Raw genomic sequence first — 55,987 nt, 5'->3', positions numbered from 1 at the left:
GCAAGCGCTTTCCGAAAGTGGCAAGGTCTGTAGGACTGGTTGCTACCGTCGTGCACACCCCGGAGCCGGCCAAATAATCATGCAGGGCCAGCATATCGCCCACACGCGATGATGCAGGCTGTGCAATCAGGAGAAAAACCACATCAAAATCATACATAGGGCGCGATACGCAGTCCTGTTATCACCGACCACCCTGCATCAATTTAATAATGGCCTGTGTATGCTGGGCGTTCTGGGTTCCGATCAGCAAACGCCCATCGGAAATCGTTTCACTGATACGGGCCACGCTTACCAACTGCCCTTGCACACTTAACAACAGATAGTGGCCTCGTGCCTGAGCCGTGACACTGCGCAGTTTGCTAATGCCGTTCTGGTTCATCTCCAGTAGCAAAAACGTACCTTGATCCTGAGTGCTTACAGGGGTGACGCGGTGCAGATCGGATTGCGTCAAAACAGGCTGGGGCAGCGCATAAAGCGAGGTTCCCCCCACATCCACGGCCACCAAGGGCGCTTCTGCTTTCTCTTGCGCCAAATGCAGGGTAATGACAGTTGGAGCTTGAGTACGAGAGGCCGTCGGCGCTGCCGTGCTGGCATTGTTCGAACCACCCGCGCTTTGCATGACAGGCGGTGCTGGATCTACAGGTTCGGAAATATGACGAGGCATGGTTTGCTGACAAGCAGCCAGACCACCCGCCAGAATCAACACCGCTAATTTGTGCAGAATATTCATTGTTTTCTCGATCAAGGCACACACCCGGCCAAGACGGGTGCGTGCCTGGTTGCCGCATCCAACTTAACGTTGGCCTTGAACTTCGATATCGACCCGACGATTCGGTGCCAGGCAGGCAATCAAATCACTGCGATTGGGCTGATCACACTGCACAAGGGGGCGGTCCTGACCAAAGCCTTGCGTCACAATTGCGGCGGCTGGAATGCCCTGGGCGGACAAGGCCTGTCGTACCGTCTGGGCACGTTGTTGCGACAAGCGCTGATTCGATGCTGAATTTCCAATCCGATCTGTATGGCCGGAAACCGTCACCCGTTCGATGTTGGACATTTGCTTGAGCTGGCCGGCAATATCACGAATCGTGCTCAGGCCTGCGCTGGTCAAGGTCGCACTGCCAAACGCAAAGGCCACGTCCCCGGAAAGCGAAAACGGCTGAATGGTTGCGGTTTTCGGTGCCGCATCCAGAACAGAAGCACATTCACCAGGCTTCCAGTAAAAGCTGCGACCCAGCTTGTCCTGATCAAACAGCACCTTGAACTGACAAGTCTTGATGCCCTGTGCCGTGTTGAAGTGAAACAGGTAATCCCACTCCCGAACCTTGAAGCCTTCAGCAAAGTGCGGACGACCCAGCAGGTCATACAACTGATCGCGTGTCACGCCTTCCCGGACCTGACGCAGATTGTCGATATTCGGGTAAGAGCCCGTGTGAAAAGTTGCTTTATCCACTTCCGGAAACACCGGGTTTTCCGTGTGGCCCTCCGAGTCCACCTGACTCAAGGTTCCGCAACCAGCAAGCACCAGGCTGCCCAGCAAAGCAGCCCCAAACCAATTTTTCTTCATGATCTGAATTCCTTCAAAAGTGTGTGCTGTGCATCGGCGCCAATGCGCCGATACACCATAGAGTCAGGGCCGACTTACCATTGATAACCAATACCCACGGCACCACCGTAATCACCGCGCGAAGTGGTATTGCCCGAGAGCTTGTAAACCCACTTACCGTTATCGGTGATTCCGGAGAAGCCAATGGCCATACCGGACTCTCCACGCCAGGTACCGCCGGCCATGGACATCATGTGCTTGCCCGGCAAGTAAGCCTGAGGCAAAGACGCTGTTGCCATCGCGGCCGCCACACCTGCACTTAAGCGGTTATCCAGACGATTGATATCGTGGCGAATATTGTTGATCTGACCTTGCAGATTGCCCGCCACCTGATTCAACTGGCTTACGTTGACCGCATCGGTGTCATTCACGCCCGCGGCCACATTGGTGATGTGCTTGCCGGACATATTGATGCCGTTCTCGTTGATGATCGGGCCACCGTTATTGATCTGAATTTCATCGGCCTGAACATTCACTGCCGTAATGGAATTGACCTTCAGATCCTGGGACACCGACACCTTGATATCAGCGCCAACGGTCTGGCCTGCATCATTGACCCGGTCCGTCTTGGAGATAACGATGTTGTCCCCTTCAACAAAGCCCACGGTGTTGCCATTGTGGATAGGCGTGCCGTCACCGGAGCCATTATTGCCACCACCTGTGGAGCCGGAGCCATTGCCGTTGGAACCACCGTTATTGCCACCTTCCTTGCCATCCGTCGGTGCTTCAACATTCCAGTGCATGCTGTCCAGAACATCCTTCAGGGATGTGTGCTGGCCACCGTTGTAGGCGAACGAACCGTTTCCATCCAGACCAATGAAGGACTCGATAGGCTGGAGCTGACCGTAATTGACGGCATCGGTCGGATTGCGACCGGCAGCAACATTGGTGATACGCATATCGCCCGCATTGATGCCAGCCAGGGTGATGCTGGGGCCATTGTTGATGGTCAGGCCGGTGTTACCCAGGTGAACGTCGCTGCCTACCGCAACGCCAGCGTTATTGATGACGGTATCGCCGGTCTTCAGGCTGCCATCTGCTCCCAGATCAATGTCCTTGTTCAGCTTGACTTCAACCTGCCCGGAATCATCGGTGCCAGTCTGCTCAACGGTGACATTCTTGTCACCGACAAAGGCAACCTGGCCGTTCGGGCCAATATTGGCGCTATTGCCATCCGCATCGGTCACATTCCAGCCAGCGCTGGCAACGTCATTGACTTGCTTGAGCTGATCTTCGGTGGCCGCCTGACCGCTGGTGTAGTTGTCCGGATCCCAAGTCAGATTGGTCAGGCCACCAATTCGGCCGGTATCACCATTGATCGTGACGGGGTTCGCTCCGCCCACCACGACCTGCGTGCTGCCGATAGCCGTGCTGTTACCGGCCGCATCTGCCACCGTGATCGAACCTGCGCCTACGGTAGTCGTATCACCGGCGGCATTGCTGACCGTGGTACCTGCCGCAGTCGTGGAGGTCTTGTTACCTGCCCCATCATCCACGGTCAGACCGTCGTTGTTCACGACCGTGTTTCCTGTCGTCAGGCTACCGTCTGCGCCCAGATCAATATCCTTGTTCAGGTTGAAGGCCAGGTCCGTGCCATCACGCGAAATATTGATGTTGCCGTCCGTGTTACTGAAGTCCACCGAAGCGCCAGGCTTCACGTTTTCAGTAGCACCACCATTAGCGCTGATATTCCAGCCTGCGTTGGCAACCTCTTCAACATCCTTCAACTGCGATACGTTCACCGCATCGGTGTCGTCTGTACCTTTGGCCAGATTGGTGATTTTCTTGCCGTTCATATTGATGCCGGCACCGTTGATCACCGGACCACCGTTATTGATGGTGATGCTGTTCAGGTCCGTCAGATCCTTGGCCATGACCAGGTTCAGTTTGTTGCCGTCACTATCAACACGCAGGTTGGCACTCGTGGACTCTGCGCCCTCGGCCAGTTCACCCGAGATAGTCAACGGTGTGTTGTCACTCAGCGTTTTGGCAATCGCGTCGCCGGTATTGCCGGCAAAGCTCAAGCCATCAGCCTGGGTGGCGATCTCGTTGCCCTTGTAGATAACATCCCCGGTGTTTTGGACAACAAAGTTGTCACCCAAGTGGGTTGCGCCCGTAACAGTCAGATTGTTGGTCGTGACGCTGTCGCCATTAACGATCGTGTCACCAACCGTGACGCTGTCACCGTTGATCACGGTATCGCCTACAGTGATGCTATTACCCACAGTCAGATCATCGGCCAGATTGAAAGCCAGATCGGTGCCATCACGCGAGATAACGATGTTGTCATCATCATTGCTGAAGTCCACCGAAGCACCGGGTTTCACGTTTTCAGCTGCACCACCATTGGCACTGATGTTCCAGCCTGCGTTGGCAACCTCTTCAACATCCTTCAACTGCGACACGTTCACCGCATCGGTGTCGTCTGTGCCTTTTGCCAGATTGGTGATTTTCTTGCCGTTCATATTGATGCCGGCACCGTTGATGATAGGACCACCGTTATTGATGGTGATGCTGTTCAGATCCGTCAGATCCTTGGCCATGGCCAGGTTCAGCTTGTTGCCGTCACTATCAACACGCAGGTTGGCACCCGTGGACTCTGCGTCCTCGGCCAGTTCGCCAGAGATGGTCAGCGGTGTGTTCTCACCCAGCGTCTTGGCAATGGTGCTGCCGGTGTTGCCTGCGAAACTCAGACCATCATTCAGGTTGGCGATCTCCCCGCCTTTGTAGATAACATCCCCGGTGTTTTGGACAACAAAGTTGTCGCCCAGGCGAGTTTCACCCTTGACGGTCAAATTGTTAGTCGTGACGCTGTCGCCATTAACGATCGTGTCACCAACCGTGACGCTGTCACCGTTGATCACGGTATCGCCTACAGTGATGCTATTACCCACAGTCAGATCATCGGCCAGATTGAAAGCCAGGTCGGTGCCATCGCGCGAGATAACGATGTTGTCGTCATCATTGCTGAAGTCCACCGAACCACCCGGCTTCACGTTCTCAGCCATGGCACCATTGGCACTCACATTCCAACCTTGAGCCGCGTACTTGATCGCATCGTGCACCGTGTTTTCACCGGTATCTCCGATATTGCTCATGCTCAGGTTGCCATTAGAGGCCAGCGTGGCATTGCCACCCAAAATGTTTTTCGTGGTGTTAGCTACATTGCCCAGCACCGAATTCGTGGCATACAACTGGCTGCCATTGATCGCATCTGTGCTGCTGGCGCTGATCCGGCCCGCGGCCACATTCGTCACTGTGCGTTTTTCCTGCTCCGTACCCACGCTGACGGTAGCAACAGGACGATCCCCGGCAAAGTTGCCGTAGTTCAGCCCGTTCAAAGAAGCATCCAAGGTGCCAACCGCGCCTGCTGTTTCTGCACCATCACCCAGCGCTACCGAGCGTGCATTGAGCGCCTTTGAACCCTGTCCAATGGCGACAGCACGATCGGCCGTGCTGCGGGAGCCGTCACCCAGCGCGATTGTCTGACGCTCAAGCGCCCAAGCGTCACGGCCTTGTGCAATCGATGCCTCGCCAAAGGCATGTGCACCCTTGCCCTGTGCCTGTGCATAATCAGCGGTGGCCTGAGCTTCGCGACCTACCGCAATGCTGCTATTGAACTGGGCAATGGAGTCCGTACCCAGCGCAATCGAATCGCGGTTCTTGTCCTGATTTTCGACATCAGGATTAGACTGGCCGGAGCGAGCGTTAGTACCCATTGCAATACCGCGTACCGCAAAGGCTTTGGCATCCGTACCGCTGGCCTGGGAATCACCGGCAGCCGCCCGTGATCGGGTGCCAAACGCCATAGCGTCATTATCCGTTGCCGTCGCATTGCTACCCTGAGCGATGCCGCGAGCCGCATTCACCACCGAGTTTTTACCGATCACAATCCCTTCCACGGCTGTAGAACTGGATTCTGTACCGATCACAATCGAGTTCTCGACCGAGGGACCGTTTGCCTGGCGATCTGTGTAGGAATCCCGGCCAATGACGATGGAGTTCTTGTCACGGCTGACAACGTGCGTACCAATTGCCACGCCGCTCTCGTCCCGCGCCTCGGATTGGGAGTTACCGATAGTCGTGGAATTCAGCCCCAAGCCTTTGATGTTGTGTCCCAGCACAACAGATGACGCTCCCTCTGCCCCTGCCATATGTCCAATAGCAACCGAGTCCTTTTCCTTGGCAGTTGCATCAGGGCCGATGGCAATCGAGTCGATGGCTGTTGCAGCAGCACCGTTATTGTTCTTGTTGCCCTTGTCGACACCACCATCATTAACGCTGAAGTAACGAGGTTTGCTATCGGCAATCTGCTGGCCCCAGTCCTCGCCAACCTTCTCGGCCAGCTTTTCGTAGTCCACAGTCGCCCCCAGCGTCACCTGATCAACAGCCGACTGCAACTGGCGCACGTTCACTGCATCGGTATCATTGGCACCGTCTTCCACGTTCACAATACGACGTGTGAACTCACTGCCCGACTGGCTGCTACCAACGGAAACGGCACTGCCATTGAAGCCTCTATTGGTGAACTTGCTCAAGCCAGACACATCGTTTTGCGCGGCATGCGAGTTCAACCCCAGGGCTACAAAATTGCTGTCTGCATGTGCATTAGGACCGATGGCTGTACCCGTTCCCAATGCCGTTGTCTGACGACCCATCGCGACCCCGGTATTACCGGCAATCGCCTTGTACCCAATCGCCACGCCTTCTGTCTCAGCGCCTGAGTCCTCACCAATACCGATCGCACGGTTTGATGACAGCCCCCGATTCGCATTCTTGCCCAGGCTGACATTGCTATCGCCTATGACATTCAGGCCGGCATCTCGGCCAATCGCCACGTTTTCGTTGCCATCCACGCCATTGCCGGTGCCATCACCCAGCGCCACATTGAACTGACCCTTGACGTTCTGACCACTGGCCTGACCGATGGCAATATTGTGCGAACGATCACCCGGCAGATGATTGCCAGTGGCCTGGCCTGCGCCATTACCGATAGAGATATTGTTTTCTGCATCAGCCTGAGCACCTAAACCCAAGGCGATCCCGTTAGCCCCACTGGCCTGTGCCTGCATACCCAAGGCAAGCGCATTATTTCCACTTGCCGCTGCTTCGCGGCCTACCGCAACGCTGGCCAAACCGCTGCTCTGACTATCCTTGCCAATGGCAATGGCTGCCTCCGGTTTGGGTCGACTGTCTGCGCTGGCGACACTGGCACCGTCACCCAATGCAATCGCGCTGTCGGCGTCGGCCAGCGCACCTTGTCCTGCAGCGATACTGCGATCCCCTTCTGCCTTGGACTCAGGGCCAATTGCAATGGATTCTTCACCATTCGCCTCGGAATCAGGCAGCTCCGAGTTCGCACGGAAGTACTTCACGCCAGGATTGGTTTCATCCACTCCCAAGGCAATCAGACGATCGTTAACAGTCACCAACCCTGTTTCAGTAGCGCCAATTCGAGTGTCATGTGCAGCGATGGCGGTTTCGTTGCCCGCAATTCGACTGTCATGGGCCGTGATGGCCGTTTCATTGTCCGTAATGCGAGTCCCATGATCCGTCAGAGTGGACTCATTGCTCGTGACCCGCCCTTCCAGCCCATCAATCTTGCCGGTATTGGTCTGCACCTCAGCGGACGTAGCATTCAGTTGCGCCTGGGTCGCCACAGACTCACCACCCACCGTAATCTGATCGGCACTCAAGGCGCCGGAGATCATCAGGCTACTCAACCCCACGATGCTGCCACCACCACCCGTAAACCGAATGGTGCCGCCTGGGCTGGTGAAGTCAATAAGGTTGTTCTGACCGTCGCCTGGAATCTCGACTGCCGCCCAGGCATTGCTCATCGCCAATGCGCTTGCTGTCAACAAGGCAACCCATCCCATGCGTGCGGAAAAAGATGCACGCTTTCCTCCTTTTACGCACGAGGAGCTGCGCTTGCCTTTCGCTTTTTTATGCTCAGAAACGGCAACAAATGTTCCCGTTTGCTCATTCCAGATAGTTTTATAGACGTGATTCATCTCTGTTCCTGATCCTTTAAGGAATACGTGTTGAGTGCTACGTGGGTGTGAGTAGGGTTGAAACTGTCTCGAACGCACAAAGGCTCCGCCCCCTCCCAGGGGGGCAGGTCGCAGGGAGGTTCTATGAAGTAGCCTTGGACGGCGTGCACGCCGGCATCGACGCTCAACTGGAAATCCAGGGCAGTCTCAATTCCTTCGGCGATGACGTATTGGCTGATGCCATGCGAGGCATGAACCCAAGAATGAAGGGCAGCAATGCCGTCCCTGTCCCGTGCCTGATGCACCAGGGACTTATCAAGTTTTATGACTTGGGGACAGATCTGCCGAGCCAGATCCAAGGTGTTGAATCCGGTCCCAATATCATCAATGGCAACTTTGCAGCCCAGGCCGCGCAAGGTGCGCAGCAGGCTAATGGCGGCTTTCTGATCAAAGACAGAAGCCGTTTCGGTAATTTCCAGGGTCAAACGGCTGGCCAGCTGTGGCGCACCGCGCAGCACCGCAATCAGCAGCCGCCACCACGGCCCCTGTTGCAAAGACAAGGGGGAAATATTGCAGGCAAGGTGAACATCCGGATAACGCTCCAGCACCTGTACCACCGACCACAGAACGCTGGCATCCAGGCGTTCGGTCACATGCAAGCGCTCTATGGCCTGAACGACCGGCGCACAAGAAACGGGCTCAGTACTGTTCTGCGCATCATCCCAGCGCAACAGCACTTCGTAGTACAGAACCTGCTCGCGATCCTGCACAAAGACCACAGGCTGAAATGACAGGGCAACCTTCTCGTCCCGCATATCTGCAAAGAAACGAGTCGCCAAAGCCATGTCGCGCCGAGTCTGCTCGCAAACAGGAGGCTCAAGCTCGGAGAAAGCAATAGTGCTGGCCAGAGACTGCAAATGAGACAGGCAAACCGGACGGTCGCCCGATGCTTCAACCCAGGCCGGAACAACATTGACCAGGATGCGGTCCGAGCCGCAGCGAACGGGCTCGTAGCACAGCGCCGCTTTGACTCGTTCCAGAAACAGGTCCTTGTCAAACTGGGTGGGCAGACGATAATTCGTCAAGCCGATCAACACCACTTGATCAAGCACCAGGATGTCGCTGCGTGCTATGCCGTAGGGACGCAGACGCGCCGAAATGGCGGACAAAAAGGCTTGCTGGAACAGGCGTGCATCATAGGCCTGGGCAAGCGTTGCCAGTCTTCGCAAGCCTAAAAGCAAATAGCTGCTTGAAGGAGTAACTTGCTGCAACCAGCAAGACAATGACTCTAGCGACTGGACGCCCATTACGCGCCCCGCATCGCCGGTTGGCACTTTGGACGCTGTGCGTGAATCAGCGTCTGGCTTTCCACCAGACAGCGGTCAAAAAGCCTCCTTTATGTCAACATCGATTCCATAACAAATAGACACGTTTGTACGTGAAAATTACGCTGAAAAGGATCATTTCGATGCGCTATTCGGTTGGGACTAAAAGGAGGCTTCTTGTCAAAATCGCAGGCCTATTTACGCCTTTTCTTAACCATTGTTGACGCTTGTCTATGACTGGCTGCAACGTTCTTCAGAAAGTGCATCGGCCAGACCTGCTTCGTGTTGACACACATGTGGCCGCCGCTAACACTTAATCAGTATCTGCATCTGAAACACAGCGTTAATAAAAAATTACGTAATAGTTTTTATTGCAGTACGAGCTACCTCAATCGCCGTTTACGTGGCAGCAGGTTTGCATGCGGTTAGTAAAACTTGACATCGCGTGGCCAACATTCCACTGGACCATCTTGGGTTTACTAACATCGATTGCACTGAGATGTAGTCGAGTGGGAGGGGGGAGGCTGCGCTTTGCGCTAGGAAGATGGGTACTATGAGTAAGAAATATGGATATGCACGCGTTTCAACACAGGATCAAAACCTGGACCTACAGATCGCGGCGTTAAAAAAGGTGAATTGTGATCATATCTATACGGATAGAGGGGTATCCGGGGCTAAAGCAACACGTCCAGGATTGAATCATCTGCAGCGAAAACTGAAATCGGGTGACACGCTTATTGTCTGGCGTCTGGATAGGCTGGGCCGATCACTACGCTATTTGGTCGACACGATCGATCGTTTAGGCAAAGAGAATATCCATTTCATTTCCTTGACGGAAAATATAGACACGACAACATCGGGTGGTAGATTGCTGTTTCATATGATGGCCGCCCTGGCTGAGTTTGAACGCTCGCTGATTAGCGAACGCACTCGCGCAGGAATGGCTGCAGCGCGTGCCAATGGCAGACCACTAGGCAGACGTCCTGCCTTATCACCCGCCCAACATAAAGAAGCCCTTATTGCGTTGACCAATCAAGTTCCGCTGGACATCGTTGCCAAAAAATATGACGTTCATCCCAGGACAATCCGCCGCATCAAGGCCATGGCCTCGACATAGCCAGCTCAACGCAAGTGACTCAAGTATTAGTCAGCATTGCCGCCAGACAACTATGTGGCGGCAATGATCTGTAGGGGAACTGTGCAAGCCCCCTACCGCCTCTTACTGCACCAGCTGATTCATCTCGATAATTGGCAGCATTACGGCCAGAACAATCAACAGCACCAACCCACCCATCAGTAAAATCATCAAAGGTTCCAGCAAGGCGGTCATGGTCAGGGCTTTGCGCTCCAGCTCGGTTGATAAGGTCGTCGCGGCCCGATCCAGCATGGGTGCCAGTTCGCCGGTTTTTTCACCGCTGGCAATCAGTTGGACTAATAGCGGCGGGAACAAGGCACTGCGCTGCAAGGCGGTCGCCAAAGGCAGACCCTCACGCACATGGATAGCGGCCTGATTCACGGCATCGCGCAAGGCCAGATTGGATACAGTACGTCCGGCCGCTTCCAGAGCAGTCAGCAAGGCAACATTGCTGCCAGCCAGAATGGCCAGCGTGGCCGCGAAGCGAGCGGTATCCACGCCCAGCAAGTAGCCCCCCAGAACGGGTACGCTTAACAAACGTCGGTGAAAGGCCAGTTTCAAGGCCGGTTGTCGCAGCAAAAAAGCCACCAGGCCAGCCGCCAGTAAGAGCACAACAAATAACACCAGGCCCCATTCACGCAACAAATCGCTGGCGCTGATCATGACCCGAGTCAGCATGGGCAGTTGCTGTTTGGCTTGGGTGAAAGCACCGACCACTTGCGGGACGACGTAGCTCAGCAAAAACACCACCATCGCCACGGAAATCAGGCTGACGATGGCTGGGTAGATAAAAGCCGTCAGCAACTTGCCGCGCAAGGCTCCACTGTCCTCGATGAAACTCGCCAGACGGTCCAGCACTTGTTCCAGCTCGCCAGACTGCTCCCCTGCCCGCACCAATGCTCGGTAGATCTCAGGGAAGTCGCGCGGGTGGTTGGCCAAGGCATCACTCAAGCTTTGCCCTGCCCGAATATCCGCACGCAGGGCTGCCAGCAATTGCACTAAAGGCCGACGAGTCGCCTGTTCAATCACCACGCCCAGACTGGCCTCCAAAGACAAACCAGCCGCCACCAGACTGGCTAACTGACGGGTCAGCCAGGATAACTCGGTACGACGCAAACCCGCACTGCGGGCACGGGCGGCGGCTCGGCTACGGCCCGCCTTCAGGGAAACCGTCAGCAACCCTCGGGACAGTAATTGCTGACGCGCCAGCCGTTCGCTCTCGGCCTCAAGCACACCCCGTTCGCTGCGCCCGGCCTGGTCCACCGCTTCATAGTGATAAGTACCCATGCTCTTTCGCCCCCTTATAACTCGCGCGTAACGCGCAATACCTCTTCAGGGGTACTGATGCCCTGCTCTACCCAACGTTGGGCGTCCTCGCGCAAGCTGCGCATACCGGATTCACGCGCGGCCTGACGCAAGGCAGGTTCGGCTCCGGCAGCATTCAACAAGTGCTGGGCACGTTCATCGATGCGATACAGCTCGTGAATCCCGGTACGGCCTTGATAACCCGTGTGAGCGCAATGCTCGCAACCATCAGCACTGGCCCGGTACTGCCCGTGCTCGGCAGGTTGACGACAATGTCGGCACAGCTTGCGTATCAGCCGCTGGGCCAGCACACCACGCAAGGTGGACGCCAGCAAGAAAGGTTCCACACCCATATCGACCAAGCGAGTCGCGGCGGACACGGCATCGTTGGTGTGCAAGGTGGCCAGCACCAGGTGACCTGTCAAAGAAGCCTGCACAGCAATCTGTGCGGTTTCCAGATCCCGAATTTCCCCGATCATGATGATGTCCGGGTCCTGTCGCAATATGGCACGCAAGGCACGTGCAAAGCTCAACTCAATACGGGGATTGACCTGCGTCTGGCCTACACCGGGCAAGTCATATTCAATCGGATCTTCCACCGTCAGCACATTGCTGCGCGCCGTATCGACTCGCCCCAGAGCCGCATACAAGGTGGTGGTTTTACCGCTGCCGGTAGGCCCGGTAACCAGCACAATGCCGTGAGGTTGATGAATCAGCTCGTCCAGTTGAGCCAGGATGTCCGGGGCCATGCCCAGACGCTCCAGCTCCAGTTGCCCGGCTGACTTGTCCAGCAAACGCATTACGGCGCGTTCGCCATGTCCGGTAGGCAGGATCGAGACACGCAGGTCCAGGGCCCTGCCCCCCACTTTCAGGGCAATACGGCCATCTTGCGGCAGGCGTTTTTCGGCAATATCCAGGCTGGCCATAATCTTGATACGGGACACCAAAGCACCATGCAAGGCTCGACGCGGGCTGACGATATCGCGCAAGCGGCCATCCACCCGGTAACGCACGACCGAATGGGTTTCATAAGGCTCCAGGTGAATGTCACTGGCACCGTCCCGCACCGCCTGGGTGAACAAGGCGTTGATCATGCGTATGACCGGCGCATCGTCCTGGTTTTCCAGCAAGTCGGTGACAGCGGGCAGTTCCTGCATCAGACGATCCAGGTCTACCTCGTTGGCGGCCGCATCCACTACGCTAGCGGCATCGTCACCCTGCGCGTAACTGGCATCAATCAGGGTATCCAGCTCCGCATCCGGGACTTGCCGCTCGTCCAGCTCGGGGTAGCGTCGCCGCAATTCCACCAAGGCCCAATCCGGTGTGCGTTCGCTAATGACCAGCGTACCCACACCTTGCTGCTGCGTCAGCACGGCGCGGTGCTGACGTGCCCAGGAGTACGGCAGGCGGGTCATAGCGTCTCTCGCAGGTCCACGGCTCCGGACGAGCCTGCGGCCTGTGGCAACACCATGTGTCCCGCATCCGGGTGGAACCAGGTGGAGCGATCCGGCAAGCCTGTCTGCACGGCACGCATGTAGTTGTAGCGGTCCAAAGACAGGCTTTGGCTATCTTGGGCATTACGCACAATATGAGGGCGCAGGAATACCATCAAATTGGTTTTGGAGCGCTTGCGTTTCTCGTATTTGAAGAGGTTGCCCACCAACGGAATATCGCCCAGCAAGGGAACCGATTGCTGACCATCCTCAATCGAGTCTTCCAATAAGCCGCCCAGCACAATAATCTGCCCATCATCGACCAGGACATTGGTACTAAGGGCACGTTTACGCGTGACAGGCGCGCTGGGCGATACCGACATAGTAGGATCCAGGCTGCTGACCTCCTGGTACAGAGCCATCTTGACGGTCCCACCTTCGGAAATCTGCGGACGCACTTTCAGGGTCAGGCCCACATCCTCGCGCTGAATGGTCTGGAAAGGATTGCTGGCCCCGTCACCCGTGGTGGTGTATTGCCCTGTCACAAAGGGAACGGTGCGGCCCACCATAATGCTGGCTTCTTCGTTATCGAGCGTCATCAGGTTGGGCGTGGACAGAATATTGATGCCGCCCTGGCGCTCCATCGCCCGGGCCAGGACGCCCAGATTGACAATCTGCTGGCCCAGCACGTTCACCGTGCCTTTGACCACGCCCAGACTTAAACCCGCCGCCAAAGAATCCAGTGTGGTCACCCCGGCCTTGTTAATCCCGCTGCCGCCCAGATTGGCGCCCCCGACAAAACCTGAACCTCCATCGGCAATATTGCCACCGCCTGTCATCCACTGGATGCCAAACTCGGCCGCATTCTCCGCATTCACCTCCACAATCAGGCTCTCGACCAGCACTTGAGCGCGACGTTGATCCAGTTGATCGATCACTTCACGCAAGCTGCGGTAAACCGGATCAGGGGCCGAAATGATCAGCGTATTCGTGGATGGATCAGCCTGCACAGTGGCACCGCCAGCGCTAAAGGCCACGGTGCCGCTGGCATTGTTTGCGGCGCTCAAACCCATCTCGGCCTGAGGCTGCTGCTTGGCGGTGGCCGACGTGTCCATGGCTTTGGCACCGCCGGTGGTGCTGGCGTTGGCGGCGGGTGCCAGGCTATTGCTGTTCGCCTGTTGATTCCCGGTGCTCGCGTTCCCCGAAGGCGCTTGCCCAGTCAAGGCCCCCCGCAGCACTTCAGCCAGCTGCACCGCCTGAGCATTGCGCAGATAGACCACATGCAAATTGCCTTTATTGCTTTCCGGGCTGTCAATACGCCGGATCAGGTCACGGGCCAGATCCAGCCGGGCCGGACTGCCTGCCCGCACCAGAACCGAGTTGCTGCGCGGGTCGGCCACCACCGTAATGCGCTGCGCCACATCGTTGCCGGGCGTATCGAGCATTTGCGAGGCCAGGGCTGCCACATCCAGGGCCACGCCGTAGTCAATCGGGATAATGTCCGTGTTCAAGCCTGCGGGGGTATCGATCCCCGCAATGACCTGAGCGATACGGTCCAGATTATCACCGTAATCGGTCACCACCAGCGTGTTGTTGGACGGGTAGGCATTGATGGGATTATTGGGCGAAATCATCGGCCGCAGCACCGGAACCAAGGCGGTCGCATTTTCATAACGCAAGGTAAACACCCTCGTTTCCAGCTCGCCGCTGCCACTGGCCCCGGTACCGGCCGCCCGCACTGCACCGCCCTGCTGGCGCGCTTCGGCTTCAGGGACCACCCGACTGACCTTGCCATTACGCAACACGGCAAACCCTTGCATGCGCAGGGCAGACAACAGCATCTCGTAGGCGGTACGGGCATCGACCGGCACTTCGGACACCAAAGTCAGCTGTCCTTTTACGCGAGGATCCACGATGAAGTTCTGGCCGGTAAAACGGGCCAAGGCAGCTACAACCCCATCCAGCTCGGCATCCACAAAATTCAGCGTGATGTCGTTGCCTTGCGGGAACTCGGCCGGGTCGGGCAAGTCGATCGGGGCGGCACTGCCCCCGACACGTTGTGGAACCCGACGTGTCACGGCCGGAGGCGACGTATTGCTATTGGCAAAGCGCGGGTCAGCCTGAGTGCTACGAACAGGCGTCTTGCCTACCGAGGCAAAAAACGAAGAAGGATCGGGGCCGGGTTCAGGCTTCTGACCATTGCTCGCACAGGCGCTCAACAGCACGGCTGCACCCAGGCTTAAAAGGAAGCGAGGCCGCAGCCCATGAGGTCGTTTAGTCAAGGTACTCATAGTCAAAATATCGTTATTCCTGCTTGCTAGTCGTTGTGGCTATTTGCCATTGGGTCACACCCTGACGCTGAGGCCCCAAGGCCTCCAGTAACTCTTTGAATCGTTGATCGTCGGCTTGTCTGGCTTGGGCGCGTCCTTCAAACAGCCCGCCATCCGGCCCCCACTGACCTTGACCTGCCAAGGTCAAATCCCCCGCCAAGGTACGCAGGCTTAACTGCACGCCCTGACCCTTGCGGCTGACTGCCAATTGGTAATCACCCAGCTCGGCCTGGGCTGCCAGCGCGGAGCGTGCATTACGCCAATCCAGTTCCAGCAACGGCCCGTTTTCAGCGGCCAGAGCCTGACTGGGCCAGCGCAGCTGCAATTGCCCTTGCGGTTGCACGGTCTGCAACAAAGGATGTAAACGTCCTAACAGCGCGGCGGGAGCGGTCAGGCTTTGGCCCGAAATACGCCAACCTTGCAGGCTGGCTTGCAGTCGCACAGGCTGATCCAACCAGCCATGGCTCAACTCCATTTGCGGCCAGGGTGCCAAACGCCAACGCCAGCTGACAGGACCGGGAACGGTGCGGGCCAACAGGCCCGAACCCACTACCAGCAAGCCTTGACCGGAGGCCAGGCTGCCATGGGCGGTTTCCAGCCGTAGCAGCAACTGCTCGGGCTGCCAGGCCAGCATCATGCGGGCAGGCAGAAAGGGCACGGCGGCCAGCAGCAGACACAGCGCCAGCAAAACCCACCCCATGATCTTGGTCAGCTTTTTCATGAAGGCTCTCCTGCACGCAGCACAATGCGGCCATCCAGCAGACCGGCGCGTTCACGGCTATCGACCACAGAGCGACTCATGCTGACTTCCTGCACGGCAAAGCCCAGCACGCGAGGGGCGTGCATCAGCCAATCTATCAAGGCAGGAGCGGCCACGGCCTGGCAGACCAGAACACGTTGCTCGGCCGGTGACTGCTCTGTCTGACACTGGGTACCCAAGGTCTGCAAGCTGCGCTGCAAAGCCTTGTCCTGCCCTTGTCCATCCACAGGCACGACCAGCTCTTTATCCAGAACCTGAATTTGCGACAGCACGGTTTGCAGTTGCGCCATCTCGTATTGCAGACGAGGCAGCTCCTGTTTTGCCAAGGCCAGATCACGAATGGCAGGACGTAAGAGCAACAACCACAGAAACATCAAAACCAGCAAAGCGCCCAATACCGACAAGGCCAATTGATCCCGACGGCCCAAGGCTTGCCAGTACTGTCTTGCCAGGGCGAGCTTGCTTTGTACGGTCAGCCATACAGGCTGAAGTGCGGTGAATTTGCTCATTGCGGCGCCCCCTGCTGGCTGGCTGCTTGCGCTGCTTTGCTGAAACCAATTTCCCATTGGCGTGCAGACTCGCCCTGCTTCCATTCCAGATCCGATTCAGCCGGCAAAGGCTGCGCGGTCAGTTCGCTGGCCAACGTCAAATGCAATTGCTGATCTTTAAAACTCAATGCCCGCACCTGTCCTTGCAAAGCAGGCCACTGCACGGCGCTGGCCATCAATAAACGATCAAAGGGAGCCGAGGCCGGGCTTTTCTCGGTCAGCAAACCATCACGATGCTGTCTGGCCTGCGTCAAGGGTGCGACGATAACGGGCAGGTGTGGCAAGGCTTGCCGAACCGCCTGCTCCATCTGAGTCTGCACCTGCCTCATTTGAGATCGCAACGACTGCGCCTGCTGCTGCAAGACCAGGGTCCAACTCAACACAGCGGCCAAAGTCCACCACAGGCTTTGTCGTAGCACGCTGCTACCACCAGTCGACGCCATCTCTGGCATCAGCAAGGAGCAGGCCGGCACCGTCAAGGTTTGGCCCTGGCCCTGCCTGTCTTGTTCATGGCCATCGGACCAGGCATAAACCCCGCTCAACGGCAGTCCCAACTGACGCGCCTGCTCCCCCAAAGCCAGCAAAGGCTGGCGCTCCGTCCAGGCCAATTGACTCATCCCGGAAGGCCCCGGTGCCGAACAGGCCACCCACACCTGTTCGATAGGACTCAAGCACATCGGCTCGACCGCACTACACGCCACAGCCTGCCGCCGCGAGGCGCTGACCGAGGGAATACGCGCTTCAGTTACCGTCGCCATTCCTGCAGGCAGGACCAGCTCCAAAGAGCGGGCCAGGCCCTTGAACTCCTGCACCTCTCCCCGCCCACGGCGCAATACCCTGGCGCGCTTGTCCCGCAGCACAAAGTCCACCGGCTGATCCAGCCTTGGCGGAGAGTCCAAATAAATACGCAGCACTTTGCTCATCACTTCAACGAATCCAGACAATCCGGCTGCGGTCCGCGGCCCTGTTGATCAGGGCCTGGGTCGCCACCCGGCTATGGTCAAGTCGCAACTCACCACTTAATAAAAACCATTCACTGCGCACGCTCAGCGTTTGCCCCTCCAGCGCCTCTTGACGTTGCAAGCGCGCTTGCACATCGGCCTGGTCCCGAAACCACTGGCCCCGGTCGCGCTGCTCCAAGAGGCCACGCCATTCCACCAGGCTGACGGAAGGCTGCACTGCCGCCAGTACCTGGGCACTGGCGGTATTCACATTCACGGATTTGGCTTGCGGTAAATAGCTCAGATAAGGCTCCAACTGCTTGGCCTGTTGCTCTGCATTTGGAAAGAAGTCCCGCAAATGAGAGGGCCAGGGCGCTTGCCCGGCCTGTGCCCGCTCCAAGCGCTGGGCCAGCTCCAGGGCCAAAGAGGGTTCCTGCTGCACACTGCCCAGCAATTGCTCCAATGCCTGCACATAGCGGGCCTGGATGCGGCCATCGCGCAGCAATAAAGCCAGATTGAATTTGCCCTGCTCGTCCTGGATATAGCCGGAGAAGTAAGCCGCACGGCTCTTGTCCGGAGTCTCTATCTTCAGCTCGCTCAGGGCCTGCGCCCACAGCCCACCTTTGTGCGTCACAGCCGAACGCTGCGAGTCCAGACGTAAAACCAGCACGGCCCAATCCAGCGCGCCGCGCAGCAACCAGTTGGCCTGCATGTAATCGCGCTCGCTGGCTAACTGGGTTGCCAAGCCGCTTTGACGCTGCACAATGCCCATGGTGGCAATGGACACCGCCATCACGACCACCAGCGCATTGATCACCGCCATGCCTTGTTGGGATGCCCGTTTCATAGCAGCATCACCACTTTGCGATACGGGTGCTCCTGCCCTTCCAATTGCACTGTCAGCTCTATGCCCGTAGCGGCTGCTCCGGCCTGCTCGGGCCACGGCCAGCTTTGCCAGCCACGCGCCGGAATCCAGATACGCAAGTTCCAGGCGGTGACCTGCTCCAGCACATCTTGCAAAGGGCCCAATTCAGGCAAGGGGTAAGCGGTCCCAGCTTGAGCAATAGCCCGCTGCAAGACACCTTGCTGCAAACGCCATTGAATCTGCTGGGTTCCCGCTCCGGCTTCGGCGCGACGTTCAATCATCAGGATGGCCGGGCCTTCGCCCTTGGCTTGCCAGCGAATACTGGCGGGCAATACCGCCATCGCCCCCGTCGGGTCTGCCGGACCTGGCACAGGAGGCAAATGCAGTTCCAGATCCCGACCCATTTGAGACAAGACATTGAACAAAGCCTGGGTCTGGCGCGCCTGTCGACCAAGTTGCTCATCCGCATGCAAGACCGCGTCCAGGCCGCGCCAGGACATCAGGCTGATCAAGGCCATGATGGTCAAGGCCACCAGCATTTCCACCAAAGTAAAGCCTTCCTGGCCCGCGTCTGTCATGGCAAGGACGCCAAAGTCGCGTGCAGCTCGGCCAGCACGGGGCCTTTGGGCAAGAAAGCCTGTACCGTTACCTGACGAAAGAAGCGATTGGCCGTGGCCTGCACGGTTTGCTTGCACTGCAAGTTCAAGGAACCCTGGCGACAAGGCACGACGGTTTCACCCGGATCGGGAAACAGGCGGCGCAGGCGCATCTCGGCCACCACGCCATCGGCTGCCAATAGAGCCAGGCTGCGTTCATGCATGGCCTGGCTACCAGAGGCACTAAGACCCAGTGCGCGCAATCCGGCGGTCAAGGCCACCGAGACGATTGCCAGCGCAATCAAGACTTCAATCAAACTCATGCCACGCTCTGTCATGACTGCACATCAAAACGGCCCGTCGGGTCGCTGCGTAAATGCAGGACCTCGTGACCATCATCCAGCTCCAGCTGACGCGGCGCGGACAACCATTCATTCACAAAAACCCACGGTCCCGCCGGCTCCAGGCGCACACGCACTGATTCCAAAGTCCAGGATCGCTGAGGAAATAATTGGGCAAAGCGGGCCTGATCGCGCAGCCAGCCCGGTGTGGGGCTGGCACCATCCGTAGCGTCCGGGATCAGGCTGAAGCGATAACCCTGCTGATCCGCACTCCAGGCCACGCTGCGCCCGCTTTCACGCACATAGCTTTGCAGTTCGGCCAGACGCAGAGCCAATTGACGGGCTTCTCGCTGTATCCCCTGATCCCGGTCCAGCACCAGCACGCTTAAACCCGCGCTGCTGACAATGCCCACGATCAGCAAGACCACCAGGGTCTCGATCAAGGAAAAGCCCCGCTGAGCCACATCAGTCCCAATTGCCTATGTCGGCATCACTGCCCGTCCCACCGGCCTGCCCATCCGCCCCCAGCGAGAACACATCAATCTCGCCATGAACGCCGGGTTGCAGATACTGGTACGGATTGCCCCAAGGGTCGTTGGGCAGGCGGTCCATATAAGGACGCCAGTTGCGTGGCTCGGGAGGCTGGGTGGGACGCTGGTGCAGTGCCGCCAGACCTTGAGCGGTACTCGGGTAACGGCCGTTATCCAGGCGGTACAGCTTCAGGGCCTGTGTCAGGGCAGCAATGTCCTGACGAGCGGCGACGGCACGTGCCTGATCGGGACGGTCCATCAGACTGGGGACGACCAGGGCCGCCATAATGCCCATGATGACCACCACCACCATGACCTCAATCAGAGAAAAACCTTGTTGAGCGCGGGACTGCACAGAGCCGGCCAAACGGCGTGCCGGACGGCGAGATAAAGTAGATCGAGACATGAAGGAAATAAGCTACCCAAAAAAAACCAAGCTCTTGTCATACGGGCTTCATGCAGAACACGCACACTAAGAGCCCTTAAGACAGCCATCTCGGCCGTCTGCCAAAGCACTATGCGATGCAGTCTAAATGGGTATTATTTCCGCCATATTTCCGTCACATCTTTGGTTGCGTCTGTGTCAGGCCGGTATCGCTCTGGCCCTGATCAATTTGCTGATCAACCTGTTCGTGCCCTCGGACGGGACCATTGCGCCGGTACTGGAAGAAGACCACCGCGAACAGATCAGCACGCAGCAAATTGCGCAGTGGTTTGGAGGCAGCACCGCGCTGCCCGAGCTGCGTTTGCATGGCATGATCGTAAGCGGCCAGGCGGGCGCAGCCCTGCTCAGCATCAATCAACAGCCGGTACGTGCGTATCGCCCTGGCCAGGAGCTGGCACCGGGTGTGCTACTGGATTCGCTGCAACGCGAACACATTGTGATTACGGTCGATGCCGTGCCTCAACAAATCGCCACCGAGCGCAAAGGCCCCGCCATCATTCCCGGTATCCAGCAAGGGGCTAAGCCCTGAATTGAAGAGTTAGCAGTATGATTTAAAGCTGTCTTTCTTCTTCACCCTGGTGGGTATGCCTGCTTTACTTCGTCACTGGTTTGACAGCCTGCGCCCCAAGTCGCTGGCCATTGCACGCCCTGAAATGCTGCGTGCCACGCTAGGCGCCACGCTTAGCGTGCTGTTGGTTTCCTCTCTTAGCCTGTACCTGTCGGATTTTGCACATACGCATCATTGGTTGGTAGCCTCCCTGGCTGCCAGCGCCTTGCTGATTTTTCTGGTGCCAAGCAGCCCGTTGGCACAGCCCTGGAACATATTGCTGGGCAATCTGGTGGGCGCACTCACAGGCATTACCTGCGCGGTGCTGCTCCCTCATCCGATTGCTGCCATTACGATGGCCGTCTGCGTTGCCATGCCCATCATGCTGGCTCTGCGCTGCGTGCATCCGCCCAGTCTGGCAATGGCAGTATTTCCCGCCCTGAATGGTATTCAGAGCTACGACTTCGTCCTGTTTCCGGTGCTGTTTGACTCCTGCGTGCTGATCCTTCTGGGCATGCTGTACAACCGCCTGACCGGCGTGGCTTATCCGCCGGTACATAAACCCGCAACACGTCCGGCCGCCACGCCAGCCAGCTTTACGGACCAGGATTACGATGCGGCTTTAAGCCACTACAACCAGACGCTGAACATTAGCCACGATGATCTGGAAAAGCTGGTCAGTTATGTGCACCAGTCTGCCTTCCGACGCAATCTGGGCACACGCCGCTGTTCCACCCTGATGAATGATGCGCCTCTGTCCTGCCTGGTCAGTACGCCCTTGCAGCAAGCCTGGAACATGATGCGCGAGCGCAAGATCAAGGCCTTGCCAGTACTGGATCAGAACAAGCACGTGATTGGCATCCTGGCCCTGTCGGACTTCTTGCAGCGCGCCGGACTGGATCAGCCGGATAATCTGCGTCAGCGACTCAAGCGCTTCCTGAGCCCCCGACAGCGTGCAGCCCCCACAGTGGCCGAGATCATGACTGCGCCTGCCGTCACCGCCAACGCAAACTGGTCAGTAGCAGAGCTGATTCCCTTGTTCAGCCAAGGCCGCCATCGTCATATGCCTGTGGTCAATGAGCACAAGGAGCTGGTGGGCATGATCACCCAATCTGATCTGATGCTGGAGCTGTTCAGAATCCTGCAGCCACCACGCGGCAAGCAGGACTGAATATAAAGGTTCAGCCCAAAAAAAACCCCACTGTTTGCCATCGCCAAACAGTGGGGACAGATCGGCACCCGTGCGTCTAGCACAGGCGCAGAACCCTGTTACTCGGCCTGCAAGACACCACGGCGCAACTGATCGCGCTCGATGGATTCAAACAAGGCCTTGAAGTTGCCTTCACCAAAACCATCATCGCCCTTGCGCTGAATGAACTCGAAGAACACGGGGCCCATCAAGGTTTCAGAGAAAATCTGCAGCAAGAGACGGCGGTGGCCACCTTCCGATGTGCCATCCAGCAAAATGCCACGGCTTTGCAGTTCTGCGGTGGGTTCACCGTGTGCAGGCAGGCGGCCTTCCAGCATCTCGTAATAGGTTTGTGGCGGTGCGGTCATAAAGCGCATGCCCATAGCCTTGAGCTTGTCCCAGGAGGCGATCAGATCGTCGGTCAGGAAAGCCACGTGCTGGATGCCTTCACCATTGAATTGCATCAGGAATTCTTCGATCTGGCCCGAGCCCTTGGCGGACTCCTCGTTCAGGGGAATGCGGATTTTGCCGTCAGGGGCGGTCATGGCCTTGGACGTCAGGCCGGTGTATTCGCCCTTGATGTCGAAGTAGCGAATCTCACGGAAATTGAACAGGTGCTCATAGAACTGGGCCCAGTAGGCCATGCGACCGCGGTACACGTTGTGGGTCAGGTGATCGATCTCTTTCAAGCCCGCGCCCACGGGATGACGATCCACGCCGTCCAGGTAAACGAAGTCAATGTCGTAGATGGAGTTGCCTTCTCCAAAACGGTCGATCAGGTACAGAGGGGCACCACCAATGCCTTTAATCGCAGGCAGGCGCAGCTCCATGGGGCCGGTAGGAATATCGACAGGCTGGGCACCCAGCTCCAGCGCGCGTTCGTAGGCTTTTTGCGCATCACGCACGCGAAAGGCCATGCCGCAGGCCGAAGGGCCGTGCTCGGCAGCAAAGTAAGCGGCGTGGCTCTTGGGTTCTTCGTTCAGGATCAGATTAATCTCGCCCTGGCGATACAGGGACACTTTCTTGGAGCGGTGTACCGCCACTTTGGTGAAACCCATCATCTCGAATACGGGTTCCAGTACGCCAGGCTGGGGAGCGGCAAATTCGATGAACTCAAAGCCCATCAGGCCCATTGGATTTTCAAACAAGTCAGTCATAGCAGACTCCAGTTGCAATCAGGTAATCAAAGACGGCGTAAAAACGCCTTGAAACTTGGGCTCAAGCCTTGCAGGGGGGCGCGCAGGATACCCCACGCACACTGCGTGCCAAGTGATCACCAAACAACAATTGAAATCCCAGAAACCTCACAGGCTCTGCTCCAGTGGGCGGGAAGCCGAAATGCATTCCCATCGCCGACATTTATTATCAGGGAAACAGGCCTTTTTTCGATATAGAGCATTACCCTAGAGGCTTCAACCACCTGCTCTAGCGCGCCAGCAGTTGTGGCACGGACGAGACCAGCATGGCAATGCCGGACAGGGTCAACAGACTTAAAACAAGGACTCGAAAAGTGCCTTGGCTAATGCCCACATACAGACGCGCCCCCGCCAGCACAGGGATCAGCACAGCCAGCATCACCAGTCCTATAGACGGCAACATGGACGGCAGAATAGAACCGGAAGCAATATAGGCCAGCAAAGTTACCGACAAAGTCGCCAGATTGAAGTTTTGTATAACGGCGCGCTGCTCATCTTTGGGCAGCCCGGTCATGGTGGTCCACAAGGTAGGAATCACCCCCGTCATCCCACCGAGCCCGCCCATGATGCCGCCTATCAGACCCGACACAGCATTGGCCAGGCGGCTACGTACCCGGACATGGCCCAAACGGCTGGACATCAGCATGATCGGGCACCAGATCACCATCAAGGTCCCTAAAAATGCCTTGAATACAGCTGCATCCAGAAAAGGCAGCAAATAGGTGCCCAAAGGCACTCCGATCAGGCCACCAGCCAGAAATGGCAACAGCATCTGCCAATAAGAGGTACGCCGCCGGGTAAAGGCAGCAATCATCTGTCCTGTCCAGGCACCGCATACCGCCAGCACCGCGGCCAATTGAGGCTCCAGAAACCAGGCCCAGCAAGACATGGCTACCATGCCAAAGGCAAAGCCCGACAGCCCCTGAACAAAACCCGCCACAATGGCGCCAAAAGCCACCGCCCAATAAACCGACTCCATCATCCCCTGCTGCTCCTTGCCTGAAGACAAGCGACAGTATCCCTCTTTACGAATCGAGCGGGCAGAAAAAAGCCTCCACAATGGAGGCTTCCCAAACTGTTACCGGCGTCGGCCAAGACTGGCCAATCAGGCCTGGTTCAGATTGGTTCAGGCTGGGTCAGCAGCACGCAGATCACGAGGTTGGATCAGCGATTCGGCACGCAACACTTCGTTCAGGGTCTCGGCGTCCATCAGGCCACGCTTGAGAACCACGTCACGAATATTGGTACCTGTCTGGAAGGCTTCGGCGGCAACCGAGGTAGCGGCTTTGTAACCGATGAACGGATTCAAGGCAGTCACCAGGGAAATGGAACGCTCGATATTGCTTTCCAGGCATTCACGGTTGGCAGTGATACCTACCACGCAGAACTGGGTCAGCGTGTCGCAAGCATTGCCCAACAGAGCCATGCTACGCAGCAGGGAGTGAATGATCACAGGTTCAAACGCGTTCAGCTGCAATTGACCGGCTTCAGCAGCCATGGTCACGGTCATGTCGGCACCGATCACTTCAAAGGCAACCTGGTTGACCACTTCAGGGATCACGGGGTTGACCTTACCGGGCATGATGGACGAACCAGCTTGCACGGCGGGCAGACAAATTTCACCCATACCAGCACGCGGACCGCTAGAGAGCAGACGCAAGTCGTTGGACAGCTTGGACAGCTTGACCGCAGCGCGCTTCAACACACCCGACAGGTGCAGGAAACCGCCGCAATCCTGAGTGGCTTCGATCAAATCGTCAGAGACACGCAGTTGAACACCGGACAGATCGGACAAGGCAGCCACAGCCAGCTGAGCATACTCAGGGTGAGCCGTAATGCCGGTACCAATAGCCGTACCGCCCAGATTCACGTCACACATCAGCTTGCGCGATTCTTTCAGACGCACGATGTCTTCGTTGATCATGGTGGCAAAGGCGTTGAACTCCTGACCCAGGGTCATGGGCACAGCATCTTGCAACTGAGTGCGGCCAATCTTCATGTACGAGGAGAATTCCTCGGACTTTTTCAGGAAGGCATCGCGCAGACGTTCCATGGCGGCAAACAGCGGGTCCAGCGAACGGTAAGCAGCCAGGTGCAAAGCCGTTGGATAGACGTCGTTGGTGCTTTGGGCCATGTTCACATCTTCATTGGGGTGAAGATACTGGTACTCGCCGCGCTTGTGACCCATATGTTCCAAGGCCAGGTTACAGATAACCTCGTTGGCATTCATATTGGTCGAGGTACCTGCGCCGCCCTGAATCATGTCTACCACGAAATGCTCATGGCACTTGCCTGCTTGTACAGCCTGACAGGCAGCCACAATGGCGTCGTGCTTATCCTGCTCCAGCAAACCCAGTTTGAAATTGGCCTGAGCAGCTGCCTGCTTGACCAGCGCCAGAGCATTAATCAGTTCCGGGTAAGTTGAAATAGGCGTACCGGTAATGTGGAAATTCTCCTTGGCACGCAAGGTATGAACACCATAATAGACTTCATCGGGGACTTGGCGGTCTCCCAGCAAATCATGTTCGATACGGAACTGACTCATAATTCCTTCGTTTCCTTAATAACGATAGCAAGACTTTTTTGATACGCCTCATACTCGATCCCGGACTACAAACGGAACAAAGCCCTGCCATTTCTTGCGAACTTGGCAGGGGCTCGGGGACATGCTGGCAAATACCGCTAATAAGCTTTGGATAATGCTTGTATCCAAACCCGGAAAGCAAAGGCCCGTAAAAAACGGGCCTCTATTGCAATCCACCAAGCGGGGTGAATGATCCAACCGCCTTTTTTGAAGGCATCGTCGAGCTCGGGAAGCGCTTTGAACATTGTAAACGCCGAGCGCTCACATGCACGTCGTTTTGCGGTTTTTCTTGAGCTGGGCCGCCTTCTCTTCCTGACTGACAGTTGAAAACTCGCTTAATTTAGCGGTGTATCTCCGATATAGCTCACTCATCATGTCTGTAACAAGAGTCTGGCGCTTTGGACACGAGCGTTGCGCGCTTGCATCATTTTGATGCGTTCAAGCCATAAGACTCACAACACAGGATCAAAAATCATCCCATGCTGCCTGGATAGGAAGTCCGGAAACCTTGCAGTTTGAGAAAAAAAGGAAGGCAAAAGAGTATACACAGGCTTTACGACTATTCTGTAAACCCATAGCCGCTTATACTGAAAAAAACTGGTCTTATTTTACTAAATGAAAATTCCTAATCAATAAAAGATGTTTAAATCAGTAAAAATGGAATTAAAAAATAAGATAAATTTCCACATTAAAAGCAGCGGCTCAGTAATAAAAGAAAGCAAACCCGTTTTTATTGGGTTTTATTGATTCTTTCTAAATAACTACTGCTCTTTGCCGCGCACTCCTTAACGGCACAGCACTATGAAATTACTCGATCTGAAATATCAAACTATCCTGAGCGAATCCCAACGCCAGGCCCACCCTAAAACCGAGGATATCGAACTGTGTTTACGCGTTCTGTCGCTGGCCTCCAGCATTAATCGCGCTTCCAGCTCTGTTCTGAACGAATTTGGTCTGTCCGAAGGACGTCTGGTTCTGCTGTTCTTGCTTAGCCGCCAACCCTCTGGCCTGAGCCCCGCGCTATTGGCAGAACAAGCTGGCGTGACCCGCGCCACCATCACCGGCCTGCTCGACGGGCTGGAACAGCAGCAATTGCTGGTGCGCCAGAACAATACCTCGGACCGCCGCGTGCTCACTGTTAAACTCACCGAGGCCGGACAAGAGTTGTGCGAGCACCTGCTGCCCTATTACATCGAGTGGCTATCGGGCGTATTTAGCCATGTGCCCAAAGACGTGCGCGAACGCTTGTCCAATTTGTTATCCAAAGCCCTGCAAGGCGACGACACACCGGAAATCAAAGTTGAAAAGCCTCTTTCGCACACCATCCCCGGAACCATGCAGCGCAGTTATATGGCTTAAGGCACAAACTCGCCTTGCCCCAGGGTCGACCTTGTCGTCGACCCTACACCGTCAAGGGTGGCAACCGTATCGGTGCCACCCTTTGTTTTCGTCCCTGCAAGGCTGAAACTTATGGATGCTGCTGTTATAGATGCCATGAAAAAATGGCCCAATGTGCCCGCTGTCAGCGGGTATATCTCTTTGGATCAGTCTGGCCATTGGCGTCATCACCCGGCTGGCGATGCTAATCAGCACCCAGGGCAAGTGGGCGAGCGCATTGCCCACCAAGGTTTGTTGGCATTTTTCAACCGCAATTATCAGGCGGATGAACAAGGCCGCTGGTTTATCCAGAATGGTCCGCAACGTGTTTATGTCCGTCTGGATGCCGCCCCACTGATTGTGTCCTTGGCGCAAGACCAGGTTCATTTGCAAGACCACACCGGCCACACAGTGGAAGCGATTCAGGCCTGGTACATCAGCGCTGAGGGCAGGCTCTATTTGCGCACCTCCGCAGGCCCGGCCTTGTTGGCAGGTCGAGATATTCCGGCGCTGCTGGAACAACTGCGCACAAAGCAGCATGGCCTGGACAGCCTGGATCTGGAGCAGCCCCAGCACAGCGAAGGCTGGTCCTTGCCTGTCTACCCCAAGCCCTGTTCCCTGACAGTCTGGTCTTCCTGCGTGTCGCCCGCCGAGGAATTGGCGTATATTGTTTTGCCAGAGCCCGATCCCATTTGAACCGCCATCACAGAATCTGCATGACCCAGCCATCCGCCTCTTTCTATTTCCCCGCCCCACGCACGCAAAACTTCTGCAATCAATGCGGCAGCAAACTGACACGCCTGGTGCCCCCGGACGATAACCGCATGCGTGATGTCTGCGAAAATTGCGGCGCGGTGCACTACCAGAATCCCCGCAATGTGGTCGGTATTGTGCCCATGTGGAAAGACGATCAGGTCTTGCTGTGCCGTCGCGCCATCGAGCCGCGCTACAACACCTGGACCTTGCCCGCCGGTTTCATGGAGCTGGGCGAGACGCTGGGACAAGGTGCCTTGCGTGAAATGGGCGAGGAAGCGGGTGCGCAAGTCGAGCCCGGCCCGCTCTTTACCGTTATCAGCGTGCCTTACGCCGAACAAGTTCACGTGTACTACCTGGCCAAAGTCACCAGCGACGTGCTGGACCCCGGCCCGGAGTCCCTGGAAGCCCGTTTCTTCCACCTGGACGACATCCCTTGGGACAACCTGGCTTTTCGCACCGTAACCGCCACCCTGGAGCGTTACGTCGAAGACCACAAGGCAGGCCGCTTCCAGATTCACGAATTTGATATCGCCCCCCGCGACCACGGCTGATCATGTCGCTTGTATGGGTCGCTCCTGATCAGGCCCTGCCCAGCCCTGAACACGCCAGCCCCGAAGGGCTGGTAGCCGCCGGTCTGGACTTAAGCGTTCCACGCCTCCTGGAAGCCTATAGCCAGGGCATGTTTCCCTGGTACAGCCCTGGTGACCCGGTTCTGTGGTGGTCTCCTGATCCACGCATGGTGCTGGAGGTCGATCAATTCAAGATTTCCCGCTCCCTGGGCAAAAAACTGCGCCAGATTGCACGGCAGCAAGATCAGGACGACGCCCCTATCCGAGTCACCTGCGATCTGGCCTTTGAGCAAGTCATAGGCCAATGCGCCGCCCAACGTAGTGCGACCGGCACCTGGATCAGCCCGGATATTAAGCAGGTCTATACAGATTTGCACCACAGTGGCTATGCCCACAGCGTAGAAACCTGGATGGACGGCAAGCTGGTCGGCGGTTTGTATGGGGTGAATCTGGGCCGCTTTTTCTTTGGCGAATCCATGTTTGCCTTGCAAACCGATGCCAGCAAGATCGCCCTGGCCCATCTGGTGGAGTTCCTGAAGTTCGCTGGCATCCCGTATATAGACTGCCAGCAGGAAACATCGCATCTGGCCAGTCTCGGTGCCAGCCCCATCCCCCGGAAAGACTTTATGGCCGCCCTGACCTGGGCCAAAGATCAACCCAGTCCAGTCTGGCCGCGCGGGGCGTTGCAACTAGGCCTGCCCCCAGCTTGCTAGGCTGGCGCGAGCATCCCATAATGGCTCTATCACGCTTGGCAGAGTCGCATGAATTATCCCAAAGCACCCACCAGTCCCCAAACGCTGCAATTTTATTCCACGGCCAGCTACCGTTGCAGCTACCTGCCAGAGCAACAGGCACGCTCACTGGTTGCCGCTCCTGCTCACCTGATCAACGACACGGTTTACTCCAAACTGGTCCAGCAAGGCTTTCGACGCAGCGGCACCTTTACCTATCGCCCCTATTGCGACCAATGCCGCGCCTGCCTGCCCCTGCGTTGCGACACCCTGCACTTTCAGCCCGACCGTGCCCAACGCCGTGCCCAAAAGCGTCACGGCAATCTGGTCGTACAAGATCTGCCCCTGCACTGGAATGCCGAACACTACGAGCTGTACCGCCGTTATCAGGCCAGCCGCCACCCCGGTGCTGGCATGGACGAAGACGACCAGTCCCAGTACGCCCAGTTTCTGCTGGCCAGCCATGTCACCTCGCGCCTGCTGGAGTTTCGTGAGCCCGACGGCACCTTGAAAATCGTGGCCGTCATCGACGTGCTGCAAGACGGGCTTTCCGCCGTCTATACCTTTTTTGATCCCGACGACACCGGCAGTCTGGGCACCTACGCCGTGCTCTGGCAACTGGACTATTGCCGTCAACAATCCCTGCCCTGGCTCTATTTAGGCTACTGGATCGAAGAAAGCCGTAAAATGGCCTACAAAACCCGCTTTCGCCCCTACCAGCTCCTGATGAAAGGTCGTTGGGAATGGCTGGCTTAACGTCCTCTTTTATCGATCCCCATGTCTGCCCTATTCAGCCTTTATCCCTTGGCTCGTCGGGTGCTGTTCAGTCTGGATGCTGAACACGCTCACGAACTGACTCTGAAATCCCTGCATTGCGCTCACCAAACCCCTCTTTTAGGTAGTTTGCTGAAAGACCTGCCCAGCAAACCTCTGGAACTAATGGGTCTGAAGCTACGCAATCCTGTGGGTCTGGCCGCTGGCCTGGATAAAAATGGCGCACATATCGATGCCTTGGGCGCCCTGGGTTTTGGTTTTGTCGAAGTCGGCACCGTGACTCCGAAAGCGCAGCCCGGCAATCCCAAGCCACGCTTGTTCCGCCTGCCTGAAGCCAATAGCCTGATCAATCGCTTTGGCTTTAACAACCACGGCCTGGATACCTTTATTGATAATGTGCGCAAAAGCCAGTTCCGCTCGCAAGGCGGCATTCTGGGTCTGAACATTGGCAAGAACGCGACTACCCCCATTGAGCAGGCCGATCAGGACTATCTGACGTGTCTGCGTGCGGTCTACCCCCACGCCGATTACGTCACTGTGAATATCTCCTCACCCAACACGCAAAACCTGCGTGCCTTGCAGGCTCAGGATGAACTGGCCCGTCTGCTCGGTTCCTTGCAAGCGCTACGTACGGAATTGGCACAAGAGCACCAACGCTACGTGCCTATTGTGGTGAAAATCGCTCCTGACCTGGATCAATCACAAATTGATGCCATTGCGGACACGGTTCCCTCGCAAGGTCTGGACGGCATTATTGCCACCAATACCACCTTGTCGCGCGATGCCGTACAGGGTTTGCGTCAAGGTCAGGAGCAAGGCGGTTTGTCCGGCCCACCAGTGCACGAATTATCCTTGAACGTCATTCGTCGTTTGCGTGAGCAACTAGGCCCCGACTTCCCAATTATTGGTGTTGGCGGTATTGAATCTGGCCGCCAGGCTCAGGAAAAGATCCAGGCAGGTGCCCAGGCGGTACAGCTGTATACCGGCTTGATTTACAAAGGCCCCGCCCTGATCTCCGAGTGCATTCGCGCCCTGTAAAACGCATCGTGCCCGCGTAACGCGGGCACTAGCACCCTGAAGCACGTTCACTATTGGCACTGCACGCAAGAAAAAAGCCAGCTCAACGAGCTGGCTTTTTCTTTAGCGCCTGATTAAATCAGACAAGCAAAAACTTACTTCTTGCTGGTAGCAGCAGTCGCAGCAGCGGCAGCGGCTTCAACCGTTTTGTTGCTGGCTTCGGTGACTTGAGCAGCAGCTTTCAGGCTGGCGTTGGTGGCAGCCTGGATGTTGCTTTCAGCAGCATCAGCAGCTTGGCGAGCAGCCTTGACAACAGTTTCAGCAGCGTTGGAAGCCGTGGCGAAGGAAGACTTCAGCAAAGCAACAGCGCTTTCGGTGCCGGTAGGCGCATTTTTGGCCAGCTGGTCGATAGCGTCAGCAGCGTGCTGTTGACCTTGAGCCAGTTGAGCTTCAGCGATACGCGACAGGTTCAGTTGCAGATCGGAGAAGATGTCGTAAACGCTTTTGCCGTATTCCAGAGCCTGGGCAGCATTAGGCTTGGCCACGCTTTGCGACAGGGCCACAACGTCTTGCACGTCTTTGGCGTTGATAACTTGCTGGGATTGGCCAGCCGCTTGTTCCAGCGAGCTGCGCAGCAGATTCAGGTTCAGACCAACCAGCTTTTCAAAGCCTTGCAGCAATTGACCTTGAGCAGCGAACAGGTTGTTCAAAGTAGCTTGTTGGGATTCCAGTACGTTTTGTGGAATAGCACTCATGATGTTTTCCTTGGAGATACGTGGCCTGGGTCAAGCCAGCGTGAAATTAGTGTCAGTGTTACTAGACAAGGGTCTGAAGAAGGCCCGGCCCATTCGCAACTACGCAAGGCAAACCTTCTATGTTGCACCGCAACAATTCAACTTTAAGCGCTATCCAAAACAAAGTCAACGTAATTTGTTGCGCTGCAACAAAACCGTCATGGACTTGTAATCAAGGCTGGAAAAACAACACTAAAACACAGACTTAACGCTGTTTGTCGTATCCCAGCGTTTCGGAAATTTTAGCGGCGGTATTCAGCAAAACGGGAATCCAGTCGTCGTGCAAACGCTCGGCCGGAGCAGATAAAGACAGACCGGCCAAAAGCTTGCCGGTGTCGTCATACACACCAGCCGCAATACAGCGCACACCCATCTCCAGCTCCTCGTTATCGCGGGCATAGCCCAGACGACGAACTTGCGCCAATTCGCGTTCCAGTAATTCCAGTTGAGTAATGCTGTTACGGGTAGCACCGGCCAGGCCGGTACGCATGACGTAGGCCCGCACCTGACGCGGTTCCCAGGAAGCCAGAAACAGCTTGCCGGTCGAGGTCAAATGCAAAGGTGCATGGCCACCAATAGCGCGCACCACCTGCATACCCGAGCTCTCGCTCCAGGAACGTTCCACATAGACAATTTCATCGCCCTGCTGCAAGGACAGATTCACCGTTTGTCCGGTGTACTTGTGCAGCTCGCGCATGGGGCCCAGGGAAGCCGCACGCACATTCAGACGGCCTTTAACCAGGGAGCCCAGCTCCAGCAAACGCATGCCCAGTCGGTACAGTCCGCTGTCCACGCGCTCCACATAACGTCCCACCACCAGATCGTTCAGGATACGGTGAGTGGTTGAGGTATGCAGGCCAGTTGCAGCCGCCAGATTCTTCAATGCCACTGGCTCAGATTGCTTGGCCAGTTCGTCCAATAGAATCATGGCGCGTTCCAGAACCTGGATCGACATCTGACCACCATTGTTTGACGACGCGCCTGAGGGCGTAAAGGAATTTGTTGTCATTATTAGGAGAATTATGATGCAACGCAACAAATTCCATAATATGAAATGGTCGCGCGCTTGGCAAGCGCTATTTTAGCGCAGGGCTCAAGCTCCCGCCCAAGTCCAGCACCTGCTGGCGCAAATAGGCCAAGGCCTCTGCCGCCGGTTCCGGCTCCCCTTTTACGCCCAGATCAATATGTGGCTGTCCGCCCGCTTCCCCCACGCTGGGCAGGCTAAACGCTTTCACACCTGGCCAGTTCAGCTCTACATGCTCCATGGCCGGCGTAATACGCGACTCTGGCAAGTTAAAGGCCAGGAAAGAGTGTTCGACTCGATGAGCCAGATGGTGCAGTTCCCGATAGCGAGTATCCAGCGTCCACTCCATCATGGGCCAGGCCATCACAGGAAAACCTGGCATGAAGGTGTGATTGTGAATGAAAAAACCGGGAATCTTGTTGTAGACATTGGGCACAATTTCAGCACCCACCGGAAATACCCCCATCTGCAAGCGCTGCTGGTTCTCGGGCAAGGACATATCCGCACTACCCACGCCATTACGCTCATTTTCAGCACAGCGCTCAGCAATCAAGGCTGCGGCCTCGGGATGCAGCTTCAGCTCCACACCCAAAGCCTTGGCCGCCGCCTGGCGGGTTTGATCATCCGGTGTCGCACCAATCCCGCCACAGCAAAACACAATATCCGGCGTCGCAAAACTGCGCTCCAGGGTGGCGGCAATCGTATCCAGATCATCAGGGATGATCTGGGCGCCTCCCAGTTGCAAGCCCCTGGCCCCCAGCAGCTCGATCAGTTTTGAAAAGTGTTTATCGTAGCGACGTCCCGACAGGATTTCGTCGCCAATAATAATCAGACGAATAATGGCTTGATCCTTAGTTGTCATGGTCAATAAGCGTAGTAGAAGCCGCTGCTGCCTCGTGCTGGCGCAGGCGACGAAGGTTTTCCAAAGAGAAGTGGGCAAATACCAGAGCCGAAAACACAGGCAAGACCAGCCAGGCCGGTGGAATCAGGTTCAAGAGGGCAAAGATCAGACCGATCAACCAGTACTGGCTATTCAGACGGGACCACAGATATTTGCGCTCTTGCACATTCGCGTGCTCAACCAGGGAATCCACCCGCAACATGCGCGTCAGGGCAAAAACCCACCACAGCACGGGCAAAATCAGCGCGAAAGGAGGAAAAATCCATAACGGCAAGGTGACCAACCAACCCACTACAAACAAGGTCCCCACCCACACCGCGTTCCAGACGCTGTAGACCGTGGCGTTGTGGCCTTGCTTGATCAGATCGGGATAGTCTTTCTGCTGCAAATGGCCCAGGACCAAAGGCATGACCAGCACAGCGGCAATAATCAGGCCCAACACGCCGGCCAGAGGCAACAAAATGCCTAAAGCCAACAAGGGCGCCAGATACACTTTCAGCGAGAACAGGCCCAAGCCCACCAACCACTGATCCACGGATTCAAAGGCATTCCAGCCCCCCAGCAGCTCCAGCAACCAGGTTTGAATGGGGGTCCACAATAGCCAGCTCAGTAAAATCAGGCCCACAAACATGATCAGGAAAGGCATGACCAGGGCCACCAGCATGCGTGGCTGAAATTGCGACACCAAAGAACGCTTGAAGGCGATGGAGATGCTGGCCCAACCGCCAGCAGGGCCCGATCGCGATGGGGCAGACGAAGATACGGACATACTGCTCCTGCTAAGCAAAATCGATTACCCGAGTATCATAGACACAGTCGCTTCTTTTTGTCTGTATGAAATTATGGCCTTGTTCAACGCCCAACACGATCTGACCGCCCTGGCGGCCCACCTGCAAGCCGAACCCGATGCTTTGTTGATTGCCTGTTTCTGCGCCGAATGGTGCAAAACCTGTCAGCAGTATCAGCCCGCTTTTGAGGCTTTGGCCACACAGTTTCCCCAGGCTTGCCTGATCTGGATTGATATTGAAGAGCAGCCCGAGCTAGTGGGCGATGAAGATATTGAGGATTTCCCCACGCTGCTGATCCAGAACGAGAATGGGACCGTTTTCTACGGTCCCATGTTGCCTCATATCGAACATCTGGCGCGTCTGGTGCACAGCATCTCCGAACGCAGCCCGGTCGTTGATGCCGGGCCTGGGGATTTGCGCGCCTTAGTAGCGGCCGCCGCCTAACAGAACGCCCACCGAACGCTTGCGCGTTGTATTGGAGGGAGTCGTCACCGCTGGCTTGGGCGCAGCAGCGGTCGATGGCTCGTAGGGCTTGAGGAAAAACTCGTCCACAGGTGGCGTGTTCGACTGATACGAACGACGCTCACCACGCTCGTGACGGTTGGAACCGGAACGGGACGAAGCGGCAGCAGGCAGATCCAGCTTCAGACGTGGCACAGCCGTGCCAATCAGCTTCTCAATTTCTTGCAGCAAATGCTCTTCATCGGGAGCCATCAGGGCAATGGCTTCACCCGAGGCGCCAGCACGACCGGTACGGCCAATACGATGTACGTAGTCTTCAGCGTTGTACGGCAAATCCACGTTGATCACGCAAGGCATACCGGCCACATCCAGACCGCGGGCGGCCACATCGGTTGCCACCAATACATCCACACTGCCGCTCTTGAAGGCGTCCAGCACCTTCATGCGCTCCAGCTGACTTTTATTGCCGTGGATGGATTCCGCCTTGATGCCTTCACGCTCCAGATAGCGGGCTAGTTGACCAGCACCAATCTTGGTATTGGAAAAGACGATAGTCTGGGTCAGCTTCTTGGTCTTGATCAGATGCGCCACGGCACGACGCTTCTCGTCCGCCGACATGGGGTACACCACCTGAGTGACTGTCGATGCGGTCGCGTTGCGGGCAGCCACTTCGATCTCGACCGGATCATTCAGGAAGTTGCGGGCCAGCTTGCGGATTTCCTTGCTGAACGTCGCCGAGAACAACAGGCCCTGACGATTCTTGGGCAGCAAGGACACAATACGGTCCAGATCGGGCAAGAAGCCCATATCCAGCATGCGGTCCGCTTCGTCCAGCACCAGAATGCTGACCTGGCTTAAATTGATCGTGCGCTGATCAATGTGATCCAGCAGACGGCCTGGCGTGGCGATGACAATTTCAACACCGCGACGCAGGGCTTCTTTTTGCGGACCAATATCCACACCACCGAACACCACCGTCGAGCGCAAGGGAACCGATTTGCTGTAGAGCGCAATGCTCTCGGCCACCTGGTCAGCCAGCTCGCGCGTTGGCGTCAACACCAAAGCCCGCACCGGGTGACGGGCGGGCGAGGCGCTGGTCGTGGCGTGTGCCATCAGACGATTCAGGATAGGCAAGGAAAAGGCTGCCGTCTTACCTGTACCCGTCTGGGCTGCCCCCATGACATCACGGCCGGCCAGCACCACGGGAATCGCCTCGGCCTGAATAGGCGTAGGCTTGGAATATCCCGCCTCGGTAACGGCGCTTAATATTCCAGGGTGCAGACCGAAATCAGCAAACGTAAGGTCATTGGGGGTCGAAGGAGTTTTATCTGTCATGTACGCAAAAAGTCGGCTTGCCACGAGTGGCAAGCATTTGTAACAATCCTATTTTAACTTATGCCCGCCTGCCTCAACAGCAGTCACAGGCGTGTAAGTACTCGCGTCAGGATTTTATGGCATCACGGCACGTATCAGCCAGAACGCCAACATCCCGGCCACGATTACCCAAACAGCGTTACGGGTACGGATGAACACCAGCACAGCCACCAGACTGGCCAGAGCTTTGATATCCAATCGGGGGGTGTCGCCGTAAGCCCAAGGCAAAAGTTCCGGGATAATGATTGCTGCCAGAGCAGCTACCGGAGCAAAGCGCAAGGCGCGCCGCATACGTTCGGTCAGGGGCAGCAAATCACCAAACATGAAATAGCCTGAGCGGGTGAGCAAGCTGCACAACACCAACAGGGCGATTGCACCCAAAACGTACCAATCATACTGCCAATCGCTCATCACCGTGCATCCCTATGCCGTTGCAGTTGTTCTGCCGCCACGCCGGCCAGCACTCCGCCAAGCACCGCTGCCACCAGCCCCAAACGCAGGGGCAGCGCCTGTCCGACCCATGCAATCACGCTGGCCGTAATCAAACAGGCCCACATGGCACGGTTATTGACCAAGGGAATCAGGAGCGCCAGCAAGGCCAGAATGGCCGCAAACTCCAGCGACCAGGAAGGCGGCACATAGGCACTGAGCACAATGCCCGACAAGGAGGCAATCTGCCAGCTTAGCCAACCAGGCAGGATGATTCCCAGGTAATACCAAAGATGCTCGCGAGAGCCGCGCTCTTTGGAGTCGCCATACTTGGACATGAACAGCACAAACACCATGTCACTGGTGATATAGCCCAGGCCCAGGCGTTTCTTCCAGCTCAGATGACGAAAAAAAGGCTGCAAGGCCGCTCCAAAAATAATGAAGCGAATATTGACGATAAACCCGGCAGTGAAAATCAGCCACAAGGGCGCGTGGGACTCGATCAGCGGCAAGGCCGTCAGCTGGGCCGAGCCCGCATACACAAACAAGGTCATCAAAGTAGCTTCAAACCCGCTCAAGCCGGATTTGACCATGGCCACGCCCGTTACAAAGCCCCAGACCACAGTGGCAATCAAGGCGGGAATAAAGTCGATGAAACCGGCGCGCATGTGTACACGATCCTGTGCACTAGGCAACAAGGCCGATAATCTTGTGATGGCTGACACGCCGTCTCCTGAGATGTGCTGCCCGCAAGCTGTAAATAGCGGTGGCAGCTTTGCTTATGATTTTTCTTATTCTAGAAGCAAAACCGAAGCACGAACATCTTGCTCTCTTGATAAGGTCAAGAAAAAACAGGCCGGGTCTTGCTACAATCGCTAGTCTACGCACGTAAAGTTCGGCACCGCCGTTGCGTGCACGGTATTCTTACCCCTCTCATTGTTTATCAGGAATCCTATGAGCGCCGCTATCGAACCTAAAAAAGCAGATCACGAACTGATCATGGTCGGAGCCGACGATCTGCCCGTGCATTGCCCCCGTCCAGGTGGCTCGCTGTGGAACATGCACCCCCGCGTGTATATCGATATCAGCAAAACCGGCGAAGCCGCTTGTCCTTACTGTGGCGCCCGCTACCGCCTGAAAGAAGGCGAAAAGGTTCACGGTCATTAATTTCTGAACTTGGCTTCGTTGGACCCTACTGCTCCCCCCTCTGGCAATGCGATAGAGCCGGGCCCTGTGCCCGGCGCAGACGCGCAACCCTGGCGTCACACCGACGTGGTTGCCCGTCTGGATTCCAGCGCCTGCCCTCTGCCCGCCTGGCTGCCTGGCGGACACCTCCAAACTATCCACGGGGCATTTTTTGCCCGCCATCACCATATCGCCTTTGTCCGCCAAAGGATTGATACGCCCGATGGCGACTTCCTGGATCTGGACTGGACCGGACCAGGCTTGTTTGCAGACAAGCTGGCCAACGGTGCCACCGCCCAGCCCGACGCCCATCTATCCCGCACCGCCGCCCGCCGCTGGATGCAGCCCCAGGATTGGGACAGCCTGCCCAGCACGGCCGATACGCATGCCCTGGTTCTGTTTCATGGCTTGGAAGGCAGCAGCCGAAGCCATTACATCCAGGCCATTGCGCAATACTTCCGCGCCCGCGGCTGGATTGTGGTGGTCGCTCATTTCCGCGGTTGCTCGGGTTTTCCGAATCGCATGGCGCGCGCCTATTACTCGGGCGACTCGGAGGAAATCAGCTTTATCCTGAATACTGTTCGCGGCCATCTGCCCAATGTACGCTGGCACGTGGCCGGCACCTCGCTGGGCGGCAATGCCATGCTCAAGTATTTGGGTGAAGCGGGTGATGAGGTTTCCTGGTTGCAGGCATGTGCCTCCATTTCGGTACCCCTGGATCTGGTCGCTTGCGGCCGCTACCTGTCCGAATCCCGAATGGGTCGTTGGTTCTACTCGCCCTATTTTCTGAAAAGCATGCGCAGCAAGCTGCAGGACAAGGCCCACCGCTTTCCCGGCATGGTCGATACGGCCCGCTTGAACCAGGCCCGCACCATACGCGACTTCGACGATATTTATACCGCGCCCATGCATGGTTTCAGCCATGCGCTGGATTATTGGACGCGTGCGTCCAGCAAACCTTTGCTGCGCAATATCAAAATCCCCACGCTGGTTTTGAATGCCCGTAACGACCCTTTCGTGCCGCATGCCAGCTTGCCGACCATTCAGGATTGCTCGGACTCCATTTTGCTGCACCAACCTGCCGAAGGTGGGCACGTCGGTTTCATCACGGGCAGCATCCCCGGCAATATGGGTTGGTTACCCGCACGGCTGGCCCGCTTCTTCGAAACCAATAGCTAAGACAGGTTAAAGCGGGCCTGCGGGCTCATCAGGAGCGGAAACGCTCCAGCAAGACACGCTCGCTTTCAACACGCTCGCGCAATTGGCGAATCTGCGTATCCAGCTCGGACTGCTGATAGAAGTCCTGAGTCAGATTGCGCGCCTGCTGCAACTGCTCCACGGCCGTAGGCAAGGCCCCGACTAACTCATAATATTGAGCCATGGCACGTCGGGCTTTCACCCCATCACCCAAACGGTCGTACGTTTGTGCCAGCAGCTGATGCAGTTGGGGTTCATCAGGCCATTGCTTGATGCGATCCATCAAGAAAGCCTGGGCCTGATCGTTCTGCCCCAATTGCTGCAGGACCTGCACATATGCCAGGGCAACCCCTTGGCTCTTGGGCCAACGCTGCCAGGCCTGCTTGGCCAAGTTCAGAGCACCTTGTACATCACGATCGGCAATCGCAATGCGTATATCCAGGGTATCCAGTTCAGGAGCCTGAAACTTGCCTTGCGCCCGAGCCTGGGCCAGATGCACGCGGGCCTGCTCGTAATCCTGGCGGCCTTGCGCAATATAGGCCAGGCCATACTGTGCCGCCGAACGCTCCAGATCGCTTTGCGACTGATTCGAGCTTTGCAGCGCCTGCTCCAGAACACGCAAGGACTGCCCGCCCCCAGCCTGCATCACCATCAACTTCGCACGGATATACCAAAACGAAGGAGTGTCCTGATAATTACTGGCTGGCAGACCGCGCACCCGGTTACTGATGTCCGATTCACGCTGTTGAGACATGGGGTGAGTGCTGGCGTACTCATTCGCTGTCGCGCGCTCATTCAGACGCGAAGCCGCGGCCAGACGCTGAAACATCTGCACCATGCCTTGTGGCTCATAACCAGCCTTGAGCAGCATCTCGAAACCGACGCGGTCAGCTTCTTGCTCGGCCTGACGAGAAAAACCCAGCTGCCTATCCACGGCCGCTGCTTGTCCGAAAGCAGCCGCCCCCATCGCCAGATCCCCACTACCTGCCAAGGCTCCCAGCAAGGCTCCGGCCAGAGCAGCAATCAGCAAATGGTTGCTTTGCGCACTTTGGGTAATACCGCGAGCGACGTGACGTTGCGCCACGTGGGCAATTTCGTGAGCCAGCACCGAGGCCAATTCGGACTCGGACTGTGAAGCCGTGAACAGACCGCTATGAATACCGATATAGCCACCGGGCAAGGCGAAGGCGTTGATGCTGCTATCGCGCAGGGCAAATACCGTTACGGGCTGCGCCATGGCAGGACCGTACTGGGCCAGCTTGCGGCCCATATCCGTCAAATACTGATTGATATCCGGGTCCGACACATATTCGGGTGAGCGCCTGCCCTGCTCCATGATGGCATTGCCCAGGGTCCGCTCCAAAGCCGGAGACAACTCGGCACCCGACGCTGCCCCCATTGAAGGAATGCCCACAGGCTGCGCCTGTACAGGCAGCACTGAACCGAAAGCCAGCGACAAAGCCAGACACAGAGAAAGCGCGGAACGGGCGGGTTTAAACTGCATGGATACTCCCGACAAAATCAATTGGCTCTGACCATCATAGCGCTTGTCCGCTTGCGAGATTCTGGCAAACGGTGACGCGCTGACAGGCGCATCAAGGTGCCCAAGGCATACAAAAGGCCAAACACTTCCACCAGACCGGCCAGCACCCACATGATCAGGCCCCCCATGACCTGATCAGCCAGCGCATCCATGCCGGGAATGGCACGACCACATAAATCGAAAATCGGATACAGGTCGTATTCGGTAAAGGTGATGATGGCACCCACAACCATTTGCGGCACCATGGTAATAACCGGCGAAAGTATACGCCCACCCACCGACAGCCGGGCCGGTGGCGAAGGCCGACGATCCAGAATCAGGTTCCAGTACATAATCCCGCTGATAACCACAGACCAGTTCATCAAACGGTACAAACGCCAGTCCAGCATGGAATAGAACTGCACCGTAGGCAGCATCCAGATCAGGACCAGGAAAACAAACAGAAAGGCGACCAGTATCGGGTTGGTCAGGACAGCCTGAACACGTCGGCCACTAGGTCGGCGCAACCATTGAGCCAAAGCCCGCCGCCAGCTCAGCGGTAGACCCGCACGCAAGGTTTGACCGGGATAGGCCCCCATCAGGAACAAGGGGCCCAGATGATGCAAGATCAAATGCTGGGCCCGATGGATGAAGAACATGCGCTCGGCGTAATAGTCCAGGCGCGTGTGCAAGGAAAGGTAGAGGAGAATCAGGCCAATCCAGAAGAAGGACTGGCGCAAAAGATTGGGGCGGTGTACTTGCCGCCCCCGGACGTACAAAGCAATGACCAGCAAAAAGGTCAAAAGCAGAACAGGAGAAAACTCCCAAGGTGTCAGCCAGTCGAGCAAGGACATAGCAGCGCCATCCGCAAATCCAGTTGCGGTTTAGTTTATAGCAATACGCTCCCGTCCTGCCCACTTCACATTCAGCACACCGGGATAATCCCGAATCAGCCGTGCACGCTGCATCAGCTCTGCGCGCAGTTCAGGCGGGCAGGTCAAGGTCACACACGCGGTATCGTGCGTATCGGAATGGTCTACCTGAACATTGGCCACGCGGATTCCCGCGGTATTCAGGTCCGAGTAAATACGCCGCCGGATCTGGGCCAGATCGCCACGAGGGCAGACAACCGTCAAACGGGAGACGGACAAAGGGGCACGAGCACGCAGGGCAGAAGCCTGGATGCCGGCACGGCGCAAAAAGAGATCAAAAATACGCATACATTCCCCCTATTGCACATAAAAGTTGCAACACATCAGGATTCGGAAAGCCAAAGGCTTTCCAGAGAATGAAATGGCGGGGAATTTAAGGCAGCAGAACAGCCGCCTGAGACACCACGCCCTGAAATTTCCAGGACGCGGCAAGCTGTGAAGGAATCAGCGGGCCTGAACGCGCCTGGACATAGATAGGTCGAGCATAGATCGACTAGCACTGTCGCCGGGGTCGGGATTCACCACACAGCTCCTATAAAACCAAAGAACCCGTATTGTAACGTGCGCAAGCCCTCGCCACAAGGGCAAGCCTGTGAAAAACCTTTACTTTACAAGGCACTTGATGTGTTTAATACACAGACAGATCCAGCCAGCCCATATAACGATAAAAGGCCATGATGACGTGCACCAGCCAGAACAGGCTGATATTGGCAAAGGCAACCGTCGAGACCACCGCTGTGAGGACGCTGGGCCAGCCATGCTGATTGTGTTGCTCGCTTTGGGGGTTGTAGAGCGCATCAAATTTTTCGGGGCTACGCAGCGCCAGAATCACGGCCTCGATAATCCCGGCACTGACCGGCAAGATCAGCAAATTGGGGAATAACGAATCCAGCCCCTGCTGAAACACCAGCGTTCCCAGAATGGCCAGGCTGGTAAACATCAAAGGGACATACCAAAAACGTCTGCCCAGATAGCGGTGCTGTGCGCCCACCACACCTAATAGAAGAGACAGCCACGCAGCGGTGACTTTATGGCGAAAAGGTTTGGTCTGTTCAAATGACAAAGTCTGCTGAGACATGCAGGGCATCCAATCCGGGCTTGTGCTGCCAGCCATTGCGCACAGCTGTCATTTGCTTAAAGCCAATTTGACAGCCACCTTCCCGTACAATACCTGAATTACTTCCTTGCCGTCATGAGGTCCCCCATGAATGCCACCGACTACGACATCGCCATTTGTGGCGCCGGTCCCGTAGGCGCATCTTTGGCGCTAATGCTGGCTGCCCAGCACCCAAGCCCGTCACGCATTGCCGTTCTGGGGAAAAACTTCAATCTGGCCAGCACCGAACATGCCCAGGGTGATCCACGCACGCTGGCCCTGAATCACGGCAGCCGCCGCCTGATTCTGAATCAGCTCAAAGCCTGGCCCGAGCGCGCCGCCCTGATGCGCACCGTGCATGTTTCCCAAAAAGGACGCCTGGGCCGTTGTCTGATTCAAGCCGACGAACTGGGTGTACCTGACCTTGGCGCCGTGGTTCATTACGATGATTTGCTCTGGGCCCTGCATGCCCGGCTCCGGGACAGCGGTGTTACGCTACTGCCCGCTCAGCAAGCCCGCACCCACTCTGCCCCCAAACAGATTCTGGTCGACCACGATGCGGGTCAAGCCACAGCCTTAATTGCCGTACAGTGTGATGGCGTCCGTCCAAGCGGCGTGCGACGCGATTACGGTCAGCACGCCTTGTTGACGACGGTGCGCGCCAGCCAGCCTCAAACCGGCTGGGCCTACGAGCGCTTTACCGAACACGGCCCCTTTGCCGCACTGCCCCACCCTGATGCTCCCGATCTGTATGCCATCGTCTGGTGCAACAGTCCTGAACGCAGCCAATCCCTGTCCGAACTGCCGGTCGAAGCGTTTCAAGCCGCCATGCTGCAAGCCTTTGGCGAGCGCCTGGGACATCTGGAGCTGGTCTCCAAGCGTCACATCTTCCCGCTTGCCTTTCATGCTGGCCCCAGCCGCTTGTCCGAACGCCTGCTGGCAGTAGGCAATGCTGCCCAGACCTTGCACCCGGTTGCCGGTCAGGGTCTGAACCTGGGCTTGCGTGATGTCGCACAATTGTCACAGTGTCTGGCCGCCTGGCAAGCCGATTGCAGCCAGAACCCCGACCCCTTCTTGGCTCGTTACGCCCGCCTACGCCGCCCGGATCGCTGGTTGACCGCCGCCATCACCGACACCTTGCCGCGTCTGTTCGCCACCAAGAATCCACTGATCCAGCATGCATGTGGTCTGGGACTGTTGGCCATGGACACCCTGCCCTTTGCCCGTCAGCCATTTGCCCGACAGCTGCTGCAAGGAATGCGCGCCTAGGCCCACCTGCGTTACAGGCCCCGATGCGGGGCCACCCCTTATTCTTCTTGTAAGTCCTTGCCCACGAACCCGTGTCGCAGGGTTAAAATCTTCCCCATGCGTATCGGCCCCTGGACCCTTCCTAACCCTATTTTCATTGCCCCCATGGCTGGAGTGACAGACAGACCTTACCGTCGTCTGTGCAAGACGCTGGGCGCCGGTTATGCCGTCTCGGAAATGGCCGCCAGCAACAAGCGCTTGTGGGACAGCGTGAAAACATCACGACGTCTGAATCACGAGGGTGAAGCTGATCCGGTGGCTGTACAGATTGCCGGTTCAGACCCTGAAATGATGGCCGAAGCCGCTGTGTTCAATATCAGCAAAGGCGCTCGCATCATTGATATCAATATGGGTTGTCCGGCCAAAAAAGTGTGTAACGTGGCCTCGGGTTCCGCCCTCTTGCGTGACGAGCCACGCATCATTGAAATCCTTGAGCACGTTGTCAAGGCATGTACTCCCTACCAGGTTCCGGTTACACTCAAGACCCGCACCGGCTGGGATGCGCAATCGCGCAATGCTGTTCGTATTGCCCGCTTGGCCGAAGATATCGGCATCGCCGCTTTGACCCTGCATGGCCGCACCCGCTGCGACTTCTACCAGGGCCACGCCGAATACGACACCATACGCGAAGTCAAAAACAGCCTCTCTATTCCGGTCATCGCCAATGGGGATATCGATAGTCCCGAAAAGGCAAAATTCGTACTAGAGTACACCGGAGCGGATGCCGTCATGATCGGTCGAGCCGCGCAAGGACGACCCTGGATTTTCCGGGAAATCCTGCATTACCTCGAACATGGCGAACATCGTGCAGCCCCCACCTTTGGCGAGCTGCGCGATTGCATGATCGAACACCTGCAAGACCATTACGCTTTCTATGGGCAGCACACTGGAGTACGTACTGCCCGCAAGCATATAGGCTGGTATTTGTCGGATATGCCGGACTCCCGACACTGGCTGGACCAGATTAATCGTATCGAAAACTGTGCAGATCAATTAGAAGCCATTACTCACTGGTTTCAAGAATGCGACCTGGACCAGCCCTACCTGCAATAAAAGACAGCTGTGTGGCTCTTTTGTATTTAAGTACTACGTATACCTTCAGAAAAAAATGTCAACGACCAACCCACTAGAACAGTCCGTACGTGAACGCCTCGAACGCTACTTCGCCGATCTGGGCGAATCGGAGCCACGCGATCTGTTGTCGATGGTCATCTCCTGCGTGGAACGGCCTGTCCTGCAAGTTGCCCTGGAGAAATCCGCGGGCAACCAATCCAAGGCCGCAGAAATGCTGGGCATCACGCGTAGTACTTTGCGCAAGAAGCTCAGCGCCCACAATCTGCAACCCTGATTCCTAACTCTCACGTCTCACCTTCCATGAAAATCCAGACAGCTCTTCTCTCTGTCTCCGACAAAACCGGTATTGTCGAATTTGCCCAAGCACTCGCCCAACGCGGAGTGCGGCTTCTATCCACTGGCGGCACGGCCAAGCTGCTGGCCCAGGCCGGCCTGACTGTTACCGAAGTGGCCCAGCACACCGGTTCGCCAGAAATTCTGGATGGCCGTGTCAAAACACTGCATCCAAAAATTCACGGTGGCCTGCTGGCCCGTCGCGACAGCGCCGAACACTTGAAGACTCTGGAAGAGCACGGCATTGACCGTATCGATCTGCTGGTCGTCAACCTCTACCCTTTCCGTGAAACCATTGCCAAGCCTGGTTGCACCTTTGCCGATGCGGTAGAGAACATTGATATTGGTGGCCCCGCCATGTTGCGCGCTGCTGCCAAGAACCACGGCACGCCTGAAGGCGGCGCCTGTGTGGTGATTGACCCTGTCGATTACGAACGCGTGCTGGCTGATATGGATGGCCCTGCTGGTCACCCTTCTTACGGCCTGCGTCTGGAACTGGCTGCCAAGGTCTACGCCCACACCGCCGCTTACGACGGTGCCATCGCGGCTTACCTGAGCAGCCTGGCTCAAGCCGAGCCTGCCCAGGACAGCGCCCCCGAAGTGAACACCTGGCCCAATGTGCTGACCATTCAGCTCAAACAGGAACAGACTCTGCGCTACGGCGAGAACCCGCACCAAAGCGCGGCTTTCTACACAGACGGCACCATTGGCGAAGGTCTGCTGGGTCGCTACAAGCAATTGCAGGGCAAGGAACTGTCCTACAACAATATTGCTGACGCTGATGCCGCCTGGGAATGTGTACGCAGCTTTGACGCGGGCGCTTGCGTCATCGTCAAGCACGCCAATCCTTGCGGTGTAGCCCTGGGCGAAACCGCCGAGGAATCCTACCGCAAAGCGTTCCAAACCGATCCAACTTCTGCCTTTGGCGGCATCATTGCCTTCAATCGCGAAGTGGACGAAGCCGCTGCCCAGGCGATCAGCAGCCAGTTTGTGGAAGTGCTGCTGGCACCTTCCTACACCCAAGGTGCTCTGGACGTGTTTGCCGCGAAAAAGAACGTGCGCGTGCTGAGCATTCAGCCCGGCCAGGCTCACAACGCGTTTGACGTCAAGCGTGTCGGTGGCGGCTGGTTGGTACAAACACCCGACACGTTCCGCGATAACACCGAAGGCTTCAAGGTCGTGACGCAAGTCCAACCTAGTGCCCAGCAAATGCAAGACATGCTGTTTGCCTGGAACGTGGCCAAGTACGTGAAATCCAACGCCATCGTGTTCTGCGGTCAGGGCATGACACTGGGTGTAGGCGCTGGCCAGATGAGCCGTGTGGACTCTGCCCGCATCGCCTCCATCAAGGCTGAAAACGCTGGCTTGACCCTGCAAGGTTCGGCTGTTGCGTCCGACGCTTTCTTCCCCTTCCGCGATGGTCTGGATGTGGTTGCAAAAGCGGGCGCCACCTGCGTGATTCAACCCGGTGGCAGCGTGCGTGATGACGAAGTCATTGCCGCCGCCAACGAGCGTGGTATTGCCATGGTCTTGACCGGCACACGCCACTTCCGTCACTAATATGCGAATCCTGGGCATAGACCCTGGTTTGCGTCGCACTGGTTTCGGAGTGATCGACGCCCAGGGGCCCAGCTTGCGCTACGTGGCCAGCGGGACCATTGTGGTCCCGCCTGATCTGCCTCTGGCAGAGCGGCTAAAGCTGATTCTGACTCACATCACGGAAGTGATTGAGCAAAGCAAGCCCGATACCTCTGCCATCGAAAAAGTCTTTGTAAACAGCAACCCTGCCTCTACCCTTTTGCTAGGACAGGCTCGGGGCGCCGCCTTGTGTGCGCTGGCCGTCGGTGGGCTGGATGTACATGAATACACAGCGTTGCAGATCAAGAAAACCGTCACCGGCAGCGGTCATGCTGCCAAAGAACAAATCCAGCTGATGGTCCAGCGGCTCTTGCAGCTGAACGGCCTGCCTGCGCCGGACTCGGCCGATGCCCTGGCCTGCGCCATCAGCCATGCTCATCACAGCAGTGTGGTGGGCGGCCTGCAAAAAAGCGGAGCCATCACCACCGGGCCGCGCCGCCGCATTCGCGCTGGCCGGATCTTGGGTTAACTCTCCATAAGGAACGTCATGATAGGTCGCATCCGGGGTACCTTGATCGAAAAACAACCGCCTACCATCTGTGTGGATGTGGGTGGGGTTGGTTATGAAATCGATGTACCCATGAGTACGCTCTACCAAATGCCGGAACTGGGCGCGCAGGTCAATCTGTTCACCCATCTGGCCATTCGTGAAGATGCTCACGTGCTGTTTGGCTTTTCCAGCCTGAACGAGCGCAGCACCTTCAAGGCCCTGATCAAAGTCACGGGCATTGGTGCCCGCACCGCCCTGTCCTTGCTCTCAGGCATGAGCGCTGAAGAACTGGCCGATGCTATTACGCGCCAGGAGACGTCCCGTCTGGTCAAGATTCCGGGCATAGGCAAGAAAACGGCCGAGCGTCTTTTACTGGAACTGCGTGGCAAGCTGGGTGCAGACCTGGGCAGCGGTGGCGCCGTCAGCGCCACTCCCAATAGCCGTGATGATGTGCTGCACGCCTTGGAAGCGCTGGGCTACTCCAACAAGGAGGCCAGTATTGCTGTCAAAGCCTTGCCGGATGATATTGATGTGTCGGAAGGGATCAAGCAGGCATTGAAGTCGCTGTCACGCGCTTGATACGACACTGCTGTGTATAAAAAACCGGGCCGTTCATATGAACGGCCCGGTTTTTTTACTACTCCATTCATCAAGCGAGCAGACGCCCCAGGGCGGACACATCCACATTCCCGCCACTGATCAGCACACCGACCTTGCGGCCTTGCAAATCACCCTGCCGCATTACCGCCGCGGCACCCAAGCAACCTGTAGGCTCCACAACCATCTTCATACGTTCCGCGAAGAAACGCATGGCCTGAACCAGCTCGGTATCAGGCACCGTCAAAATATCTGTAACCATGCTGCGAATCAGCTCAAACGTCATGGGTGCCAAAGCTTGGGTCAGTGCCCCATCAGCAATCGATGCAGGCGGGGCAATCTTGACGATCTCCCCACTACGCAGGGACTGCTGGGCATCATCCCCAGCCTGCGGCTCAACACCATAGACTTCACAATCCGGTGCCATAGCCTTGGCGGCCAGCAAGCAGCCCGACAGCAAGCCACCGCCCCCTAATGAAACATAGAACTGCTGCAAGTCCGGCACTTCCTGAAACAGCTCCAATGCCGCCGTCCCCTGCCCCGCGATCACATCAGGATGCGCAAAGGGAGGAATCAAGGTCAGCCCTTCACGCTCGACCAGATCTTGTGCAATTTGGGCACGATCTTGAGTCAAGCGATCGTACTCGATCACTTTGGCACCGTAGCCGCGCGTTGCAGCCAGTTTGGCAGCCGGAGCATCCGAATTCATGATAATGGTAGCCGGGATACCCAAAAGCTTGGCCGACAAGGCCACCGCCTGCGCGTGATTGCCAGAGGAAAAAGCCACGACACCTGCTTTTTTCTGCTGCTCGTTCAACTGCGCCAGCGCATTGAAGCCACCGCGAAACTTGAAAGCACCAATACGCTGAAAGTTCTCGCACTTGAAGTAGACTTCGCCATTCAGGCGCTCGTTCAAGGTTGCGGAAGTCAAGACCGGTGTGCGGTGTGCCACAGGCGCCAAGCGTTCAGCGGCGGCTACAACATCAGCAAAATCAGGTAATTCCAGGGACATGGCTAAAATCTCGATTAAAAACTCCAGCCCACATTATGCGCGATGCCAGGCGAAGCAGCCTAGCGCTGGCCGGACAAATCCAGCCTGGCTGCTACGGATGACCGATTTGCCCGCGCACTCCATGAACACTGCCATGTGCCCTGATACTCAGGCGGTGGGTGCTTGGTGTACCATACTGTATATTCAATCAGCGTAGTCATCATGGCCATACATTCCGATTCGCTCTCCAGCCTGCCTTCTGAACAGCGCATCATTACGCCCAAACCCTTGTCGCCCAACGAAGAGTCCATCGAACGCGCCTTGCGACCCAAGATGCTGGAGGACTATGTCGGGCAAGCTCGGGCGCGCGAACAGCTGGAAATCTTTATTGCGGCTGCTCGCCAACGCCAGGAAGCACTGGACCACGTCTTGCTGTTTGGCCCTCCCGGTTTGGGTAAAACCACGCTGGCTCACATCATTGCCCATGAAATGGGGGTGAACCTGCGCCAGACTTCCGGCCCCGTGCTGGAGCGTCCCGGTGATCTGGCTGCCTTGCTGACCAATCTGGAACCCAACGACGTTCTGTTTATTGACGAGATCCATCGCCTGTCTCCCGTCGTCGAGGAAATTCTGTATCCAGCGCTGGAAGACTTTCAAATTGACATCCTGATTGGCGAAGGCCCGGCCGCCCGCAGCGTCAAACTGGATTTGCAGCCCTTTACCCTGGTCGGTGCCACCACTCGCGCTGGCATGTTGACCAATCCCTTGCGCGACCGCTTTGGCATTGTGTCTCGCCTGGAGTTCTATGACGTCAAAGACCTGACGCATATCGTGGCGCGCAGTGCCGGGCTGCTTAATGTCAGCACGACGGATGAAGGCACCTACGAAATTGCCCGCCGCTCGCGCGGTACCCCGCGTATTGCCAACCGACTTCTGCGCCGAGTACGCGATTACGCCGAAGTCAAAACCGGCGGCATTATCCATACCGAATGCGCACAGGCGGCCCTGTCCATGCTGGAAGTGGATCCACAAGGCCTGGATTTGATGGACAGAAAATTGCTGGAGGCCATCGTGCATAAATTCGACGGTGGCCCGGTTGGGGTAGACAGCCTGGCGGCTGCCATTGGTGAAGAACGCGACACGATCGAAGATGTGATCGAACCCTATCTGATCCAGCATGGTTTTTTGCAACGCACCCCAAGAGGCCGCATTGCTACCCTGAACACCTGGCGTCACCTGGGGCTCACGCCGCCACGCAACACGCAGGGTCAGGATCTGTTCGACGCAGAATAAGCGCTTAGCCCCGGCGAGCCCAGGGGCGGAACACCAACAGCAAGGTAATCGCAATCGACACAGCGGCAGCCAGCAGCAAGGCTGCCAGCCAATGCAAATGCGTGAAGGTCAGCGCCAGCGTGGTGCAAAACCCCGCCAGACTGCCTGTCCCCCACAAGGCCGAACGCAAAGTCGCGACCAAGCTGGCTGCACCCAAGGTTTGGTGAATGGTCACGGCGACCACGGTATAGCCAATGGGGAAGGCCATGATCAGCCCCGACAAGCTCGGCCCCAGCAAAGAGCTGCTGGTGGTCACGATAGCAACCAGAAGTCCTGCCAATGCCCCTCTGAATATCAGCAGACCCCAACCCGCCTTCGCTTTGCTGGTCCCTTTCATGCCGGCCAGACGGCGTGACACGCGCAAACTGAATGCAGTCACAGCAATAAACAAAGCCAGCCCCAACACAGGTTGCACGGGCATAAAGGACAAGAACAAGGCGGCCACCGCCCAACCAGCGACCGCACACAACAAGGTGCGCCAGGGCGACAAAGTGGGGGCACAAAGAATGATGAGCAGCAAAAACAGCTGAGTCGCACTTAGCGAATACACGGCATAGGTTGCCGCCTGCTGCACATAATCGGCAGGAAACTGCTGGGACAGAAAATAAAAACCGGGGCCCAATACCATGGGCAAGCCCGCCAGCGCACCACCAATCAAGGGGCCAAATGCGCTAACTGACCACGAAACCAGAACAACAACCAAAGCGGTGGCGGCCATGCGAACTGCCAAGGCAGACCACGCTATATCAAGAAAAGCAGTTTCCACGGAGCTATCTCGCAGTGAAACCAGGTATCAGGAACTGCCCGACTCAGCGCCAGCAAATACACTGAAATCGGGCGGCTTCCTCCATCCTTAGCTCACCACACTCCAGTCCAGAGCCTGACCGGCCGCCAGAGGAATCAATGGCTCACCCGCCATTTCCACGGACTCGGGAATGGTGAACTGGCGACGTTGCAGAGTCATTGTTCCTTCATTGACCGGTAAACCGTAGAAAGCGGGACCATTCAAGCTGGCAAAGGCTTCCAGGCGATCCAGACGTCCGGCCTTGTCAAAAGCTGACGCGTACAACTCCATGGCGTGCAGCGCGGTATAACAGCCCGCACAGCCACAGCTTTGTTCTTTGCGGCTACGCGAGTGTGGAGCACTGTCTGTGCCCAGGAAGAAACGATTGCTGTCGCTGGTTGCTGCATCAACCAGAGCCTGGCGATGCTTCTCGCGCTTCAAGACAGGCAAACAGTACCAGTGTGGCTGCAAACCGCCTTGGAACAAAGCATTACGGTTATAGAGCAAGTGATGGGCGGTGATGGTTGCGGCAACCGGGCCTTCCGCCTGGCTAACATAGGCAGCGCCCTCTGCCGTGGTCAGGTGCTCAAACACCACTTTCAGTTCGGGGAAGGCCTTGCGCATGGGGATCATCACACGCTCGATGAATACGGCTTCCCGGTCGAACAAGTCGATGCTGGGGTCTGTGACCTCTCCGTGCATCAGCAAAGGCATGCCCGATTCCTGCATCTGGGCCAGCACCTTGGAACAGTTCTTCAGCAAATCTGTCACGCCTGCATCGGAGTTTGTGGTGGCACCGGCGGGATACAGCTTCACGCCATGCACAAACCCACTTTCCTTGGCGCGAACGATTTCCTCAGGCTGAGTATTGTCCGTCAGGTACAAAGTCATCAAAGGCTCAAACTTGCCGACGTACTCGGTTTTGGCCAGTGCGCTCAAAATACGCTCGCGGTAGGCCAGAGCCTGTGCGGTGGCTGTAACGGGCGGGGTCAGGTTGGGCATGACGATAGCCCGGTCAAATTGTGCCGCAGTATGGCCCAAGACCGATTCCAACACAGCACCGTCACGCAGGTGCAAATGCCAATCATCAGGACGACGAATGACCAGGGTATCCACAGTAGGGCTCATATCTTTACTCAATATCAAACAAAGGCCCCGTGCTTTGAACCGTCCATAAAGCAACAGGTGCCACAATTGCCTTTCAGCAGGCCGAATCCATCATTATGCTACAGCTACCTGTGCTGCGCATGATTGGCACAGGAATCCCGAGCCCAAATCCATAGTGCGTTGCAGCAGCCTGTAAACACTGGAAAATCTGCTTACAGACCCGCAAAGCTCTTGCTCACAAAGGGCTTGGACGTATAGGGAGTATCACGGTATGCTGACAGACAAGTCGTGCCCTAGCGCATAACCCGCCCCTTCAACTCGTTTCTCAGGAGTTCCGTTCATGGCCAGCACTGAAAAAAAGCCTGCTACCCGCAAACCCAATGCAGCCTTCATGAAACCACTCACTCCTAGCCCAACACTGGCTGCGGTGATTGGCTCTGGCGCGCTGCCGCGTACTGAAGTTACGAAGAAAATCTGGGAATACATCAAGAAACACGATCTCCAGGATCCCAAGAACCGTCGCAACATCAATGCCGACGCCAAGCTGCGCCCCTTGTTCGGCAAGGACCAGGTCTCCATGTTTGAACTGACCAAGCTGGTCAGCGCCCACCTGAAATAAGCACGGGGTGCCCAGGCACCTCTGGCAATATCGGGCCGCGCCGCTGAGCTTTCAGCCGCGGCCCTTTTTTTATTTGGCGGCATCAAGTCCGCTGCTTTCTCGTCTCCATGTCGATTTCATTCTCTACCCCACCCGCTCAAACCCCACGCGCCTTGTGCTGGCTACGCCGTGATCTACGTTTGCACGATCATGCTGCCTTGCACCATGCCTTGAAAAGTGGTTTGCCTGTAGCCTGTGTATTTGTCTTTGACAGCACCATCCTGCAATCCTTACCCGCCGATGATGTCCGACTGGCTTTTATCTACGACAGCCTGCTACAGGTTCAGGAGCAGCTGCGTCAAAATGGCAGTGAACTGATCACGGTTTATGGGGACCCCGTACAGAAAATTCCAGCATTGGCGAACAGCCTGAATGCAAAAACCGTCTATACAAACGAGGACTACGAGCCGGCAGCCCTCGCTCGGGATCAGGCTGTCAGGCATGCTCTATCCTCACAAGGCATGGAACTGCAGCTGTTCAAGGACCAGGTGATCTTTGCGCGGGATGAGATCCTGACCCAACAGAAGCAGCCCTACACGGTTTTTACGCCCTACAAACGCAATTGGCTGGCGCGTATCCAATCTGAAAATGTGCAAGCATACGACTGCTCGCAGGGCAAATGGGCCGCGCTACCCGAGCAAGCCTTGCCTGGTTTGGAGCAATTGGGCTTTCAAGACGAGTCTCGCGCAAAACTGCTGAACCCCGCCGGTTGGCAAGGCGCTCAAACCTTGCTGGAAGAATTCGAACCCAGAATCCACGCTTACCAGGAGCGCCGAGACTTTCCCGCCAAACGAGGGGTGTCCTATCTGGCCCCCCATCTACGCTTTGGAACCCTCTCTATCCGCCAAGCGGTATCTTTAGCTTGGCCCAGCGACTCCGTGGGCGCAGCAACATGGCTGAGCGAATTGATCTGGCGAGAGTTCTATCAGCAGTTCCTGTGGCACCACCCTGAAACGGCGACAGAGAGCTTCAAGCCCGCCTACAAGGATCTGCCCTTCCCTAATCGCGAAGACTGGTTCCAGGCCTGGCAAGAAGGCCGGACCGGCTACCCGATTGTGGATGCCGCCATGCGTCAACTGAACCAGTCAGGCTATATGCACAACCGGCTACGCATGATCAGCGCGTCCTTTCTGGTGAAAGACTTGCTGATAGACTGGCGTTGGGGTGAGCAATATTTTGCTCAGAAGCTGCTTGATTACGATATGGCTTCCAATGTGGGAGGCTGGCAATGGGCAGCCTCTACCGGATGCGATGCGCAGCCTTACTTTCGCATCTTTAATCCCATTACCCAATCGCGTAAATTTGATCCTGATGGGCAATTCATACGACGGTATGTCCCCGAACTGGCTTCCCTGGACAAGCAGGCCGTGCACGCACCCTGGCAGGCCAAGCAGCTTCCTATCGAATTCAGGCTGAGACAGGATTACCCGGCCCCCATCGTGGATCATGAGACACAACGGCATCTTGCTCTGGCGCTATTCAAGCAAGCAGGAGAGCAAGAGCAAACGGATTGAAATACCTTAAGGATATTTATGTCAGACAGCTCCCGACCACCACCTCCAGCCAGTACCCCGGTATTACTGCAAAACCTGCAAACCGCTCATCCTCAAGCACAAGTGGCTATCCTTGATTTCGGCTCCGATCACGCCGAAATAAGCATGGCTCATAAAGGTGTCCCTGTTCATACCGAGCACTTCCCGGAACTTAGTGGGGTCCAGCTCTTGGCAAGCTGTTTCGCAGACTCCAGCTCGCGCGCAGCGCAGTTGGAACATGCTATCGAGGTCGTGGAAGACGCGATCATGCCAGCCAGCCTGGATCTGCGTCAGTTTATGGTGTTTGCCGCTGGGGAGTTTGCTGAAGAGCTTGGCGTCTGGCTCACAGAAGCCCAAGGCAGCGAGCAGCACACTCTTAATCGGGACATGATTGACGACCTGTTCACCCTGTATGCAGCAGCCAGCCAAGGAGCGGTCAGCCTGAAAATGATCAACGCGGGCTCTTTGGAAAATATCCATCAGCTGGTCAATAATCAAAACCTGGGTATTTACCTCTTGCTGCTGCGCGAGTGCCTGCACCATATGCATATCGAACAGATCCACCTGCTGGCACCTTAAAGGCTTCCTCAACAGGGATAAGCGAAACGCACCGCCCAAGGGCCTGAACCGGGGTGCATAGCCAAGCAGATGCGGGCCAAATCCGAGCAAGCCCAAGCAAAGCAACAAAAAAAAAGGTGCTCAGATGAGCACCTTTTAAATATTTCTTTCTGGGCTACGCCAGAACACTACTGAAATGGGATCGCGTTAGTAGTCGTGGCCCAGAGCCTGACCACCTGCCAAGGCCAACCAGCCTTTAATCAGGCGGTGGATGATCCATACCATGGCTACCAGAGCGGTTACCCAACCAATAAAGATGGTCGTCAGCAAAGCGCTCAACACCACCCACAACAGTCCCCACCAGAAAGTCTTGATGACCCAATCCAGATGGCTGGCATAAATAGTGCCCGATGCATCACCGCGTTTGACGTAAGCCAGAATCACAGCTGCTACAGCTGCAGCACCGAAGATACCTGCACTGATCATAGCCAAAGAAAACAAGCCATAGCAGATGTGCGTAATCTTGCGCAGCGACAAGCCTGGTTCAAGCTCGGGGCTAATGGGCTGATTCATTCGGTTCTCCTGAAACAAGCATTAACAATAACTATACCGAACTATTTTACCCATACTTTGAGCATTAACCGTATGACAGTGGCAGAGCTACCACCATCCAGGCAGAAGAAGCGGCGTATGAAATGCCGCTTCTATGATCCAGTCACGTTCTATGCAATTACCGAAGAAACAAGCGCTATGCGGGTCACTCATAGAGCAGACACCGCACATGCCGATTAGCGTCACTATCCGGGGCAATCAGCAGAAGAAGAAGAAGAAGAAGAAGAAGAAGTGGTCTGTCGCCGCGTCTCAACAACAAACAGTCAGTACAGCAAGAGAGGAACGGCCGACCACCTTACAGGTAAGCAGCAACGGATTGAACGTCAATCCTAGGGTGCAGGCACAGGATGCCAAGACCGACCTGCCAGGGTTGGGC

Annotated in this window: 57 protein-coding genes and 1 pseudogene (1 of these 58 cut by a window edge); 23 read left to right on the top strand and 35 right to left on the bottom strand. The window is 56.7% G+C overall.

Features of this window, described 5'->3' with window-relative positions:
* From U2949_RS00285 to U2949_RS00265, 6 genes and pseudogenes are all read right to left on the bottom strand, one after another.
* Positions 1 to 157: the beginning of a hypothetical protein gene (locus U2949_RS00285; protein WP_026484671.1), read on the bottom strand. The gene continues 320 nt to the left of window position 1, outside the view; 157 of the gene's 477 nt are visible here — the first part of the coding sequence; it begins with the start codon at positions 155 to 157; its stop codon lies off the left edge, out of view.
* Positions 158 to 181: 24 nt separating this feature from the next.
* Positions 182 to 730, bottom strand: a complete 549-nt coding sequence (locus U2949_RS00280; protein ID WP_026484672.1) for a hypothetical protein — start codon at positions 728 to 730, stop codon at positions 182 to 184.
* A 63-nt stretch (positions 731 to 793) separates the two neighbouring features.
* A complete protein-coding gene (locus U2949_RS00275) occupies positions 794 to 1,567 on the bottom strand; it encodes an OmpA family protein (RefSeq protein WP_321285478.1) in 774 nt (257 codons plus the stop codon).
* Between the two features lie 74 nt (positions 1,568 to 1,641).
* Positions 1,642 to 7,470, bottom strand: a complete 5,829-nt coding sequence (locus U2949_RS00270) for a YadA-like family protein (protein WP_321285476.1) — start codon at positions 7,468 to 7,470, stop codon at positions 1,642 to 1,644.
* Positions 7,471 to 7,545: 75 nt separating this feature from the next.
* Positions 7,546 to 7,620 (bottom strand): annotated as a pseudogene (locus U2949_RS18710) (ESPR domain-containing protein); the annotation flags it as partial.
* Positions 7,617 to 8,828, bottom strand: coding sequence for an EAL domain-containing protein (locus U2949_RS00265; RefSeq protein ID WP_257723612.1), 1,212 nt, complete (start codon positions 8,826 to 8,828; stop codon positions 7,617 to 7,619). The gene U2949_RS00265 and the pseudogene U2949_RS18710, both read right to left, overlap by 4 nt.
* Positions 8,829 to 9,477: 649 nt before the next feature.
* Here U2949_RS00265 and U2949_RS00260 point away from each other — a divergent pair.
* A complete protein-coding gene (locus tag U2949_RS00260; RefSeq protein WP_257723613.1) occupies positions 9,478 to 10,041 on the top strand; it encodes a recombinase family protein in 564 nt (187 codons plus the stop codon).
* A gap of 102 nt (positions 10,042 to 10,143) precedes the next feature.
* Here the strand turns inward: U2949_RS00260 and gspF are convergent, their stop codons facing one another.
* Genes gspF through gspG form a run of 11 tightly spaced genes read right to left on the bottom strand, consistent with a single transcriptional unit; the run spans position 10,144 to position 20,114 of the window.
* Entirely contained in the window at positions 10,144 to 11,346 is a 1,203-nt protein-coding gene (gene gspF, locus U2949_RS00255; RefSeq protein ID WP_257723614.1) for a type II secretion system inner membrane protein GspF, read from the bottom strand.
* Between the two features lie 14 nt (positions 11,347 to 11,360).
* Complete coding sequence (gene gspE, locus U2949_RS00250) at positions 11,361 to 12,779, bottom strand: type II secretion system ATPase GspE (RefSeq protein WP_257723615.1); 1,419 nt, start codon at positions 12,777 to 12,779, stop codon at positions 11,361 to 11,363.
* Positions 12,776 to 15,088: a type II secretion system secretin GspD gene (gene gspD / locus U2949_RS00245; RefSeq protein ID WP_026484763.1), complete on the bottom strand. Its 2,313-nt coding sequence runs from the start codon at positions 15,086 to 15,088 to the stop codon at positions 12,776 to 12,778. Before gspD ends, gspE begins: the two co-directional genes overlap by 4 nt.
* A 13-nt stretch (positions 15,089 to 15,101) precedes the next feature.
* Entirely contained in the window at positions 15,102 to 15,848 is a 747-nt protein-coding gene (gene gspN / locus U2949_RS00240) for a type II secretion system protein N (protein ID WP_321285469.1), read from the bottom strand.
* Positions 15,845 to 16,396, bottom strand: coding sequence for a type II secretion system protein M (gene gspM / locus U2949_RS00235; protein WP_257723617.1), 552 nt, complete (start codon positions 16,394 to 16,396; stop codon positions 15,845 to 15,847). The genes gspN and gspM overlap by 4 nt, the downstream gene beginning before the upstream one ends.
* Complete coding sequence (locus U2949_RS00230; RefSeq protein ID WP_026484760.1) at positions 16,393 to 17,358, bottom strand: GspL/Epsl periplasmic domain-containing protein; 966 nt, start codon at positions 17,356 to 17,358, stop codon at positions 16,393 to 16,395. The genes gspM and U2949_RS00230 overlap by 4 nt, the downstream gene beginning before the upstream one ends.
* Positions 17,359 to 17,362: 4 nt before the next feature.
* Positions 17,363 to 18,223 (bottom strand): type II secretion system minor pseudopilin GspK, encoded by an 861-nt coding sequence (gene gspK, locus U2949_RS00225; protein WP_257723618.1) that lies wholly within the window; start codon positions 18,221 to 18,223, stop codon positions 17,363 to 17,365.
* Entirely contained in the window at positions 18,220 to 18,819 is a 600-nt protein-coding gene (locus U2949_RS00220) for a PulJ/GspJ family protein (RefSeq protein ID WP_257723619.1), read from the bottom strand. Before U2949_RS00220 ends, gspK begins: the two co-directional genes overlap by 4 nt.
* Positions 18,816 to 19,175: a type II secretion system minor pseudopilin GspI gene (gene gspI, locus U2949_RS00215; protein WP_026484757.1), complete on the bottom strand. Its 360-nt coding sequence runs from the start codon at positions 19,173 to 19,175 to the stop codon at positions 18,816 to 18,818. Before gspI ends, U2949_RS00220 begins: the two co-directional genes overlap by 4 nt.
* Positions 19,172 to 19,642 (bottom strand): prepilin-type N-terminal cleavage/methylation domain-containing protein, encoded by a 471-nt coding sequence (locus U2949_RS00210; RefSeq protein ID WP_026484756.1) that lies wholly within the window; start codon positions 19,640 to 19,642, stop codon positions 19,172 to 19,174. The genes gspI and U2949_RS00210 overlap by 4 nt, the downstream gene beginning before the upstream one ends.
* Position 19,643: 1 nt before the next feature.
* Positions 19,644 to 20,114, bottom strand: a complete 471-nt coding sequence (gene gspG / locus U2949_RS00205; RefSeq protein ID WP_257723621.1) for a type II secretion system major pseudopilin GspG — start codon at positions 20,112 to 20,114, stop codon at positions 19,644 to 19,646.
* A 127-nt stretch (positions 20,115 to 20,241) separates the two neighbouring features.
* On the opposite strand from gspG, the gene U2949_RS00200 reads away from it, so the two are divergent.
* Together U2949_RS00200 and U2949_RS00195 are read left to right on the top strand one after the other, a co-directional pair.
* Positions 20,242 to 20,682 (top strand): hypothetical protein, encoded by a 441-nt coding sequence (locus tag U2949_RS00200; RefSeq protein WP_026484755.1) that lies wholly within the window; start codon positions 20,242 to 20,244, stop codon positions 20,680 to 20,682.
* A 55-nt stretch (positions 20,683 to 20,737) separates the two neighbouring features.
* On the top strand, positions 20,738 to 21,871 hold the full coding sequence (locus U2949_RS00195; RefSeq protein WP_321285464.1) for an HPP family protein: 1,134 nt from the start codon (positions 20,738 to 20,740) through the stop codon (positions 21,869 to 21,871).
* A 98-nt stretch (positions 21,872 to 21,969) separates the two neighbouring features.
* Here the strand turns inward: U2949_RS00195 and hppD are convergent, their stop codons facing one another.
* The 3 genes from hppD to aspA form a co-directional block, all read right to left on the bottom strand.
* The gene (gene hppD / locus U2949_RS00190) at positions 21,970 to 23,046 is read right to left on the bottom strand and encodes a 4-hydroxyphenylpyruvate dioxygenase (protein WP_257723623.1); all 1,077 of its coding nucleotides are present in this window, start codon (positions 23,044 to 23,046) and stop codon (positions 21,970 to 21,972) included.
* 268 nt (positions 23,047 to 23,314) lie between these two features.
* Positions 23,315 to 24,064, bottom strand: coding sequence for a sulfite exporter TauE/SafE family protein (locus U2949_RS00185; protein ID WP_257723643.1), 750 nt, complete (start codon positions 24,062 to 24,064; stop codon positions 23,315 to 23,317).
* A gap of 147 nt (positions 24,065 to 24,211) precedes the next feature.
* Complete coding sequence (aspA, locus tag U2949_RS00180) at positions 24,212 to 25,630, bottom strand: aspartate ammonia-lyase (RefSeq protein WP_257723624.1); 1,419 nt, start codon at positions 25,628 to 25,630, stop codon at positions 24,212 to 24,214.
* Positions 25,631 to 26,470: 840 nt separating this feature from the next.
* On the opposite strand from aspA, the gene U2949_RS00175 reads away from it, so the two are divergent.
* The 6 genes from U2949_RS00175 to U2949_RS00150 all read left to right on the top strand — a co-directional run bounded on the left by U2949_RS00175 (position 26,471) and on the right by U2949_RS00150 (position 30,914).
* Complete coding sequence (locus U2949_RS00175; protein ID WP_051316398.1) at positions 26,471 to 27,028, top strand: MarR family winged helix-turn-helix transcriptional regulator; 558 nt, start codon at positions 26,471 to 26,473, stop codon at positions 27,026 to 27,028.
* 111 nt (positions 27,029 to 27,139) lie between these two features.
* The gene (locus tag U2949_RS00170; RefSeq protein ID WP_321285459.1) at positions 27,140 to 27,742 is read left to right on the top strand and encodes a DUF2946 family protein; all 603 of its coding nucleotides are present in this window, start codon (positions 27,140 to 27,142) and stop codon (positions 27,740 to 27,742) included.
* 20 nt (positions 27,743 to 27,762) lie between these two features.
* The gene (locus U2949_RS00165; protein ID WP_321285457.1) at positions 27,763 to 28,353 is read left to right on the top strand and encodes an NUDIX hydrolase; all 591 of its coding nucleotides are present in this window, start codon (positions 27,763 to 27,765) and stop codon (positions 28,351 to 28,353) included.
* 2 nt (positions 28,354 to 28,355) lie between these two features.
* Positions 28,356 to 29,084 carry a leucyl/phenylalanyl-tRNA--protein transferase gene (aat, locus tag U2949_RS00160; RefSeq protein ID WP_026484751.1) on the top strand — a complete coding sequence of 243 codons (729 nt, stop codon included), beginning with the start codon at positions 28,356 to 28,358 and terminating at the stop codon, positions 29,082 to 29,084.
* Positions 29,085 to 29,132: 48 nt separating this feature from the next.
* Positions 29,133 to 29,858, top strand: a complete 726-nt coding sequence (locus U2949_RS00155; protein WP_321285455.1) for an arginyltransferase — start codon at positions 29,133 to 29,135, stop codon at positions 29,856 to 29,858.
* Between the two features lie 21 nt (positions 29,859 to 29,879).
* Entirely contained in the window at positions 29,880 to 30,914 is a 1,035-nt protein-coding gene (locus U2949_RS00150; protein WP_321285453.1) for a quinone-dependent dihydroorotate dehydrogenase, read from the top strand.
* Between the two features lie 134 nt (positions 30,915 to 31,048).
* On the opposite strand, the gene phaP is transcribed toward U2949_RS00150, so the two are convergent.
* The 4 genes from phaP to U2949_RS00130 form a co-directional block, all read right to left on the bottom strand.
* The gene (gene phaP / locus U2949_RS00145) at positions 31,049 to 31,648 is read right to left on the bottom strand and encodes a TIGR01841 family phasin (RefSeq protein WP_009460089.1); all 600 of its coding nucleotides are present in this window, start codon (positions 31,646 to 31,648) and stop codon (positions 31,049 to 31,051) included.
* A 244-nt stretch (positions 31,649 to 31,892) separates the two neighbouring features.
* Positions 31,893 to 32,642 (bottom strand): IclR family transcriptional regulator, encoded by a 750-nt coding sequence (locus U2949_RS00140; protein WP_009460091.1) that lies wholly within the window; start codon positions 32,640 to 32,642, stop codon positions 31,893 to 31,895.
* A 121-nt stretch (positions 32,643 to 32,763) separates the two neighbouring features.
* Positions 32,764 to 33,573 (bottom strand): competence/damage-inducible protein A, encoded by an 810-nt coding sequence (locus U2949_RS00135; RefSeq protein WP_257723629.1) that lies wholly within the window; start codon positions 33,571 to 33,573, stop codon positions 32,764 to 32,766.
* Entirely contained in the window at positions 33,563 to 34,381 is an 819-nt protein-coding gene (locus tag U2949_RS00130; protein ID WP_035271921.1) for an EI24 domain-containing protein, read from the bottom strand. Before U2949_RS00130 ends, U2949_RS00135 begins: the two co-directional genes overlap by 11 nt.
* A 73-nt stretch (positions 34,382 to 34,454) precedes the next feature.
* Here U2949_RS00130 and U2949_RS00125 point away from each other — a divergent pair, with 73 nt between their 5' ends.
* Entirely contained in the window at positions 34,455 to 34,844 is a 390-nt protein-coding gene (locus U2949_RS00125; RefSeq protein ID WP_026484745.1) for a thioredoxin family protein, read from the top strand.
* Here the strand turns inward: U2949_RS00125 and U2949_RS00120 are convergent.
* The 3 genes from U2949_RS00120 to U2949_RS00110 form a co-directional block, all read right to left on the bottom strand.
* Positions 34,824 to 36,197, bottom strand: coding sequence for a DEAD/DEAH box helicase (locus U2949_RS00120; protein ID WP_026484744.1), 1,374 nt, complete (start codon positions 36,195 to 36,197; stop codon positions 34,824 to 34,826). The two genes, U2949_RS00125 and U2949_RS00120, sit on opposite strands and share 21 nt — an antisense overlap.
* Before the next feature lie 114 nt (positions 36,198 to 36,311).
* Positions 36,312 to 36,647 (bottom strand): AzlD domain-containing protein, encoded by a 336-nt coding sequence (locus U2949_RS00115; RefSeq protein ID WP_026484743.1) that lies wholly within the window; start codon positions 36,645 to 36,647, stop codon positions 36,312 to 36,314.
* Entirely contained in the window at positions 36,647 to 37,333 is a 687-nt protein-coding gene (locus tag U2949_RS00110; protein WP_009460096.1) for an AzlC family ABC transporter permease, read from the bottom strand. Before U2949_RS00110 ends, U2949_RS00115 begins: the two co-directional genes overlap by 1 nt.
* Before the next feature lie 286 nt (positions 37,334 to 37,619).
* Here U2949_RS00110 and U2949_RS00105 point away from each other — a divergent pair, with 286 nt between their 5' ends.
* Both U2949_RS00105 and U2949_RS00100 read left to right on the top strand, forming a co-directional pair.
* Positions 37,620 to 37,832 carry a zinc-finger domain-containing protein gene (locus tag U2949_RS00105; protein ID WP_026484742.1) on the top strand — a complete coding sequence of 71 codons (213 nt, stop codon included), beginning with the start codon at positions 37,620 to 37,622 and terminating at the stop codon, positions 37,830 to 37,832.
* Between the two features lie 66 nt (positions 37,833 to 37,898).
* A complete protein-coding gene (locus tag U2949_RS00100) occupies positions 37,899 to 39,029 on the top strand; it encodes a YheT family hydrolase (protein ID WP_238399608.1) in 1,131 nt (376 codons plus the stop codon).
* Positions 39,030 to 39,057: 28 nt separating this feature from the next.
* Here the strand turns inward: U2949_RS00100 and U2949_RS00095 are convergent, their stop codons facing one another.
* The 4 genes from U2949_RS00095 to U2949_RS00080 form a co-directional block, all read right to left on the bottom strand.
* Entirely contained in the window at positions 39,058 to 40,551 is a 1,494-nt protein-coding gene (locus U2949_RS00095) for a M48 family metalloprotease (protein WP_257723631.1), read from the bottom strand.
* Between the two features lie 17 nt (positions 40,552 to 40,568).
* On the bottom strand, positions 40,569 to 41,423 hold the full coding sequence (locus U2949_RS00090; protein ID WP_321285446.1) for a cytochrome c oxidase assembly protein: 855 nt from the start codon (positions 41,421 to 41,423) through the stop codon (positions 40,569 to 40,571).
* Between the two features lie 30 nt (positions 41,424 to 41,453).
* Positions 41,454 to 41,789 carry a hypothetical protein gene (locus U2949_RS00085; protein ID WP_003803097.1) on the bottom strand — a complete coding sequence of 112 codons (336 nt, stop codon included), beginning with the start codon at positions 41,787 to 41,789 and terminating at the stop codon, positions 41,454 to 41,456.
* Between the two features lie 340 nt (positions 41,790 to 42,129).
* The gene (locus tag U2949_RS00080) at positions 42,130 to 42,579 is read right to left on the bottom strand and encodes a hypothetical protein (RefSeq protein ID WP_257723632.1); all 450 of its coding nucleotides are present in this window, start codon (positions 42,577 to 42,579) and stop codon (positions 42,130 to 42,132) included.
* A 126-nt stretch (positions 42,580 to 42,705) separates the two neighbouring features.
* On the opposite strand from U2949_RS00080, the gene U2949_RS00075 reads away from it, so the two are divergent.
* The 6 genes from U2949_RS00075 (at position 42,706) to ruvA (ending at position 48,019) form a co-directional block, all read left to right on the top strand.
* Positions 42,706 to 43,866 carry an FAD-dependent monooxygenase gene (locus U2949_RS00075; protein ID WP_035275359.1) on the top strand — a complete coding sequence of 387 codons (1,161 nt, stop codon included), beginning with the start codon at positions 42,706 to 42,708 and terminating at the stop codon, positions 43,864 to 43,866.
* Between the two features lie 96 nt (positions 43,867 to 43,962).
* The gene (gene dusB, locus U2949_RS00070; protein ID WP_021446962.1) at positions 43,963 to 44,958 is read left to right on the top strand and encodes a tRNA dihydrouridine synthase DusB; all 996 of its coding nucleotides are present in this window, start codon (positions 43,963 to 43,965) and stop codon (positions 44,956 to 44,958) included.
* Between the two features lie 55 nt (positions 44,959 to 45,013).
* A complete protein-coding gene (locus U2949_RS00065) occupies positions 45,014 to 45,253 on the top strand; it encodes a helix-turn-helix domain-containing protein (RefSeq protein ID WP_003803089.1) in 240 nt (79 codons plus the stop codon).
* A gap of 26 nt (positions 45,254 to 45,279) precedes the next feature.
* Positions 45,280 to 46,872 carry a bifunctional phosphoribosylaminoimidazolecarboxamide formyltransferase/IMP cyclohydrolase gene (gene purH / locus U2949_RS00060; RefSeq protein WP_321285443.1) on the top strand — a complete coding sequence of 531 codons (1,593 nt, stop codon included), beginning with the start codon at positions 45,280 to 45,282 and terminating at the stop codon, positions 46,870 to 46,872.
* Between the two features lies 1 nt (position 46,873).
* A complete protein-coding gene (gene ruvC / locus U2949_RS00055; protein ID WP_003803085.1) occupies positions 46,874 to 47,419 on the top strand; it encodes a crossover junction endodeoxyribonuclease RuvC in 546 nt (181 codons plus the stop codon).
* A gap of 18 nt (positions 47,420 to 47,437) precedes the next feature.
* A complete protein-coding gene (ruvA, locus tag U2949_RS00050) occupies positions 47,438 to 48,019 on the top strand; it encodes a Holliday junction branch migration protein RuvA (RefSeq protein ID WP_026484735.1) in 582 nt (193 codons plus the stop codon).
* Positions 48,020 to 48,089: 70 nt separating this feature from the next.
* Here ruvA and U2949_RS00045 read toward each other — a convergent pair whose 3' ends face one another.
* Entirely contained in the window at positions 48,090 to 49,049 is a 960-nt protein-coding gene (locus U2949_RS00045; RefSeq protein ID WP_321285441.1) for a threo-3-hydroxy-L-aspartate ammonia-lyase, read from the bottom strand.
* Positions 49,050 to 49,250: 201 nt separating this feature from the next.
* On the opposite strand from U2949_RS00045, the gene ruvB reads away from it, so the two are divergent.
* On the top strand, positions 49,251 to 50,321 hold the full coding sequence (gene ruvB, locus U2949_RS00040) for a Holliday junction branch migration DNA helicase RuvB (protein ID WP_003803078.1): 1,071 nt from the start codon (positions 49,251 to 49,253) through the stop codon (positions 50,319 to 50,321).
* A 4-nt stretch (positions 50,322 to 50,325) separates the two neighbouring features.
* On the opposite strand, the gene U2949_RS00035 is transcribed toward ruvB, so the two are convergent.
* Both U2949_RS00035 and pyrC read right to left on the bottom strand, forming a co-directional pair.
* A complete protein-coding gene (locus U2949_RS00035) occupies positions 50,326 to 51,078 on the bottom strand; it encodes a hypothetical protein (protein WP_257723636.1) in 753 nt (250 codons plus the stop codon).
* A gap of 135 nt (positions 51,079 to 51,213) precedes the next feature.
* Positions 51,214 to 52,272 carry a dihydroorotase gene (gene pyrC / locus U2949_RS00030; protein ID WP_321285439.1) on the bottom strand — a complete coding sequence of 353 codons (1,059 nt, stop codon included), beginning with the start codon at positions 52,270 to 52,272 and terminating at the stop codon, positions 51,214 to 51,216.
* Between the two features lie 319 nt (positions 52,273 to 52,591).
* On the opposite strand from pyrC, the gene U2949_RS00025 reads away from it, so the two are divergent.
* From U2949_RS00025 to U2949_RS00015, 3 genes are all read left to right on the top strand, one after another.
* Positions 52,592 to 52,870 (top strand): SWIB/MDM2 domain-containing protein, encoded by a 279-nt coding sequence (locus U2949_RS00025; protein WP_009459783.1) that lies wholly within the window; start codon positions 52,592 to 52,594, stop codon positions 52,868 to 52,870.
* Between the two features lie 107 nt (positions 52,871 to 52,977).
* Positions 52,978 to 54,423, top strand: coding sequence for a cryptochrome/photolyase family protein (locus tag U2949_RS00020; RefSeq protein ID WP_257723638.1), 1,446 nt, complete (start codon positions 52,978 to 52,980; stop codon positions 54,421 to 54,423).
* Between the two features lie 18 nt (positions 54,424 to 54,441).
* On the top strand, positions 54,442 to 55,020 hold the full coding sequence (locus tag U2949_RS00015; RefSeq protein WP_026484730.1) for a hypothetical protein: 579 nt from the start codon (positions 54,442 to 54,444) through the stop codon (positions 55,018 to 55,020).
* A 186-nt stretch (positions 55,021 to 55,206) separates the two neighbouring features.
* Here the strand turns inward: U2949_RS00015 and U2949_RS00010 are convergent, their stop codons facing one another.
* Positions 55,207 to 55,572, bottom strand: coding sequence for a DUF4870 family protein (locus tag U2949_RS00010; RefSeq protein ID WP_009459779.1), 366 nt, complete (start codon positions 55,570 to 55,572; stop codon positions 55,207 to 55,209).
* A gap of 208 nt (positions 55,573 to 55,780) precedes the next feature.
* Here U2949_RS00010 and U2949_RS00005 point away from each other — a divergent pair.
* The coding region (locus U2949_RS00005; protein ID WP_321285434.1) for a hypothetical protein at positions 55,781 to 55,987 on the top strand (207 nt) is incomplete at its 3' end.

The organism is Alcaligenes phenolicus (assembly GCF_032063905.1).
Classification (GTDB): domain Bacteria; phylum Pseudomonadota; class Gammaproteobacteria; order Burkholderiales; family Burkholderiaceae_B; genus Alcaligenes; species Alcaligenes phenolicus.
The sequence above is the reverse complement of the archived record's forward strand: the minus strand, read 5'-3'. Positions and strand labels throughout refer to the sequence as shown.

Excerpts from the sequence above, each read along its gene's own strand:
- U2949_RS00130 (WP_035271921.1), bottom strand. The coding sequence starts at position 34,381 with ATGTCCGTATCTTCGTCTGCCCCATCGCGATCGGGCCCTGCTGGCGGT.
- aat (WP_026484751.1), top strand. The coding sequence starts at position 28,356 with ATGTCGCTTGTATGGGTCGCTCCTGATCAGGCCCTGCCCAGCCCTGAA.
- U2949_RS00025 (WP_009459783.1), top strand. The coding sequence starts at position 52,592 with ATGGCCAGCACTGAAAAAAAGCCTGCTACCCGCAAACCCAATGCAGCC.
- U2949_RS00280 (WP_026484672.1), bottom strand. The coding sequence starts at position 730 with ATGAATATTCTGCACAAATTAGCGGTGTTGATTCTGGCGGGTGGTCTG.
- U2949_RS00115 (WP_026484743.1), bottom strand. The coding sequence starts at position 36,647 with ATGAGCGATTGGCAGTATGATTGGTACGTTTTGGGTGCAATCGCCCTG.
- ruvB (WP_003803078.1), top strand. The coding sequence starts at position 49,251 with ATGGCCATACATTCCGATTCGCTCTCCAGCCTGCCTTCTGAACAGCGC.
- U2949_RS00260 (WP_257723613.1), top strand. The coding sequence starts at position 9,478 with ATGAGTAAGAAATATGGATATGCACGCGTTTCAACACAGGATCAAAAC.
- purH (WP_321285443.1), top strand. The coding sequence starts at position 45,280 with ATGAAAATCCAGACAGCTCTTCTCTCTGTCTCCGACAAAACCGGTATT.
- gspI (WP_026484757.1), bottom strand. The coding sequence starts at position 19,175 with ATGACAGAGCGTGGCATGAGTTTGATTGAAGTCTTGATTGCGCTGGCA.
- U2949_RS00075 (WP_035275359.1), top strand. The coding sequence starts at position 42,706 with ATGAATGCCACCGACTACGACATCGCCATTTGTGGCGCCGGTCCCGTA.
- aspA (WP_257723624.1), bottom strand. The coding sequence starts at position 25,630 with ATGAGTCAGTTCCGTATCGAACATGATTTGCTGGGAGACCGCCAAGTC.
- U2949_RS00165 (WP_321285457.1), top strand. The coding sequence starts at position 27,763 with ATGACCCAGCCATCCGCCTCTTTCTATTTCCCCGCCCCACGCACGCAA.
- U2949_RS00140 (WP_009460091.1), bottom strand. The coding sequence starts at position 32,642 with ATGTCGATCCAGGTTCTGGAACGCGCCATGATTCTATTGGACGAACTG.
- U2949_RS00085 (WP_003803097.1), bottom strand. The coding sequence starts at position 41,789 with ATGCGTATTTTTGATCTCTTTTTGCGCCGTGCCGGCATCCAGGCTTCT.
- U2949_RS00045 (WP_321285441.1), bottom strand. The coding sequence starts at position 49,049 with ATGTCCCTGGAATTACCTGATTTTGCTGATGTTGTAGCCGCCGCTGAA.
- U2949_RS00125 (WP_026484745.1), top strand. The coding sequence starts at position 34,455 with ATGGCCTTGTTCAACGCCCAACACGATCTGACCGCCCTGGCGGCCCAC.
- gspK (WP_257723618.1), bottom strand. The coding sequence starts at position 18,223 with ATGAAACGGGCATCCCAACAAGGCATGGCGGTGATCAATGCGCTGGTG.
- U2949_RS00110 (WP_009460096.1), bottom strand. The coding sequence starts at position 37,333 with ATGCGCGCCGGTTTCATCGACTTTATTCCCGCCTTGATTGCCACTGTG.
- phaP (WP_009460089.1), bottom strand. The coding sequence starts at position 31,648 with ATGAGTGCTATTCCACAAAACGTACTGGAATCCCAACAAGCTACTTTG.
- U2949_RS00275 (WP_321285478.1), bottom strand. The coding sequence starts at position 1,567 with ATGAAGAAAAATTGGTTTGGGGCTGCTTTGCTGGGCAGCCTGGTGCTT.
- U2949_RS00105 (WP_026484742.1), top strand. The coding sequence starts at position 37,620 with ATGAGCGCCGCTATCGAACCTAAAAAAGCAGATCACGAACTGATCATG.
- U2949_RS00135 (WP_257723629.1), bottom strand. The coding sequence starts at position 33,573 with ATGACAACTAAGGATCAAGCCATTATTCGTCTGATTATTATTGGCGAC.
- U2949_RS00230 (WP_026484760.1), bottom strand. The coding sequence starts at position 17,358 with ATGAGCAAAGTGCTGCGTATTTATTTGGACTCTCCGCCAAGGCTGGAT.
- U2949_RS00020 (WP_257723638.1), top strand. The coding sequence starts at position 52,978 with ATGTCGATTTCATTCTCTACCCCACCCGCTCAAACCCCACGCGCCTTG.
- U2949_RS00220 (WP_257723619.1), bottom strand. The coding sequence starts at position 18,819 with ATGACAGACGCGGGCCAGGAAGGCTTTACTTTGGTGGAAATGCTGGTG.
- ruvA (WP_026484735.1), top strand. The coding sequence starts at position 47,438 with ATGATAGGTCGCATCCGGGGTACCTTGATCGAAAAACAACCGCCTACC.
- gspD (WP_026484763.1), bottom strand. The coding sequence starts at position 15,088 with ATGAGTACCTTGACTAAACGACCTCATGGGCTGCGGCCTCGCTTCCTT.
- dusB (WP_021446962.1), top strand. The coding sequence starts at position 43,963 with ATGCGTATCGGCCCCTGGACCCTTCCTAACCCTATTTTCATTGCCCCC.
- gspG (WP_257723621.1), bottom strand. The coding sequence starts at position 20,114 with ATGTCTCGATCTACTTTATCTCGCCGTCCGGCACGCCGTTTGGCCGGC.
- U2949_RS00195 (WP_321285464.1), top strand. The coding sequence starts at position 20,738 with ATGCCTGCTTTACTTCGTCACTGGTTTGACAGCCTGCGCCCCAAGTCG.
- U2949_RS00155 (WP_321285455.1), top strand. The coding sequence starts at position 29,133 with ATGAATTATCCCAAAGCACCCACCAGTCCCCAAACGCTGCAATTTTAT.
- U2949_RS00015 (WP_026484730.1), top strand. The coding sequence starts at position 54,442 with ATGTCAGACAGCTCCCGACCACCACCTCCAGCCAGTACCCCGGTATTA.
- U2949_RS00185 (WP_257723643.1), bottom strand. The coding sequence starts at position 24,064 with ATGGAGTCGGTTTATTGGGCGGTGGCTTTTGGCGCCATTGTGGCGGGT.
- U2949_RS00095 (WP_257723631.1), bottom strand. The coding sequence starts at position 40,551 with ATGCAGTTTAAACCCGCCCGTTCCGCGCTTTCTCTGTGTCTGGCTTTG.
- pyrC (WP_321285439.1), bottom strand. The coding sequence starts at position 52,272 with ATGAGCCCTACTGTGGATACCCTGGTCATTCGTCGTCCTGATGATTGG.
- gspM (WP_257723617.1), bottom strand. The coding sequence starts at position 16,396 with ATGAGCAAATTCACCGCACTTCAGCCTGTATGGCTGACCGTACAAAGC.
- gspF (WP_257723614.1), bottom strand. The coding sequence starts at position 11,346 with ATGGGTACTTATCACTATGAAGCGGTGGACCAGGCCGGGCGCAGCGAA.
- U2949_RS00170 (WP_321285459.1), top strand. The coding sequence starts at position 27,140 with ATGGATGCTGCTGTTATAGATGCCATGAAAAAATGGCCCAATGTGCCC.
- U2949_RS00090 (WP_321285446.1), bottom strand. The coding sequence starts at position 41,423 with ATGTCCTTGCTCGACTGGCTGACACCTTGGGAGTTTTCTCCTGTTCTG.
- U2949_RS00080 (WP_257723632.1), bottom strand. The coding sequence starts at position 42,579 with ATGTCTCAGCAGACTTTGTCATTTGAACAGACCAAACCTTTTCGCCAT.
- gspN (WP_321285469.1), bottom strand. The coding sequence starts at position 15,848 with ATGAAAAAGCTGACCAAGATCATGGGGTGGGTTTTGCTGGCGCTGTGT.
- U2949_RS00150 (WP_321285453.1), top strand. The coding sequence starts at position 29,880 with ATGTCTGCCCTATTCAGCCTTTATCCCTTGGCTCGTCGGGTGCTGTTC.
- U2949_RS00010 (WP_009459779.1), bottom strand. The coding sequence starts at position 55,572 with ATGAATCAGCCCATTAGCCCCGAGCTTGAACCAGGCTTGTCGCTGCGC.
- U2949_RS00175 (WP_051316398.1), top strand. The coding sequence starts at position 26,471 with ATGAAATTACTCGATCTGAAATATCAAACTATCCTGAGCGAATCCCAA.
- hppD (WP_257723623.1), bottom strand. The coding sequence starts at position 23,046 with ATGACTGACTTGTTTGAAAATCCAATGGGCCTGATGGGCTTTGAGTTC.
- U2949_RS00035 (WP_257723636.1), bottom strand. The coding sequence starts at position 51,078 with ATGGCCGCCACCGCTTTGGTTGTTGTTCTGGTTTCGTGGTCAGTTAGC.
- U2949_RS00065 (WP_003803089.1), top strand. The coding sequence starts at position 45,014 with ATGTCAACGACCAACCCACTAGAACAGTCCGTACGTGAACGCCTCGAA.
- gspE (WP_257723615.1), bottom strand. The coding sequence starts at position 12,779 with ATGACCCGCCTGCCGTACTCCTGGGCACGTCAGCACCGCGCCGTGCTG.
- U2949_RS00200 (WP_026484755.1), top strand. The coding sequence starts at position 20,242 with ATGGGTATTATTTCCGCCATATTTCCGTCACATCTTTGGTTGCGTCTG.
- U2949_RS00120 (WP_026484744.1), bottom strand. The coding sequence starts at position 36,197 with ATGACAGATAAAACTCCTTCGACCCCCAATGACCTTACGTTTGCTGAT.
- ruvC (WP_003803085.1), top strand. The coding sequence starts at position 46,874 with ATGCGAATCCTGGGCATAGACCCTGGTTTGCGTCGCACTGGTTTCGGA.